Source organism: Klebsiella sp. BIGb0132, from assembly GCF_024810075.1.
Classification (GTDB): domain Bacteria; phylum Pseudomonadota; class Gammaproteobacteria; order Enterobacterales; family Enterobacteriaceae; genus Klebsiella; species Klebsiella terrigena.
Map to the genome: position 1 here is coordinate 115343 of NZ_JANUDW010000009.1, position 57671 is coordinate 173013.

At 59.8% G+C, this 57671-nt stretch carries 47 protein-coding genes (2 of these 47 running past the window's edge); 10 read left to right on the forward strand and 37 right to left on the reverse strand.

The genetic code is table 11. The features are described 5' to 3' along the window. Positions 1-1111 carry the 3' portion of an exodeoxyribonuclease VII large subunit gene (xseA, locus tag M2416_RS21565; protein ID WP_259226624.1) on the forward strand. Its footprint begins 260 nt before the window's first position, so only the last 1111 of its 1371 coding nucleotides appear in the window; its start codon lies off the left edge, out of view; the stop codon is at positions 1109-1111. On the opposite strand, the gene M2416_RS21570 is transcribed toward xseA, so the two are convergent. From M2416_RS21570 to M2416_RS21625, 12 genes are all read right to left on the reverse strand, one after another. Further along, positions 1112-1336 (reverse strand): zinc ribbon domain-containing protein, encoded by a 225-nt coding sequence (locus M2416_RS21570; RefSeq protein WP_259226625.1) that lies wholly within the window; start codon positions 1334-1336, stop codon positions 1112-1114. A gap of 49 nt (positions 1337-1385) precedes the next feature. Continuing rightward, entirely contained in the window at positions 1386-2477 is a 1092-nt protein-coding gene (locus tag M2416_RS21575; RefSeq protein WP_259226626.1) for a Gfo/Idh/MocA family oxidoreductase, read from the reverse strand. A gap of 133 nt (positions 2478-2610) precedes the next feature. Beyond that, positions 2611-4089 (reverse strand): ribosome biogenesis GTPase Der, encoded by a 1479-nt coding sequence (der, locus tag M2416_RS21580; protein ID WP_041146706.1) that lies wholly within the window; start codon positions 4087-4089, stop codon positions 2611-2613. Between the two features lie 114 nt (positions 4090-4203). Then, positions 4204-5382: an outer membrane protein assembly factor BamB gene (bamB, locus tag M2416_RS21585; protein ID WP_041146707.1), complete on the reverse strand. Its 1179-nt coding sequence runs from the start codon at positions 5380-5382 to the stop codon at positions 4204-4206. A gap of 10 nt (positions 5383-5392) precedes the next feature. Next, a complete protein-coding gene (locus M2416_RS21590) occupies positions 5393-6013 on the reverse strand; it encodes a YfgM family protein (RefSeq protein ID WP_076947809.1) in 621 nt (206 codons plus the stop codon). Positions 6014-6047: 34 nt separating this feature from the next. Next, positions 6048-7322 (reverse strand): histidine--tRNA ligase, encoded by a 1275-nt coding sequence (gene hisS, locus M2416_RS21595; RefSeq protein WP_041146709.1) that lies wholly within the window; start codon positions 7320-7322, stop codon positions 6048-6050. A gap of 91 nt (positions 7323-7413) precedes the next feature. After that, positions 7414-8535: a flavodoxin-dependent (E)-4-hydroxy-3-methylbut-2-enyl-diphosphate synthase gene (ispG, locus tag M2416_RS21600; protein ID WP_076947808.1), complete on the reverse strand. Its 1122-nt coding sequence runs from the start codon at positions 8533-8535 to the stop codon at positions 7414-7416. A 26-nt stretch (positions 8536-8561) separates the two neighbouring features. Continuing rightward, positions 8562-9539 carry a cytoskeleton protein RodZ gene (gene rodZ, locus M2416_RS21605; RefSeq protein ID WP_259226628.1) on the reverse strand — a complete coding sequence of 326 codons (978 nt, stop codon included), beginning with the start codon at positions 9537-9539 and terminating at the stop codon, positions 8562-8564. Positions 9540-9811: 272 nt separating this feature from the next. Beyond that, entirely contained in the window at positions 9812-10978 is a 1167-nt protein-coding gene (rlmN, locus tag M2416_RS21610; RefSeq protein ID WP_259226629.1) for a dual-specificity RNA methyltransferase RlmN, read from the reverse strand. A 291-nt stretch (positions 10979-11269) separates the two neighbouring features. Then, a complete protein-coding gene (gene ndk, locus M2416_RS21615; RefSeq protein WP_041146713.1) occupies positions 11270-11701 on the reverse strand; it encodes a nucleoside-diphosphate kinase in 432 nt (143 codons plus the stop codon). A 160-nt stretch (positions 11702-11861) separates the two neighbouring features. Further along, a complete protein-coding gene (pbpC, locus tag M2416_RS21620) occupies positions 11862-14186 on the reverse strand; it encodes a peptidoglycan glycosyltransferase PbpC (RefSeq protein ID WP_259226633.1) in 2325 nt (774 codons plus the stop codon). After that, entirely contained in the window at positions 14187-19136 is a 4950-nt protein-coding gene (locus M2416_RS21625; protein ID WP_259226635.1) for an alpha-2-macroglobulin family protein, read from the reverse strand. Positions 19137-19342: 206 nt separating this feature from the next. Between M2416_RS21625 and sseA the strand changes: the two genes are divergently transcribed. Continuing rightward, positions 19343-20188 (forward strand): 3-mercaptopyruvate sulfurtransferase, encoded by an 846-nt coding sequence (sseA, locus tag M2416_RS21630; protein WP_259226638.1) that lies wholly within the window; start codon positions 19343-19345, stop codon positions 20186-20188. Between the two features lie 30 nt (positions 20189-20218). On the opposite strand, the gene sseB is transcribed toward sseA, so the two are convergent. From sseB to trmJ, 11 genes are all read right to left on the reverse strand, one after another. After that, positions 20219-20995 carry an enhanced serine sensitivity protein SseB gene (sseB, locus tag M2416_RS21635; protein ID WP_134527282.1) on the reverse strand — a complete coding sequence of 259 codons (777 nt, stop codon included), beginning with the start codon at positions 20993-20995 and terminating at the stop codon, positions 20219-20221. A gap of 81 nt (positions 20996-21076) precedes the next feature. Continuing rightward, on the reverse strand, positions 21077-22363 hold the full coding sequence (gene pepB / locus M2416_RS21640; protein ID WP_259226642.1) for an aminopeptidase PepB: 1287 nt from the start codon (positions 22361-22363) through the stop codon (positions 21077-21079). A gap of 179 nt (positions 22364-22542) precedes the next feature. Further along, positions 22543-22743, reverse strand: a complete 201-nt coding sequence (iscX, locus tag M2416_RS21645) for a Fe-S cluster assembly protein IscX (RefSeq protein WP_041146721.1) — start codon at positions 22741-22743, stop codon at positions 22543-22545. A gap of 1 nt (position 22744) precedes the next feature. Further along, the gene (gene fdx, locus M2416_RS21650) at positions 22745-23080 is read right to left on the reverse strand and encodes an ISC system 2Fe-2S type ferredoxin (RefSeq protein WP_041146722.1); all 336 of its coding nucleotides are present in this window, start codon (positions 23078-23080) and stop codon (positions 22745-22747) included. 1 nt (position 23081) lies between these two features. After that, positions 23082-24932, reverse strand: coding sequence for a Fe-S protein assembly chaperone HscA (gene hscA / locus M2416_RS21655; RefSeq protein ID WP_115192118.1), 1851 nt, complete (start codon positions 24930-24932; stop codon positions 23082-23084). Between the two features lie 75 nt (positions 24933-25007). After that, positions 25008-25523 carry a co-chaperone HscB gene (gene hscB, locus M2416_RS21660; RefSeq protein WP_135184151.1) on the reverse strand — a complete coding sequence of 172 codons (516 nt, stop codon included), beginning with the start codon at positions 25521-25523 and terminating at the stop codon, positions 25008-25010. Between the two features lie 182 nt (positions 25524-25705). Then, positions 25706-26029, reverse strand: a complete 324-nt coding sequence (gene iscA / locus M2416_RS21665; protein ID WP_041146725.1) for an iron-sulfur cluster assembly protein IscA — start codon at positions 26027-26029, stop codon at positions 25706-25708. A 15-nt stretch (positions 26030-26044) separates the two neighbouring features. Beyond that, positions 26045-26431: a Fe-S cluster assembly scaffold IscU gene (gene iscU, locus M2416_RS21670; protein ID WP_004866383.1), complete on the reverse strand. Its 387-nt coding sequence runs from the start codon at positions 26429-26431 to the stop codon at positions 26045-26047. Between the two features lie 26 nt (positions 26432-26457). Continuing rightward, entirely contained in the window at positions 26458-27672 is a 1215-nt protein-coding gene (gene iscS, locus M2416_RS21675; protein WP_041146726.1) for a cysteine desulfurase, read from the reverse strand. 173 nt (positions 27673-27845) lie between these two features. Continuing rightward, positions 27846-28337, reverse strand: a complete 492-nt coding sequence (gene iscR / locus M2416_RS21680; RefSeq protein ID WP_041146727.1) for a Fe-S cluster assembly transcriptional regulator IscR — start codon at positions 28335-28337, stop codon at positions 27846-27848. 249 nt (positions 28338-28586) lie between these two features. After that, positions 28587-29327, reverse strand: coding sequence for a tRNA (cytosine(32)/uridine(32)-2'-O)-methyltransferase TrmJ (gene trmJ, locus M2416_RS21685; protein ID WP_076947800.1), 741 nt, complete (start codon positions 29325-29327; stop codon positions 28587-28589). 120 nt (positions 29328-29447) lie between these two features. Between trmJ and suhB the strand changes: the two genes are divergently transcribed. Beyond that, positions 29448-30251, forward strand: a complete 804-nt coding sequence (gene suhB, locus M2416_RS21690; protein ID WP_041146729.1) for an inositol-1-monophosphatase — start codon at positions 29448-29450, stop codon at positions 30249-30251. A gap of 43 nt (positions 30252-30294) precedes the next feature. Here the strand turns inward: suhB and M2416_RS21695 are convergent, their stop codons facing one another. After that, positions 30295-31275: a nickel/cobalt transporter gene (locus M2416_RS21695; RefSeq protein WP_259226656.1), complete on the reverse strand. Its 981-nt coding sequence runs from the start codon at positions 31273-31275 to the stop codon at positions 30295-30297. Beyond that, positions 31266-31904, reverse strand: coding sequence for a DUF1007 family protein (locus tag M2416_RS21700; protein WP_115192117.1), 639 nt, complete (start codon positions 31902-31904; stop codon positions 31266-31268). Before M2416_RS21700 ends, M2416_RS21695 begins: the two co-directional genes overlap by 10 nt. A gap of 124 nt (positions 31905-32028) precedes the next feature. On the opposite strand from M2416_RS21700, the gene csiE reads away from it, so the two are divergent. Continuing rightward, on the forward strand, positions 32029-33306 hold the full coding sequence (gene csiE / locus M2416_RS21705) for a stationary phase inducible protein CsiE (RefSeq protein ID WP_259226658.1): 1278 nt from the start codon (positions 32029-32031) through the stop codon (positions 33304-33306). On the opposite strand, the gene M2416_RS21710 is transcribed toward csiE, so the two are convergent. From M2416_RS21710 to M2416_RS21725, 4 genes are all read right to left on the reverse strand, one after another. Then, positions 33303-34436, reverse strand: coding sequence for a 3-phenylpropionate MFS transporter (locus tag M2416_RS21710; RefSeq protein WP_259226659.1), 1134 nt, complete (start codon positions 34434-34436; stop codon positions 33303-33305). The genes csiE and M2416_RS21710 overlap by 4 nt on opposite strands. 87 nt (positions 34437-34523) lie before the next feature. Next, positions 34524-35351 carry an aldose 1-epimerase gene (locus tag M2416_RS21715; protein WP_259226660.1) on the reverse strand — a complete coding sequence of 276 codons (828 nt, stop codon included), beginning with the start codon at positions 35349-35351 and terminating at the stop codon, positions 34524-34526. After that, positions 35351-36787: a sugar porter family MFS transporter gene (locus tag M2416_RS21720; RefSeq protein ID WP_141335129.1), complete on the reverse strand. Its 1437-nt coding sequence runs from the start codon at positions 36785-36787 to the stop codon at positions 35351-35353. Before M2416_RS21720 ends, M2416_RS21715 begins: the two co-directional genes overlap by 1 nt. 68 nt (positions 36788-36855) lie before the next feature. Beyond that, positions 36856-40131 carry a DUF5107 domain-containing protein gene (locus M2416_RS21725; protein WP_259226664.1) on the reverse strand — a complete coding sequence of 1092 codons (3276 nt, stop codon included), beginning with the start codon at positions 40129-40131 and terminating at the stop codon, positions 36856-36858. 113 nt (positions 40132-40244) lie between these two features. On the opposite strand from M2416_RS21725, the gene M2416_RS21730 reads away from it, so the two are divergent. After that, positions 40245-41438: an ROK family transcriptional regulator gene (locus M2416_RS21730; RefSeq protein ID WP_259226665.1), complete on the forward strand. Its 1194-nt coding sequence runs from the start codon at positions 40245-40247 to the stop codon at positions 41436-41438. Between the two features lie 32 nt (positions 41439-41470). Further along, positions 41471-41938 carry a DoxX family protein gene (locus M2416_RS21735; RefSeq protein ID WP_071844961.1) on the forward strand — a complete coding sequence of 156 codons (468 nt, stop codon included), beginning with the start codon at positions 41471-41473 and terminating at the stop codon, positions 41936-41938. A 66-nt stretch (positions 41939-42004) separates the two neighbouring features. On the opposite strand, the gene glyA is transcribed toward M2416_RS21735, so the two are convergent. Continuing rightward, positions 42005-43258: a serine hydroxymethyltransferase gene (gene glyA, locus M2416_RS21740; RefSeq protein WP_076947790.1), complete on the reverse strand. Its 1254-nt coding sequence runs from the start codon at positions 43256-43258 to the stop codon at positions 42005-42007. Between the two features lie 322 nt (positions 43259-43580). Between glyA and hmpA the strand changes: the two genes are divergently transcribed. Further along, positions 43581-44771: an NO-inducible flavohemoprotein gene (gene hmpA, locus M2416_RS21745; RefSeq protein ID WP_259226671.1), complete on the forward strand. Its 1191-nt coding sequence runs from the start codon at positions 43581-43583 to the stop codon at positions 44769-44771. A 37-nt stretch (positions 44772-44808) separates the two neighbouring features. On the opposite strand, the gene glnB is transcribed toward hmpA, so the two are convergent. From glnB to purL, 5 genes are all read right to left on the reverse strand, one after another. Then, positions 44809-45147 carry a nitrogen regulatory protein P-II gene (glnB, locus tag M2416_RS21750; protein ID WP_041146740.1) on the reverse strand — a complete coding sequence of 113 codons (339 nt, stop codon included), beginning with the start codon at positions 45145-45147 and terminating at the stop codon, positions 44809-44811. Between the two features lie 213 nt (positions 45148-45360). Next, positions 45361-46698 (reverse strand): two-component system response regulator GlrR, encoded by a 1338-nt coding sequence (gene glrR, locus M2416_RS21755; RefSeq protein WP_041146741.1) that lies wholly within the window; start codon positions 46696-46698, stop codon positions 45361-45363. Continuing rightward, positions 46685-47389, reverse strand: a complete 705-nt coding sequence (qseG, locus tag M2416_RS21760; protein ID WP_259226735.1) for a two-component system QseEF-associated lipoprotein QseG — start codon at positions 47387-47389, stop codon at positions 46685-46687. The genes glrR and qseG overlap by 14 nt, the downstream gene beginning before the upstream one ends. A 17-nt stretch (positions 47390-47406) precedes the next feature. Further along, the gene (locus tag M2416_RS21765) at positions 47407-48843 is read right to left on the reverse strand and encodes a sensor histidine kinase (protein ID WP_259226675.1); all 1437 of its coding nucleotides are present in this window, start codon (positions 48841-48843) and stop codon (positions 47407-47409) included. Between the two features lie 661 nt (positions 48844-49504). Next, the gene (gene purL / locus M2416_RS21770; RefSeq protein WP_076947784.1) at positions 49505-53392 is read right to left on the reverse strand and encodes a phosphoribosylformylglycinamidine synthase; all 3888 of its coding nucleotides are present in this window, start codon (positions 53390-53392) and stop codon (positions 49505-49507) included. Positions 53393-53566: 174 nt separating this feature from the next. Here purL and mltF point away from each other — a divergent pair, with 174 nt between their 5' ends. Next, a complete protein-coding gene (gene mltF, locus M2416_RS21775) occupies positions 53567-55183 on the forward strand; it encodes a membrane-bound lytic murein transglycosylase MltF (protein ID WP_259226678.1) in 1617 nt (538 codons plus the stop codon). On the opposite strand, the gene tadA is transcribed toward mltF, so the two are convergent. Further along, the gene (tadA, locus tag M2416_RS21780) at positions 55180-55686 is read right to left on the reverse strand and encodes a tRNA adenosine(34) deaminase TadA (protein WP_041146746.1); all 507 of its coding nucleotides are present in this window, start codon (positions 55684-55686) and stop codon (positions 55180-55182) included. The two genes, mltF and tadA, sit on opposite strands and share 4 nt — an antisense overlap. A gap of 60 nt (positions 55687-55746) precedes the next feature. Next, on the reverse strand, positions 55747-56370 hold the full coding sequence (gene yfhb, locus M2416_RS21785; RefSeq protein ID WP_175637000.1) for a phosphatidylglycerophosphatase C: 624 nt from the start codon (positions 56368-56370) through the stop codon (positions 55747-55749). Positions 56371-56590: 220 nt separating this feature from the next. Between yfhb and M2416_RS21790 the strand changes: the two genes are divergently transcribed. Both M2416_RS21790 and M2416_RS21795 read left to right on the forward strand, forming a co-directional pair. After that, positions 56591-57439 carry a MurR/RpiR family transcriptional regulator gene (locus tag M2416_RS21790; RefSeq protein WP_076947780.1) on the forward strand — a complete coding sequence of 283 codons (849 nt, stop codon included), beginning with the start codon at positions 56591-56593 and terminating at the stop codon, positions 57437-57439. Between the two features lie 56 nt (positions 57440-57495). Then, a protein-coding gene (locus tag M2416_RS21795) for a YfhL family 4Fe-4S dicluster ferredoxin (RefSeq protein ID WP_041146749.1) crosses the window boundary here: on the forward strand, positions 57496-57671 show its 5' portion. 85 nt of this gene lie beyond the right edge of the window; 176 of the gene's 261 nt are visible here — the first part of the coding sequence; the start codon lies at positions 57496-57498; the stop codon falls past the right edge of the window.

Sequence of the window (57671 nt, forward strand, 5' to 3'; positions counted from 1 at the left end):
GCTCTACGAGCCGCGCGGCGACTATCAGATCATCGTCGAAAGCATGCAGCCCGCAGGTGAAGGGCTGCTGCAGCAGAAGTACGAACAGCTGAAAGCGCAGCTGGCGGCAGAAGGTCTGTTCGACCAGCAGCACAAGCAGCCGCTCCCCTCCCCGGCCCACTGCGTGGGGGTGATTACCTCCAAAACCGGCGCCGCGCTGCACGATATTTTGCAGGTCCTCAAACGCCGCGATCCCTCTCTGCCGGTTATCGTTTATCCAACGACGGTGCAGGGTGACGACGCGCCGGGGCAGATCGTTCGCGCCATCGCGTTAGCCAACCAGCGCCGGGAGTGCGACGTGCTGATCGTCGGCCGCGGCGGCGGTTCGCTGGAAGATCTGTGGAGCTTTAACGATGAGCGGGTGGCGCGGGCAATTTTTGCCAGCCGCATTCCGGTTGTTAGCGCCGTCGGCCATGAAACCGACGTGACGATTGCCGATTTTGTCGCCGACCTGCGGGCGCCTACGCCCTCTGCGGCGGCCGAGATCGTCAGCCGTAACCAGCAGGAGCTGCTGCGCCAACTGCAGTCAGGGCAGCAGCGTCTGGAAATGGCGATGGACTACTTCCTCGCTAACCGCCATCGCCGGTTTACCCAGCTTTTCCACCGCCTGCAGCAGCAGCATCCGCAGCTGCGCCTGGTGCGTCAGCAGACGACGCTTGAGCGGCTGCGCCAGCGGATGCGTCTGGCGCTTGATACGCAGATGAAGCGCGCCGATCAGCGCCAGCAGCGCGCTCTTCAGCGCCTGAACGCCCACAATCCACAGCCGCGTATTCATCGCGGCCAGTCGCGTATCCAGCAGCTGGAATATCGTCTCGCAGAGAGCATCCGCGCGCGCCTGAGCGAACAGCGCGAGCGTTTCGGCAATACGGTAACCCATCTCGAAGCCGTCAGCCCGCTGGCGACCCTCGCCCGCGGCTATAGCGTCACCTCCGCCAGCGACGGCAGCGTCCTGAAGCAAACGAAGCAGGTGAAGGCGGGCGATCTGCTAACCACCCGCTTAAACGACGGCTGGGTTGAAAGCGAAGTGAAGGCGATCGCGCCGGTCAAAAAAGCCCGCGCGAAGAAGAAATAGCTACGCCTGGTCAGGCAGCGCGAACTCAACGCGCTTCTTCGAAATCAACCCGTGCCCGTGCTGGCAAAAATAATCGATCGCCCCGCAGGCTTTTAAGACCTCCAGCGGCCGGTGGCAATCGGGACAACGTGCTTCTACGGCAAAGTCTTGTTTACAGCGGCCGCAATGCGCGCGGCCACCCTGCAGCTCCAGCGGCGTGTGGCAAAGGGGGCAGGCAAGTTCCATGGTGATTCCTTACGCAGTTTTCGTCTGACCAGTTTACCACGACCGCCGTTCAATGCGGGCCGCGCAATTGCTGCTGAAGCTGCAGCAGCAGAGCCACCTCGTCGATGCGCCGCCGGGTCAGCCGCGCGACCTCATCGGGAGCGCGCACAAACAGGCTGTCCGCGCCGAGAATATGTTCCCCCAGGCAGTGCTCGTAGATCGCACCGGCCCGCCGCCAGCGCTGCACCTGTTCGCCGGCAACGAGCTCAACCACCTCGCTATTCTCACGGCGGTCAAGATTGATCGTCCGCCCGTCGCGCAGCGCTATCCGCATGCCCTTCTGCCCTCCCGCCGGACCGGCATACTTGTTGAGCCAGATATTGAGCGGGATCCCGCTCAGCTCTCCCTGCAGATGTGCCTCCCCTTCCGCGGTTTGCGTATCGCCGGGGGCAATCGCCCGACCCAGACGATCCTTCGCCTGCCGAACCCGAAGGTGGATTCGGTCGTCGCCGCCGCAGGAGCGGATCGTTTCCCGCAGCATCGCCAGCACGTGAGTGCCAATATCAAGGATCACTCCGTCGGGATGCCGCAGCCGGCGCGTATCCGGCCTGCCGGTAGCAAAATTCAGCGCCACCGGGTCGCCCCGCTCGTCAAACCCGCTGGGCTCCTGGAGAAAACCGTCAATACGCACAATATCCTGCGGCGAGGAGAGCAGCGGGCCACAGGCCTGTACGCCGTTCTCCGGCTGCCAGCGGGCATCGAGCTGGCCCAGCGCCAGCTTCAGCGCACCGTCGCGCGCCATCCAGTGGTCCAGCGCCAGCACCCGGCGGGCGTTTTCCGGTGCGCGCAGCAGCGCGCGTAGATGCGCAATTTGTGGCAGAGTCGCGACGATCGGCTTTTCCACCACGATTCGCGGGCAGGAGGAGGCGAGCGCCGCTTCCAGCACCGGAAGATGCTGCAACGACGCGGTGGTAATAAACAGGATGTCCAGCGGCTTTGCCAGCAGCGCGGCCAGCGAGCCGCAACGGCTGACGCCCTCCGGCATCCGCTGAGGATCGCTATCAAAACCCCAGCACGCCGCCAGCGGTATCGCCAGATTTTTCAGCGCCGGCAGCCAGGCCGTCTCCACCACCGCGCCCAGCCCAATAAATCCTGCCTGCATCGTTCCCCACTCCCGTTAGCACAAAATAATCCGCTGAAATAATACGGGAATTATGGCGGAACGCCGGGTAGATTGCGCGGCGGATGCTGCGCTCTGCGGCAATAAAAAAACCCGCCAGCGGCGGGTTTATCTCTTACTTTCCTTTCTTGATGTGCTTAATCAAGCGCTTACGCTTACGCATCTGGTTCGGCGTCAGGGTATTGCGTTTGTTGGCAAACGGGTTCTCGCCCTCTTTGAACTGGATACGGATCGGCGTACCCATAACTTCCAGCGATTTGCGGAAGTAGTTCATCAGATAGCGTTTGTAGGAGTCCGGCAGGTCTTTGACCTGGTTGCCGTGGATCACCACGATCGGCGGGTTGTAACCACCGGCGTGGGCATATTTCAGCTTCACGCGACGGCCGCGTACCAGCGGCGGCTGATGGTCTTCCGCAGCCATGGTCATAATGCGGGTCAGCATCGCCGTGCTCACGCGACGGGTGGCGCTGTCATAGGCTTCGCGTACCGATTCAAACAGGTTGCCAACGCCGCTGCCGTGCAGGGCAGAGATAAAGTGCACGCGGGCGAAATCGATAAAGCCCAGACGGAAGTCGAGGGTCTCTTTGACCTGCTCTCTGACTTCCTGGCTCAGGCCGTCCCACTTGTTGACGACGATCACCAGCGAGCGGCCGCTGTTGAGAATAAAGCCCAGCAGGGAGAGGTCCTGATCGGAAATACCTTCCCGCGCATCAATAACCAGCAGCACCACGTTGGCGTCTTCGATCGCCTGCAGCGTTTTGATAACCGAGAACTTTTCTACAACATCGGTAATTTTACCGCGCTTACGGACGCCCGCGGTATCGATCAGGACGTATTCGCGTTCATCGCGCTGCATCGGAATATAAATGCTGTCGCGGGTGGTGCCCGGCATGTCGTAGACCACGACGCGATCTTCACCGAGAATACGGTTAGTCAGCGTTGACTTACCGACGTTCGGACGACCAACGATGGCCAGCTTAATCGGCAGATCCTGCGGATTAAAGTCATCCTCCGGCTCTTCCGGCAATTCGCCGTTCTGCTCGGCTTCAAACTGCGCCCAGTAGGCAGCATCTTCGTCAACTTCTTCCGACGGGTCGATCTCTTCCGCCCACGGCAGCAGCACGTGCTCCAGCAGGCTGGTCACGCCGCGACCGTGCGAGGCGGCGATCGGGTGGATATCACCGAGGCCCAGCGTCCAGAAGTCAGCAATGGCCTGATCGGCATCGATGCCGTCGGTTTTGTTCGCCACCAGGAAGGTTGGCTTCTCACGAGAACGGAGGTGCTTGGCGATCGCCGTATCCGCAGGCATCAGGCCGGCGCGCGCATCAACCATAAACAGCACCACGTCAGCTTCTTCAATCGCCATCAGCGATTGTTCAGCCATGCGTGTTTCAACCCCATCTTCCGTGCCATCGATACCGCCGGTATCGATACAGATAAATTCACGTCCTTCTACTTCAGCACGACCGTACTTACGGTCACGAGTCAGCCCCGGAAAATCCGCGACCAGCGCATCACGAGTGCGAGTCAAGCGGTTGAAGAGCGTGGATTTTCCAACGTTAGGGCGCCCGACAAGCGCGACCACAGGTATCATGTTAAATGCCTCATACAAATTACTATGCAACGTCGTTTTTCACGACGCTTTTAAAAACAGGAAAACGGCCCCTGTATACCAGGGGCCGTTTCTCAATCCTGACTACCGCGCAACTTAACGCGTAATCGAGTACAGCGTACCGTCCGTTGCCTGGATGAGCAGGCGACCGTCAGCCACGATGGGGTCAGTACGGAAGCCGGAGCTGTCAACCTTCTGCTGAGCCACAAAGTGCCCATCTTCCGGGTTTACCCAGTGCATATAGCCTTCGCTATCGCCGACGACCAGATTACCATTATACAACACCGGAGCGGTCAGCAGACGATGCAGTAAATCGCTTTGCGTCCACAGCGTCACGCCGCCTTCGGTGGTCAATGCCAGCAGGCGATCGTTCTGATCGACCAGGTAGATACGGTTGCCGTCAACGATAAAGTCGTTCACCGAGCCCAGCTCGCGTTTCCACATGATCTGGCCGCTGCGCAGATCCAGCGCGGTCAGGTTGCCGTTGTAAGCGAGCGTATACACCACGCCGTTGACGATAACCGGAGTGGTATCAACGTCGTTCAGGCGATCGATTTCAGTCGGGCCAGTGGCCTGAGAGATGCGCTGCTGCCAGATGATCTGACCCTGCTGCATCAATACCGCGCTAACGCGACCGTTATCGCCGCCAACAATGGCCGCGCCATAGGCGGTCGCCGGTGCGGATTCACCGCGCAGAGAAAGCGCCGGCATATCCAGGTTGACGGTCCACTTCACCGCGCCGTCGGCTTCGTTCAGCGCCTGCAGCTGGCCGTTGCTGGTGTGAACCAGCACCATGCCGTCGCTGACGACCGGACGAGAAATCGCTTCACCGGCCACGCGGGTCTGCCATGCGACGGTACCATCGCTGGTATTCAGGGCAAACAGCTGCGCTTTTTCACTGCCGATATAGACGTGACCGCCGGAGACGGTGACGCCGCCGGAGAGCAGCGCCGGCGTGCGGGAGAACCAGCCGTCTTTCTCGGCCAGGTTCACCGACCACACCTCTTTCCCGTCGTCAGCGCCCAGCGCTTTAACGGTGCCTTTACGGTCGGCCGCGTAGACCACGCCGTCGGCAAAGGCCGGATGGAGGTTAGAGTAAAATTCGCCGATACCATCGCCAACTGAGGTGCTCCAGGACGTGGACGGCGTAAACTGATTTTCCACCGTCGGCAGTGGCGACATTTTCACCACATCTTCTTCGCTGTTAAACAACGAACAACCGCTTAATAAGGTAACGGAAAGCAGCCCTGGCAAAAGTAATTTACGCAATTGCATCGAGTCCCTCTCAGATGGACAAATTATTTATTTTCATACGCATCATTTCGCTGAGCGCCGGTGAAGCATCGCTTTTCACGCCCGCTTCCCACGCCGCGCGAGCGCCCTGCTTGTCGCCTTTATCCAGCAGAATCTCACCGCGAAGATCGGCAACAATCGCGGTCCAGCCTTCGCCTTTGATCCCCTCAAGGGTCTTCAGCGCCGCATCAGGATTTTTCAGCTGCAGCTGTACGCGAGCAAGACGCATGTTGATAACCGACTTCAGATTATCATCCGGGGCGGCGGCTAATCCCTGCTGGAGCTGCTTTTCAGCGCTCTGCAGATCGTTTTTCTCAACAAAGCGCTGCGCCAGCTCCAGGGAGGCAAACGCCCCGTAGGCGTTTTTGCTGTCAGCGGCGAACTTCTGCGCCGAATTCAGCGCTTCAGGCTTGTCCGATTTAAGCGCGGAAATGGCATTCTCATAGGCTAAAGAGGAGTCTCTGGCCGTATCCTGCTGATGAGAGCTCCAGTAGCGCCAGCCAACCAGCGCCCCAATCCCTAAAATCACCCCAACGGCCAGCGCTTTGCCATTTTCGGCAAAGAAACGCTTGAGCGCATCGACCTGATCGTTTTCGTTGTTATACGTTTCCACGCAGTCCTTCTCCTGACTAATGATTCCCGGGAGATTAACCCAGAAGTGTGCGCAAATGCGCGGCAACGCTATCCTGCGTTACGGTAGTTTGCTCACCTGAGCGTAAATCCTTCACTACCACGTTTCCGTCAGCAATTTCTGATTCACCCACCACCAGAGCAATGCGAGCGCCCCACTTATCAGCACGGCCGAACTGTTTCTTAAAGTTGCCGCCGCCGTGGTTGGTCATCAGCTTAACGCCGGGCAGCTCATCGCGAATCCGCTCAGCCAGACGCATCGCTGCGGATTGGGTATCGGTTCCGGAGGCTACCAGGTATATATCGACAACAGGATCGGCTTTAAATTCCGGATTAACGGCCTGGACCAGTAAAACAAGACGTTCTAGCCCCATCGCGAAGCCGACTCCCGGCGTTGCGCGCCCGCCCAGCTGCTCGACCAGACCGTCATAGCGGCCGCCTGCGCAGACGGTTCCCTGCGAGCCGAGGCTGGTGGTTACCCACTCAAACACGGTGCGGTTATAGTAATCGAGCCCGCGCACCAGGCGCTGGTTAACGGTATAGGCGATGCCCGCGTCGTCCAGCAGCGCGCACAGGCCGGCAAAGTGCTGTTTGGACTCTTCATCCAGGTAGTCGCCCAGCGCCGGCGCATCGTTCAGCAACGCCTGCACTTCCGGATTCTTCGAGTCCAGAACGCGCAGCGGGTTGGTGTACATGCGGCGTTTGCAGTCTTCGTCGAGCTTATCTTTAAACTGCTCAAGATAGGCAACCAGCGCATCGCGATAGCTGGCGCGCGCTTCCAGCGAACCGATGGAGTTCAGCTCCAGCGCGACGTGCTCAGAGATACCCAGCTCACGCCACCAGCGGGCGGTGAGCATAATCAGCTCGGCGTCGATGTCCGGTCCCTGCAGACCAAAGACTTCAACCCCCATCTGATGGAACTGGCGATAGCGGCCCTTCTGCGGACGCTCATGGCGGAACATCGGCCCGACGTACCACAGACGCTGTTCTTGATTGTACAGAAGACCATGCTCGATGCCGGCACGAACGCAGCCCGCAGTCCCTTCCGGACGCAGCGTCAGGCTATCGCCATTGCGGTCCTCAAAGGTGTACATCTCTTTTTCAACCACGTCGGTCACTTCGCCGATCGCGCGCTTGAATAACGGGGTCTGCTCTACAATCGGCAACCGAATTTCGCTGTAACCGTAGCTGCCGAGCACCTGTTTCAGTGAGCCTTCAATGCGCTGCCAGAGAGCGGTCTCGCCCGGCAGATAATCGTTCATGCCACGGATGGCTTGAATGTTCTTTGCCACGTTTATTCTCTTTATATATATACAAAAATGAACCCCGGCGCGTTGCGCCCGCGGGTCCAATCATACACGGGAAGTCTTACGCTGCCCCGGATTATTTCTCTTCAACCTGCTGGACGTCAATACGGCGCGCTTCATCAAGCATCGAGGCTTTCGCACGGATACGCGCTTCCAGCTGATCGATCATATCGTCGTTATCCAGCCGGTCTTTACGCACGCCGTCTTCGTACAGGCCGCTCTTTTTATTGCCGCCGGTGACGCCGAGCGTCGAAACCAGCGCTTCGCCTGGGCCATTCACCACGCAGCCGATGATCGAAATATCCATCGGGGTAATGATATCTTCCAGCCGCTGCTCCAGCGCGTTGACGGTGCCGATCACGTCAAACTCCTGACGCGAACAGGTCGGGCAGGCGATGAAGTTAATCCCGCGGGCGCGAATGCGCAGAGACTTCAGGATATCGAACCCAACCTTGATCTCTTCAAGCGGATCCGCCGCCAGCGAAACGCGCAGCGTGTCGCCGATCCCTTCGTTAAGCAGCAGGCCGAGGCCGATCGCCGATTTTACCGCGCCGCTACGGGCGCCGCCGGCTTCGGTGATCCCAAGATGCAGAGGCTGATCGATCTGCTTCGCCAGCAGGCGATAGGACTCCACCGCGAGGAACACATCCGACGCCTTTACGCTGACCTTGAACTGATCGAAGTTCAGACGATCGAGATGATCGACGTGGCGCATGGCTGATTCCAGCAGCGCCTGCGGCGTTGGCTCGCCGTACTTTTCCTGCAGATCTTTTTCCAGCGACCCGGCGTTAACGCCGATGCGGATAGGAATATTTTTATCACGGGCGCAGTCAACAACCATGCGAATGCGCTCTTCGTTGCCGATATTTCCCGGGTTGATACGCAGACAATCCACCCCGTACTCCGCCACTTTCAGGGCGATACGGTAGTCAAAGTGGATATCGGCGACCAGCGGTACGTTGACCTGCTGTTTGATGAGCCTGAACGCTTCCGCCGCATCCATCGTCGGTACGGAGACGCGGACGATATCCGCGCCAACGCGCTCAAGGGCTTTGATTTGATTTACGGTCGCGGCCACATCGGTGGTGCGCGTATTGGTCATCGACTGGACGGCAATGGGGGCACCATCGCCAATCGGCACATTCCCAACGTAAATTCGTTTCGATTTTCTACGTTGAATCGGAGCCTGGTTATGCATGAAAAATCTCCCGCGTTACCCGTCTGTTACTGCGCCGGTGAAGTTTCGGCATTAAGGGTCAGACGCGCAACCTGGTTAGTTCTGATAAAACGACTCAAATCGACTGGTTTACCCAGATACTGAATCTGTACCGCAGCCGGCGCACCGATTTTCAGCTTATAAGGTGCCTGGCCGCTTAAGTTCAGGTTACCGCCCTTACGTTGCAAACCGCTGAACAGCTTTTTACCGGTTGCATCGCTAACTTCCAGCCAGCAGTCGGCAGAGAAGTTCAGGACCAGATCCTGAGCCGCAGCGGCTGCGGTCACGTTCGCCTGATCGGTTGGCAGCGGAGAGGCCGGAACCGCAGCGCCAGCTGCGGTATCGACCTGCGCCTGAGACGGAGCAACGACGGCGTTATTATTCGCCGCGGTCGCCGCCGGCGCCGCCGGGGCAGGAGTCGGCGCGGCTGAGGTATCCACAGGCGCGCTGTTCGCTACGTCCGGCGCCGTGTTATCGGCACCGTTATCTAAGGGAATGCTCTGGCTGCCGCTGTCGCCCGCATTCAGCTCGGCGGTTGACTGGTCGGCCATCGTGGTAATCTCTTCCTGCTGCGCCTTATGGTCTTGCCACCACCAGGCGCCGCTCAGGCCAATCACCACAAACAGCACCAGCCAGGTGAAGCTCATCAGCCAGCCGTCGCGCTTTTTACGGCGTTTGCCCAGAGAGAAGCTCTGCATCGGCGCAACTTTCGCCGCGCGAATAGGCGCCTGTTTTGCCATCATCGGCAGCAGCTCTTCTTCCGGAATACGCACCAGACGCGCATAGGAGCGGATGTAGCCGCGCAGGAAGGTTGAAGCGAGGTCGGCTGGCGCCTTGTCGTCTTCGATATCACGAACCGTGGAAACCTTCAGGCATAAGCGCTCAGCCACCGCTTGCTGGCTGAGTCCGAGTTGTTCGCGGGCGTTGCGCAGACGCGTGCCCGTAGTATTTGCTTCTTGATGATCTTGAGTGGCTTCAGTATTCATTCGACAACTACTGGTACGTGAAATTTAAAGTTCAGCGCCGGTAAACCCCGCGCCGCGAAACATCTGCAAAGCGTCAAACAAACAGTATAAGTCCGTATGGCGAACTATCACAGATACTTATCAATATTGAATGCTAAGCGGTTGTTGTGCCGCTACATACTGCCTCAAAGTCGACAAAAACGCACCGTAATTATTGGCCGAATCAGCCTGGTTCGCCTGCCGGGGAAACATAATTGTGCAGCGCGCGTGAAATATTGCGCGCTGCGCATTTGTCAGATCGCTTTCACGTCAATCGTTTCGCCCTGCATACACTTGCGCAGCGTACGTTTGGTACGGTCGATAACATCACCGGCAAGCTGTCCGCAGGCGGCGTCGATATCGTCACCGCGCGTTTTACGCACGATGGTCGTGAAGCCATAATCCATCAGCACCTTGGAGAAACGGTCGATGCGGCTGTTGGAGCTGCGGCCATACGGCGCGCCCGGGAACGGGTTCCATGGGATCAGGTTGATCTTGCACGGCGTATCCTTCAGCAGCTCTGCCAGCTCGTGCGCATGCTCGGTACCGTCGTTGACGTGATCGAGCATCACGTATTCGATGGTCACCCGGCCCTGGTTGGCGTTGGACTTGGAAATATAGCCGCGCACCGAGTTCAGGAAAGTCTCGATGTTGTACTTTTTGTTGATCGGCACGATCTCATCGCGAATCGTATCGTTCGGCGCATGGAGAGAGATGGCCAGCGCGACGTCTATCATATCGCCGAGCTTATCCAGCGCCGGGACCACGCCGGAAGTGGAGAGCGTCACGCGACGCTTGGAGAGACCAAAACCAAAGTCGTCGAGCATGATTTCCATCGCCGGCACGACGTTGGTCAGGTTCAGCAGCGGCTCGCCCATCCCCATCATCACCACGTTGGTGATCGGACGCTGGCCGGTAATTTTTGCCGCACCGACGATTTTCGCCGCGCGCCAAACCTGGCCGATAATTTCAGAGACCCGCAGGTTGCGGTTAAAGCCCTGCTGCGCCGTTGAACAGAATTTACACTCTAACGCACAGCCAACCTGAGACGAAACGCACAGAGTCGCGCGATCCTCTTCCGGGATATAGACCGTTTCAACGCGCTGATCGCCGACGGCAATCGCCCATTTGATGGTGCCATCGCTGGAGCGCTGCTCCTCGACCACTTCCGGCGCGCGGATTTCCGCGACTTCCTTCAGCTTATTGCGCAGGACCTTGTTGATATCGGTCATATCATCAAAGTCATCGCTGCAGTAGTGATACATCCATTTCATCACCTGATCGGCGCGGAAGGGCTTCTCGCCCATGTTTTTGAAAAACTCGCGCAGCTGCTGACGATTCAGATCCAGCAGGTTAATTTTGGCATCTTTGTTCGGCACCGTCAGAGCGGCGTTATCAGGCGTGACAATATGTTCAGACATAATCTATTCCGGCCTCGTTGTTACACGTTATGGCCCCTGGTGGGTTGAAAAAAAGAAGCGCCCCAGTGAACGAGTGCTCGTCCAGGGGCGCTGCATTGTACAAAGTCTGGTGTATCAATACCACGTTTGCACGCGGCAATGATGAAAAAATCTGTTGCTGCGTACTCAATCCTCTATGGCTTTTCGAGTGTCGCAAGGCGGCAAGCAAGTAAATCCCCGGGAGCATAGATAGCTATGTGACCGGGGTGACGTGCGCAGCCAACGCCGCGACGGTCGAAAAGACGACGAGGATTAGCGGGTGCGCGGGCAAACCTCGCCTTCGGCGAAGAAGAACGCGATTTCGCGGGCAGCAGATTCAACGGAGTCGGAACCGTGGGTGCCGTTCTCGGTGAAGCTGTCAGCGTAGTCTGCACGCAGGGTGCCGGCCAGCGCGTTGTCCGGGTTAGTTGCGCCCAGCAGGTCACGGTGACGCTGCACGGCATTTTCGCTTTCCAGAACGGAGACCACGATCGGGCCGGAAGTCATGAACTCAACCAGACCGTCAAAGAACGGGCGACCTTCGTGCTCAGCGTAGAAACCGCGAGCCTGCTCAACGGTCAGGTGCAGCATTTTGGTGCCAACGATTTTGAACCCTGCAGCTTCGAAGCGAGAAAAGATGCCGCCAATAACGTTTTTTGCCACCGCGTTTGGTTTAATGATGGAAAAAGTACGTTCAATAGCCATGATTACCTCTAATAAAATTTTATGTTGTTGGGCATACGATCGTATGGCCTGGCGCGCATTATAATGAGCAACTCAGGCGCTGCCTATGGATGAAGGTAACATTTTGTTAAAATAAGACGAGCTTTAGCAACACAAAAAGCAGGGCCTTGCCGCCCCGACTTTATTGCAGAGTGAAATTCGCCGCCGCAACCTGCCCCGCCTCATCCATCACCACCAGTTGATAACTATCCAGCCGCTCCAGGGTCAGGCTCGCGCCGGCCCCCGCCGCCTCCAGCGGTTCGCCGTTGAGAAACCACCAGCGTCGCCCTTCGCCGCCGGTGGTCTGCAGCGGCACCACCACCCGCGCCGCGCCGGGTAAACGTTTAATGACCGCGCCATCGCGGATGCCGGAAAGCACCAGCGGCGCGGCATCGGCGGACTGCGGCGGCGGGCACTGTGCCGATGCCGGGCCGAGCCTCGCCCGACGGCGTTCGTTTGCCGGCAGCCATGGCTCCAGCGGCAGCGGCCAGACGTCGACGTTTTTCTCCATCGCGCCCGGACAATCGGCCGCCACCCGCAGCCCTTGCTTATCTACCCATACCGGGAAACGGATACCGCGCACGCCGTCCTGACCCGGCAACAGCAGCGTTGGCGGCTGGCTATCGTCGAGCAGCCAGGTGGCCAGCCGACGGCGGCAGTTGGCGTCTCCCGCCGGCAGGCTCTGCCCGCCGGGCCAGCAGATGGTCGCCGCCCTCACCGACGGCGGGCGCGGATCGGCGGGCAGCCCGTCGCGGCCGGTCGTCGGCCGCGCCAGCAGCATATTATTGACCTGATTGAGCAGCGGTACCGCGCTGGCGAAGCCAAACTGCCCGACCACCGGCGTACCGTCAGGCCGCCCGGTCCAGATCCCGATAAGATAGCGGGCGTTAACGCCAATCGCCCAGGCGTCGCGATAGCCGTAGCTGGTGCCGGTTTTCCACGCCAGCGGCACCACCTGAACCAGCGAGTCGTCGGGCACCGGCTGGGATTCACCGGCCAGAATTCGCCGCACTATCCACGCCGCCCCCGGCGACAGCAGCGGCCGCTCCACCAGCGGGGCTTCCGGCGTCATCCGCAGCCGCCCCGCCCTGCCGTGACGGGCAAACGCGCTATACGCCGCCACGATATCCGCCAGCCGGGCGCCGGCGCCGCCCAGGATCAGCGACAGATTGGGCTCGGCGCCCGCCGGCAGCATCAGCGGCAGGCCGGCGTTGCGCAGCGTGGCGGCAAACCGTTTTGGCCCGTAGGCTTCCAGCACCTGCACGGCCGGCAGGTTCAGAGAGCGCACCAGCGCGTCGCTGGTGCTGACCGGGCCGTGAAAGCCGCTGTCGAAGTTACCGGGCCGGTAATCGCTAAACCGTCGCGGGACGTCCTGCAGTAAAGAGGCCGGATGGATCAGCCCCTCGTCCAGCGCCATGCCGTAGACAAACGGCTTCAGTACGGAGCCCGGAGAGCGGATCGCCGATACCATATCGATGTGCCCGAAACGGCTGTCGTCGCTAATATCCGCCGAGCCGACCCAGCCCCGCACGCGCATATCGGTATGATCGACGACGACGATCGCCAGCGAGCTGCGCGGCGGCAGGCGTGATTTCCAGTTGAGGGCTAAATCCTCCAGCTGGCGCTGCAGCCCGGCATCGAGGGTCGTCACCACCTTGTCTTCGCGGCTGCTGGCCAGCATCCGCCGGGAAAACAGCGGCGCCAGCTGCGGCATCTGGCGGGGGAACAGCCATACCGGCTCTTCCGTCGCCTCGCGCACCGTCTTCTCCGACCACACGCCCTGGGTTTGCATGCGCGCGAGCACCTTATCGCGCGCCGCCTGGGCCCGCTGCGGCCAGCGGTCAGGACGCAGGCGGCTCGGCGCCTGCGGCAGCACCGCCAGCAGGGCCGCTTCGCCGTAGCTGAGCCGGGCCGGCGGTTTCCCGAGGTAAGCCCAGCTGGCGGCGCCGATCCCCTGCAGCGTGCCGCCGAACGGGGCGCGGTTGAGGTACAGAGTCAGGATCTCGCTTTTCGACAGATGCCACTCCAGCTGCAGCGCGCGCCACAGCTGGCGCAGCTTGCCGCCGAAGGTTCGGGGATGAGGGTCGAGCAGCCGCGCAACCTGCATGGTCAGCGTGCTGCCGCCTGAGATGACGCGCCCGGAGGTGAGGTCCTGCCAGGCCGCGCGGGCAATGGCCAGCGGATTTACGCCGGGGTGATCCCAGAACCAGCGGTCTTCATACTGGATCAGGGCCTGAAGATAGCGCGGCGACACGTCATCGAGGGTCACCGGATAGCGCCAGACGCCCTGCTTATCGGCAAAGCGCCACAGCGGCGTACCGTCCTGCGCCACCACCACCCGGGCCGGAGCCACCTCGTGCAGCGGCAGGGGCCACAGGCGATCCGCCGCCAGCAGCGCCAGCCACAGCAGAAAGGGCGTCGCCGCCAGCCATCGCCAGCGGCGCCTTATCTTCACCAACCGCCGCATTTACGGAGTAACGTTCAGCGGGCCGCTGGCCGTGCCGGTTGCCCGCCACTGCGGAACGTACATCGATTCCACCTGCGGCTGCGGCACCTGATAGGTGCCTGGCGTTACCGCCCGCGCCAGGTAGACCAGCGTCACCGGCTGCCCTTCGTTTACCGCTACCGCAGCAACAAAGCGATCGTCGCGGAATTCGATATGCTGAATATCCGCCTGCTGCATCTGATTGAGCAGGTTCTGCACCGCCTCACCGTTCTCCTGCAGGCTGGCGCTGCTGTTTGCCAGGTTCTGGTTTTCCAGCTCAAGTCCTGCCGGCAGCAGATCGACGACCAGCGCATCCGGCACGTTGCGCGTAGCGGTAATTTCCAGCTTCACCAGCACCAGCTCGCCGCTGCGCAGCGAGGTCAGCGATTTTTGCTGGCCGCGGGTGTCGAAGACGTGCCGTTCAATACCCAGCACGTTGCCCGCAGGCTGCGGGGCGCTAAGCGGATAGCCGCTGCTGTCAAGACGCAGCCAGAGCGGCTGACTGCCGGTATTGCTGACCTGCAGCGCCGCCAGCTGGTCGCCGGTCAGGTTACGGGTCTGCGCTTTATCCGCCGCCAGCGGCTGCGCCTGCAGCGAGGTTTGCGCCTGCCAGCTGCCGGGAAGATCCTGCAGCGTGCGGCCGGCAAGGAACAGGGCGTTGGTCTCCTGAGTAGAGAGCCAGCGCTGGCCGTAGGCCTCGTCAGCCAGGCTGCTCAGCAGTGCGTTTTGCGCCTCCGGCAGCAGCTTATTCTCCTCCAGCAGGGCCAGCTTCAGGGCATCATCGCGCAGCGCGCTGCCGTAATCCCCCAGCCAGCGATCCCGGTCCTGACGCGGCGTGGTCATCGCCAGCTTCAGCGCCTGCTCGCCGCGCGGCGCGTCGCCCATCGCCTTCAGCGCAATGCCAAGCTGCAGCAGCGGCAGGCCGGAACGCGCCTGCTCGTGGCGGGTCCAGATTTCACGCAGCGCGCCAAGCGGCGCCTTTTGCTGACGAGCCAGCACCAGAGCGGCGTAGGCCTGGGCGGCAAAGCGGCTGGCCGGCGCGTCGTCGCTGTAGCGAACGGTCATCAGCCCCGGCTCCTGCAGATAGCGCAGCAGGCGCTGGTTGCCGTTATTGATGGCGTTGGTCGGCACGCTGTAGCCCTGCTCGCCCGCCCGCACCAGGAAGTCCATGGCGTAGGCGGTGAGCCAGTACTCCTCCGGGCCGTTTTTATCCCATAGCGCAAAGCCGCCGTCGTCGCGCTGCATTTGCAGCAGGCGCGCGATGCCGATATCCACCGCCGCGCGGCGTTTTTCATCGCTGTCGCCGGTAATGCCCAGCGTTTTTAGCTGCGCCGCGCTGGTGTAGAGCGACGGGAACAGTCCGCTGGCGGTCTGCTCCAGGCAGCCGTAAGGATAGGCCTTCAGGTCGCGAATATAGCGCGCCAGATTGAGCGGCGGCTTGCCGCTGAACACCAGCTGCCCCTGCAGGGTCGCCGGCGAGAAGCCGAGGGTTTGCTCCGGCGGCACCTGCCAGCTTTCGCCAGGCTGCAGCACCGCGCCAGCGTTAACCGTCCGCGCCGGGAAGGCCGGACGGACGCCAATTTTCCACTGCTTTTGCATCGGGGCGAAGGTCTCACCCGGCAGATTCAGGCCACTGATGGTCGCACTGAGCTGACCGTCGCCAAACCCCTCTTTGGCGCTCACCGGCACAAACAGGGTGCGACGTGCGCCCGGCGCCAGCTGAACCGGCGGGATTTCCGGCTGCGCAAGCTGCAACAGACCGCCGGCGCTCAGCGCGACGTTCAGGGTTTGCGGCCTGTCGGTCAGGTTGCTGAGATCCAGCGCCAGGCGCGTGGTATCGCCGCTGGCGAGGAAGCGCGGCATATTCAGCTCGGCAATCACCGGCGCGGCGACCACCACTTTGTCTTCACTGCTGCCAAAATCATCGGCGGTCCACGCCTGGGCCATCACCCGCAGCTCGCCGTTAAAATCACCGATCGGCAGCGTCACGGTGCCTTCGCCCTTGTCATCGAGCGTCACCGGCTGGGCCTGTTGGGCAATAATCGTCACGTGGTTAACCGGCGGCTTACCGCCGCGCTTGAGCTCGTCGCCGTCGCCGCCGAAGCGCAGGCTCGCCAGTCGTCCCTGCCCCTCAATGACCTGGCCGTAGATATCGTAAATATCCGCCCCGTAGCGCTTCTGGCCAAAAAAGGCGTTCCACGGATCCGGCGTCGCGTAGTCGGTAATGTTCAGCACGCCGCTATCCACCGCCGAGAGCAGGACATTCACCTGCTTCGGCGTCTCGCCCTCTTTGACGCTGGCTTTCACTTTGACCGTCAGCGGCCGGTTGGGACGCATTTTTTCCGGCGCATCCAGCGCCAGGGTCAGGCGGCGGCTTTCATCACCGAGCGGCAGATGCAGCAGCCCCACCGCCCGTTTCGGCGTCGCGGAGCGCGATTTGTCGCCGGGGCGGATCACCAGCGTGCTGAGATAGAGGTCGTGGCGGTTCCAGGCTTTATCGACCGGGATGGAGAGATCCATTCCCGCCGCCGGAACGTCAATTTCCTGCCACCACAGCGGGCCTTCGCTGGACTCGACCATCGCATAGCCTTTGCCTGCCGCCGGCGCGGCGATATGCAGCTTAATGGTGTCGCCGGGTTTGTAGGCCGGTTTATCCAGCTTCATGGTGACCCGGTCCGGACGCGCGGCTCCCGCACCGTCGCTGTTATCCTGCCAGCTGTATCCGGCCCAGAAGCGCACGCTGCTGACCGCCCCATCCGGATCCTTCACCTCCAGCCGGTAGGAGCCCCACTCCACCGGGAAGCTGACCTTCGCCGTTTGCCCGGCCTGCAGATCCAGCGACTCTTCGCCCTCCTGCAGATCTTTCTGATCGAACTGCGACTGCCAGCCTTCGCTATCCGACCAGTTCCAGTAGTAGTCGCGGCGTTCGCGAATGAGGCGCACCTGCAGTCCGGAGACCGCTTTTTTGTCTCCGGCCGCGTCGGCGTAAACAATCTCAAATCCGGCGTTGCTGTTTTCATCCACCACCGGCTGCTTCACCGTGCTGTCGGTGCGGTAGTCGTACACGTCCTTCAGGGCGAATTCAGGACGGATGCCCGGCAGCGCCTCGGCAGGCCAGATGGCCTGCTGCACGGTGCGGGTCACCGGACGACCGCCGGACTCCAGCAGGCTGGCCTGTAAAATCACCTGCAGCGGCGAATGGCTATCCTGCCACTGGCTGGCAGTCGTCACTTCCCCGTGGCCTTTTTCGTCCAGCGTCATCTGGACTTCATCGAGGCTGCGGGAGAGGTTTTCTTCAGCAATATCGCCAAACTGGAAGCCCGGCAGCGCGGCAACCGCATCGCGCAGCGGGCGCAGGAACAGTTTCCCCTGCAGCTGATTGCCGCTGGCAGGCGCGCCGTATAGATAGGCCCCGGCGACGGCAAAGGTCACGTCGGCGTTCGGCGCCACGGCGCCCTTTTGCCCGCTCAGGTTCAGCGCCATACGCTCGGGCATAAAGTCTTCGACGTGGAAGTCCCACTCGCGCGGCTGATTGTCGCCGGTGCTGGCGCGGATATGCCACATGCCGGTCGGCGCACCGGCGTCGAGCGGCCAGGTAAACTGATACAGGCCGTTCACCGGCTGGCTCATCCGGGAGCTAATCACCTGGCCGTCCGGCTGAACCACCTCGAGCTTCACCGGCTGCTCGGCCAGCGGCCTGCCGTCGCCATCGCGCAGCAGCGCGTTGAGGATCACCGTCTCCCCAGGGCGATAGAGATCCCGAGGGCCAAACATAAAGAACTGCTTGCTGAAGCCGGGGGCTCCGGCAATGGCGAATTCCGCCAGATCCAGCGCGGGCAGCTTAAGATCCAGCAGGGTGGTTTGCCCCTCTTTGCGTGCCAGCAGCAGCGCGGCCTCTTTATCGGTTTGCAGCGTCACGTGGCCCTGGCCGTCGCTTTTGGCCTGCGCCAGCGTCTGCCCTTTGGCGTTGAGCAGCTGAACCTCGATATCGGACTGCGCGGCGCCGTTCTCGAGACTTTGGGTGAAGACATCCAGCCGGTTGTGGTAGCGATGCGCCGAGACGCCGATATCGCTGAGGGTAAACAGCGTCGCGGCGTTGCTGTAGCTATAGTGGCCCGCCTGATTCATCACCGCCACGTAGACGCCCGGCTGCTGCAGCGGTTTGATATCCGCCAGCGGCAGCAGCAGCTTTTCCCGCGTATTGCGCGCCGGGTTGAGGTCAAAACGCCCGCTGTAGACCAGGTCGGCCATTTTCAGCAGCTCGTCGGACTCCCAGTTGTTTAGCGAATTTCGGTACTCCCACTGGCTGACGAAGGCGGACAGCGATTCGGGCTTGATGCGAAAGAAGTTCACGTCGACGTTGTCAACGTTCAGGGCCATCACCGGCAGCCCGGCCACGACCTTGCCCGGCAGCAGCGAGCCCCGGCTGGCAAAGCCGATGCTGGGGGCGACGTCGCGGGTGGCGATGGTTTTTTCAAAAGAGGTGCCGAAGGTCGCGGTATTCAGCGCGGTGAGCGTAGGGTCAACGGAGACAATCAGGTCGCGTTTCGGCTCAAGATGGCGCAGGCGCAGCTCTTTCAGGTTCGGCGCCAGCTCCCAGGCGCCGTCAACCTTACCGCTTTTTTTATCGACGAGGTGCACGCTGCGGGAGAAATCCTGATCCGGCTGCAGCGGAATGGAGAAGGTCAGGACCAGCGTCGCCGCCCCGTCCAGCTGGACCTCCGAGGCGTCGAGCAGCGTCAGCGCCTTGCCTTTGCTTTTCTCCGCCAGCTTAGCGAGCTGGGCGCCGTCCGGTTTCGCCGCGTTCGGCTTATCCGCGGAAGAGGCGGCGGCTGGCCCGGCGGTCTGAGTTTTGCCGCTGTCGTCGCAGCCGGCAAGCGAAAGTGCGGTAAGCAGCGCCAGCGACAGCGTCGCTAAACGAAATGGTTTCATCCTTTAACCCCTCGGCCCAACGGCCTGATGCAGACAGTAAACGCATTATTATGCGCTAAGGGCGGAAAAACGCCCAGCCGCCATAATAGAATCAGACTAGCGATTTTTTACCGCGCCTGTCGGCGTCGCAACTCCGGCGGACATAACTTGTCAGCCCGCGGGAAAACGTCGACAATTCATTGATGGATAATAAAACGGAGGCCTCCATGTCCACCTCTTTTTTTGTCGCCGCCGACTGGCTGGCAGAGCATATAGACGACCCTGAAATTCAGATTATCGATGCCCGAATGGCGCCGCCCGGCCAGGAAGATCGCGATTTGCACGCCGAATATCGCGCGGGCCATATTCCCAACGCCGTATTTTTCGATATTGAAGCCCTATCCGATCGCACCAGCCCGCTGCCGCATATGATGCCGCGGGCGGAAGCCTTCGCCGTGGCGATGCGCGAGCTGGGCGTCAGCAGCGATAAACATCTGGTGGTTTACGATGAGGGCAACCTCTTCTCGGCGCCGCGCGCCTGGTGGATGCTGCGGACCTTCGGGGTTGAAAACGTCTCTATTCTCGCCGGCGGGCTGGCCGGCTGGCGGCGCGATGAGCTGCCGCTGGAGCAGGACGAGCCGCAGCTGCCGGAGGGCGAATTCGACGGCCGCTTCGATCCGCTGGTGGTTAAGCGGCTGACCGACGTGCTGCTGGTGAGCCATGAAGGATCGGCCCAGATCGTCGACGCGCGTCCGGCCGGGCGCTTTAACGGTCTCGTCGATGAGCCGCGTCCTGGCCTGCGCCGGGGGCATATTCCCGGGGCGCTGAACGTTCCGTGGACCGAGCTGGTGATTAACGGCGAGCTGAAAACTATCGACGAGCTGAACGATATTTTCCTGCGCCAGGGCGTAGACTTCGAGCGGCCGATTATCGCCAGCTGCGGATCCGGCGTCACGGCGGCGGTGGTGGTGCTGGCGCTGACAACGCTGGGCGTTAACGGCGTCAGCCTGTACGACGGTTCGTGGAGCGAATGGGGCGCCCGCGCCGATTTGCCGATAGAGCCAGCGCACTAAAACAGCGGCGGGGTTAGCGCCCCGCCGTCATCAGATAATGCGGTTTTGCTTGAAATCGCGCAGGAAGCTGCCCCAGCGCTTTTCATAGAATGGCGTGATATGGGCAATCATAAAGTGGCTGATGCCCTTCTCCCCTTCGACCACCTGGCAAATATCGATCGGCTCATCGCCGGGCTGGGTGTCGGTTGCCACGCTGCCGGTCGCCTGGATTATCTCTTCGATATCCCCCTCGGCCTCAATGCCGATCAGCAGGTTCGCCGGCGCGTCCGCGCTATCTTTGATCGAGCACAGAAACGCCCGCTTCACGGTTTTCAGGGATTTAAATAGCGTGGTCAGCGAATCCACCATCTGCGCCGGCGGCTCGGCCACCTCAGAGAGCAGCAGCAACTCCCCGCCTTCCAGCACGGTTTGCGTGCTCAGCGGACCGCCCTCTTCACCCAGCAGATGCTTGATTTCGTTCGGCGTGAACTCTTTTCCGGCCGGCAGTTTGGCGTTGAGGAACAGCGTCTCGCCCAGGGTCATCGCCATCAGCGTACGCGCCGGCATCGCGACAAAAGACTGCTCGTCTTCGACCGCCTGCTGCAGGGCCTCCAGCGAGGTAAAAAAGGGAATGACCGAGGCGCCATCGTCTTTTTCCCAGTGCTGCAGGTCGACGGCACTCTCTTCCACAACCTGTTCACCTTCCGCCGCCGCGCCGGGCACCCAGACGGTGGACTCCAGCAGCGTACGGAAAAAAGCCGGGCGATGGCCGGGCTCAATCGCCGCCTTTTCCAGCAGCGTTTCTAATTCATTTTTAGTTTCGGACATGGCTCTCACAACATCAGAATCAGCAATCCCCGGCCGCGGGCCGGGGTGAGACAATTCGGGGCGCCAGCGCCCCGCCATTTTTTACTCTGCGGTTAACAGATTGGCAATCGTGCGTACGCCGAGCCCCGTCGCGCCGGCCGCCCACTGCTCAACGGCGGATTTACGGTAGGTTGCGGAGCAGTCGATATGCAGCCAGCCCTGATGATAGTTCTCAACGAAATGAGACAGGAATCCTGCCGCCGTGCTCGCGCCCGCCGGATAGGCGGCGCTGCCGGTGTTGTTCAGCTCGGCAAAGTTCGACGGCAGCTGGCCGCGGTGGAATTCCGCCAGCGGCAGGCGCCAGAAGGCTTCGTTTTCCGCCTGCGCGCTCGCCAGCAGGCGAGACGCCAGCGCGTCGTCGAAGCTGAACAGCGCGTGGTAGTCGTTGCCCAGGGCGGTTTTCGCCGCGCCGGTCAGCGTCGCCGCGTCGATAATCAGCTCCGGCTTCTGCGCAGAGGCATCGATCAGGCCATCCGCCAGCACCAGACGGCCTTCGGCGTCGGTGTTCATAATTTCTACGGTTTTACCGTTACGGTAGCGAATGATATCCCCCAGCTTGAAGGCGTTGCCGCTAATCAGGTTGTCGGCGCAGCACAGATAGAGCTTCACGCGCTTATTCAGGCCGCGGGTAATCGCAAACGCCAGCGCGCCGGTCACCGTGGCCGCGCCGCCCATGTCGGACTTCATCGAATCCATAAACGCGCTCTGCTTGATGCTGTAGCCGCCGGAATCGAAGGTGATGCCTTTCCCCACCAGGCAGGCGTAAACCGGCGCGTCTTTATCGCCGGTTGGGTTGTAGTCCAGCGCCAGCAGAACCGGCGGGCGCTCGGAACCGCGTCCGACGGTGTGCAGGCCAAGATAGTTCTGCTCGCGCAGGTCTTCGCCTTTGGTGATGCGGTAGGTCACGTTGTCGCAGCCAACGCCGCACAGCAGGTCGACCGCGCGCTGGGCCAGCTGCTCCGGGCCGAGCTCTTCCGCCGGGGCGTTAATGGTGTCACGCACCCAGTCAATAATGGCCAGGCGGCTATCCAGCTCGCGCTTTTGCGCTTCCTCCAGCGCCGGCCACTCAACCTGGCGGCTGCCTTTCGGCCCTTTATAACCCGCCCAGAACGCCCACGCGCGCTCGGTATTCCAACCTTCGCCGTCGAGCGCAACGTGCCTGATACCCATGCCGTCAACTTTACGCGCCGCGCGCTGAATCAGGCCCAGGTCGTCTTTACCGTTGAGATGCAGGGTGATGCCGTCGTTGTTAATGCTGTAAGCCGCTTTTTCTCCCCAGCGCGCGTCGGCGGGTTGGGTCGTCAGCGTAATCTTCATGGCTTCGGTCATTTTATTCATCCTTATTAGCAAACGGGCCACCCTATGGCAGCCCGTTAAAATTTTTCCGCTAAATGATTCGCGTTGCAGGAAGGCGGCAAGTAAGCAAATCCCCTGGAGCATAGATAACTATGCGACTGGAGTGAGCCAACGCGGCCAACGCATCTGCAACGCGGAGCATGACGCGAAAATTATTCTGCTTCGTCTAACCAGACTAGCAGAATTGCCTCCAGAATTTTTTCATTGGATGCGTTTGGATCGTCATTAAACTCTTCCAGCTCGCAAATCCACTGATGCAAATCGGTGAAGCGAACGGTTTTCGGGTCGAGATCCGGGAAGGCGTCATACAGCGCTTCGCCAATTTCACGACTGTCGGTCCATTTCAGTGCCATATTAATGCTCGCGTGCGTGGTTGATGGTGTAGCGCGGAATTTCGACGACCAGATCGTCGGCGGTCACGCGCGCCTGGCAGCTCAGGCGGCTGTCGGGTTCCAGCCCCCAGGCCTTATCCAGCATATCGTCTTCATCTTCGGTACTTTCGGCCAGCGAGTCAAAACCTTCACGCACGATGCAGTGGCAGGTGGTGCAGGCACAGGATTTTTCACAGGCGTGTTCAATCTCAATACCGCTACGCAGCGCGGCATCAAGAATGGTCTCACCGATCTCAGCTTCCACAACTACGCCATCCGGGCACAGGTCCTGGTGGGGTAGAAAAACGATCTTTGGCATATTAAACCTCGTCCACGGATTGGCCTTTCAGCGCGGTACGGACCGACTGGTCCATGCGGCGTGCGGCAAATTCCTGGGTTTGTGTGTCTGTATTTTTAATGGCTTCTTTAATTGCATCGGCGTCATCGCCTGTCGCTACCGCGCGCAGCTGCGCCGTTGCGTCATCGATAGCCTGACGTTCTGCGGCGCTTAGCAGCGCGGCATCGGTGGCCAGCGCGCTTTCCAGGCTTTCCAGAACGCGTGCGGCTTCGACTTTTTGTTCGGCCAGCATTCGCGCCTTAACGTCCTGTTCGGCGTGGCTCATCGAATCTTTAATCATGGTGGCGATTTCGCTGTCGCTCAGGCCGTAGGAGGGTTTCACCTGAATGGAGGCTTCGACCGCGGTCGATTTTTCCATAGCGGTGACGCTCAGCAGCCCGTCGGCATCGACCTGGAAGGTGACGCGAATATGCGCCCCGCCCGCCGGCATTGCCGGGATACCGCGCAGCGCAAAGCGCGCCAGCGAACGGCAGTCCTGCACCAGCTCGCGTTCGCCCTGCATGACGTGGATGGACATCGCCGTCTGACCGTCTTTAAAGGTGGTGAACTCCTGGGCGCGGGCCACCGGGATGGTGGTATTGCGCGGGATCACTTTCTCCACCAGGCCGCCCATCGTTTCCAGCCCCAGAGAGAGCGGGATAACGTCGAGCAGCAGCAGCTCGCTGTCCGGCTTGTTGCCGACCAGAATATCGGCCTGAATGGCGGCGCCGATGGCGACAACTTTATCCGGGTCGATGGTGGTCAGCGGAGTACGGCCAAAAAACTCGCCGACGCGCTCGCGCACCAGCGGCACGCGGGTTGAACCGCCCACCATCACCACTTCCAGCACCTCTTCCGCGCTCACGCCGGCGTCCTTCAACGCGCGACGACAGGCCAGCAGAGTGCGCTTAACCAGCGGAGCAATCAGCTCATTAAAGTGGCTACGGGTAATTTCACCCTGCCAGCCGCCAACGTCAACGCGGGCGGTTTCCGCCGCGCTGAGGGCAATTTTGGCCGCAATAGCCGCGTCCAGCAGCTCGCGCTGCAGGCGGTTATCGCTGCGATCGCTGAGGCCCGCCTGCTCGCGCAGATAGTCCGCCAGCAGATGGTCAAAATCATCGCCGCCGAGCGCCGAATCGCCGCCGGTGGCCAGGACTTCGAAGACGCCGCGGCTGAGGCGCAGTACGGAAATATCAAAGGTGCCGCCGCCGAGATCGTAGACCGCGATAACCCCTTCCTGACCGGAGTCGAGGCCGTAGGCAATCGCCGCCGCCGTCGGTTCGTTCAGCAGACGCAGCACGTGCAGGCCGGCCAGACGCGCGGCGTCTTTAGTGCCCTGGCGCTGCGCATCGTCGAAGTAGGCCGGGACGGTGATCACCACGCCGTCGAGGTCGCCGGCAAGGGCTTCCGTGGCACGGGCGGCCAGCGCCTTGAGGATATCGGCAGAAACGCGGACCGGATTAAGCAGGCCGCCGGCGGTTTGAATCATCGGCAGGCCGTTTTCGCTGGCCTGCAGCTGGTAAGGCAGATGCGGGTAGCGGGTCTGAATATCGACCAGCGAGCGCCCCATCATGCGCTTCACCGAGCTGATGGTGTTAACCGGATCCAGCGCCGCATTCTGTCGGGCATCATAGCCGACGCTGAGGCCGGACGATTGGTAGTTCACCACCGAAGGCAGCAGGTAGCGTCCCTGGCGATCGGGCAGAGTTTCGGCCTGGCCGCTACGCACGGTGGCGACCAGTGAATTGGTGGTACCCAGGTCAATACCCGCCGCCAGACGACGCTGGTGCGGCGCGGCACTCAGGCCAGGCTCACTAATTTGTAATAAGGCCATAATTGCTTCCGAATATTAATTTACTCGTCATAATCTGTGTTGCAGCTACGTTGGCTGCATGGCGACCCGAACAGGTTAGAGTGAAAAAAACTTTTCTTCGAGCTGTTCTGCAACATTCTGAAGCTTATCGAGAAAACGCAGCTTACGCACGGTATCCGCCGCTGTCTCCCACGCTTCGCTGTCTAACTGCTCAACGACCTGCCGCTGACGAACGTCGTACATCCCCTTCACGCGCTGAATAAACGCGGCCAAACGCGCTTCATCCTGCGATTTTTCGATCTCATCCAGCTCTTCGCGCAGCTCCAGCTGCTCCATCAGGAACGCGGTGTCGCGCACGGTGTGCTGTTCGCTGGCTAAATCGAAGCCGTGAAGCGAAAGGATATATTCGGCGCGGGTCAGCGGATGACGCAGCGTTTGCCAGGCCTGATTAATCGTCGCGGAGTGCTGCACGGAGGCGAGCTGTTCGGCGGCGCTGGCGCTGGCGAACCGGTCGGGGTGATACTGGCGCTGTAAATCCTGGTACCGGACAGCCAGCTGTTCTTGCGAAAGGGTATAACTGACCGGTAACCCGAAGAGGGCAAAATAGTCCATAGTAACCTCAGGGTTAACGAGATAAAGCAAACCCCACGCACGGTACTCCGCAGTGGGGTTATATATCCGCGCCTCTCAGGTCGCATCTTAACCGGCGGCGTTCGCCTACTGTCGTAAGCGTATCGGGAAACGCCCGCCTGCCGCCGCGATGCTGCGCCGAAATTCAGCGGATATAGTGCAGATTACACGTTGAAGCTTTCGCCGCAGCCGCACTCATCTTTGATGTTCGGGTTGGTAAACTTAAACCCTTCATTCAGGCCTTCTTTAACAAAGTCCAGCTGAGTGCCGTCGAGGAACTGCAGGCTTTTGCCGTCGATCACTACCTTGACGCCTTTATCTTCAAACACGGTGTCTTCTGCCGCCGGCTCGTCAACAAATTCCAGCACGTAGGCCATACCTGAACATCCGGAGGTGCGAACACCTAAGCGCAGGCCAAAGCCTTTGCCGCGGTTGGCCAGGAAGGTATTCACTCGCGACGCTGCGCTGTCGCTAAGAGTAATCGACATACAATAACCTCTTAATTATTTCGCTTCACGTTTGCTTTTGTAATCCGCAATCGCGGCTTTAATCGCGTCTTCCGCCAGGATAGAGCAGTGGATTTTTACCGGCGGCAGCTCGAGTTCATCGGCGATATCGGTGTTCTTGATAGCCTGAGCTTCGTCCAGAGACTTGCCCTTCACCCACTCGGTAACGAGGGAGCTGGAGGCGATAGCGGAACCGCAGCCGTAAGTCTTGAAACGCGCGTCTTCAATGATACCTTCATTGTTGACTTTGATCTGCAGCTTCATAACGTCGCCGCACGCCGGCGCGCCGACCATGCCGCTACCGACGGAATCGTCGCTGTTGTCAAAAGAGCCGACGTTGCGCGGATTCTCGTAATGATCGATAACTTTTTCGCTGTATGCCATGATTAATTCTCCTTAATGCCTACCGATTAATGATGTGACCATTCAATGCTGTTCAGATCCACGCCCTGCTTGAACATTTCCCACAGCGGAGAAAGATCGCGCAGACGACCAATGGAGTTGCGAACCAGGTTGATGGTGTAGTCAATCTCTTCTTCGGTAGTAAAACGACCTAAAGAGAAACGGATAGAACTGTGTGCCAGTTCATCAGTCATGCCCAGCGCGCGAAGCACGTAGGATGGCTCGAGGCTCGCTGAGGTACAAGCGGAACCGGAGGAAACGGCCAGGTCTTTCAGTGCCATAATCAGCGATTCGCCTTCAACATAGTTGAAGCTGACGTTGAGAATGTTCGGCGCGCCCTGCGCGAGGTCACCGTTGAGGTAAACCTCTTCCATATCTTTTACGCCTTCCCACAGACGGTTACGCAGACCGCGCAGGCGCGCCATCTCGGTTTCCATCTCTTCTTTCGCGATACGGTAAGCTTCACCCATACCGACGATCTGGTGGACAGGCAGAGTGCCTGAACGCATGCCGCGCTCGTGACCGCCGCCGTGCATCTGCGCTTCAATACGAATACGCGGTTTGCGACGGACGTACAGCGCGCCAATGCCTTTCGGGCCATAAATTTTGTGACCGGAGAAGGACATCAGGTCAACTTTCAGCTGGCTCAGGTCGATAGGCAGTTTGCCCACGCTCTGGGTGGCGTCAACGTGATAAATGATACCGCGTGCGCGGCACATTTCGCCGATGGTAGCGATATCCTGCACCACGCCGATTTCGTTGTTCACGTGCATGATGGAAACCACGATGGTGTCATCACGCATGGCCGCTTCCAGCTCTTTCAGATCGATAATACCGTTGCGCTGAGGCGCAAGGTAGGTTATCTCGAAGCCTTCACGCTCCAGCTGACGACAGGTGTCCAGCACGGCTTTGTGCTCGGTTTTGCTGGTGATAATGTGCTTGCCTTTTTTCTGATAAAAGTTGGCTGCACCTTTGATCGCCAGGTTGTCGGATTCCGTTGCGCCTGAGGTAAAGACGATTTCGCGCGGGTCAGCACCGACCAGCTCGGCAATCTGATTACGGGCGATATCTACCGCCTCTTCAGCCTGCCAGCCAAAACGGTGTGAACGAGAGGCCGGGTTACCAAAGGTCCCGTCCAGGGTCAGAAACTGCATCATTTTCTCGGCAACACGCGGGTCCACCGGCGTTGTTGCGGAGTAATCGAGATAAATCGGTAATTTCATTGCTCTTTAACTCCGTACATCACTCAATGCAAGGAACCAGGCGACCGGCTTGATGTACGACCGGGTATACGGGATGTCGCAACATCCCGGCCTGATTCGAAAATCTTTTATAATTTTTACCCTGAACGTTTCACCCTGCGGCGAACGGGCCGCAAGCTGAAACAGAACGAGTACTACGCACGCAGTTTGACGTCGATAGCGTCCTGAGTGCGGGTGTTACGCTGGGATTCATGGCTGTGCTGACGGCCTGAAACATCGAGGATTTCCTGGTTGTTCACCAGTTCGCCCAGCGTGATGTTGTTCAGGAAGCTGGTCAGGCGCTCGCTCAGGTCGCGCCACAGCGCGTGGGTCAGGCATTTATCGCCGCCCTGGCAGCCGCCTTTACCCTGACAACGGGTGGCGTCAACGGACTCATCAACCGCGCTGATAACTTCGCCAACGGCGATGCTACCGGCTTCTTTACCTAATAAATAACCGCCGCCTGGACCGCGAACGCTCGATACCAGACCATTTTTACGCAGGCGGGAAAACAGCTGTTCCAGATAGGAAAGCGAAATCCCCTGACGCTCAGAAATATCAGCTAACGGAACCGGGCCCGATTCAGAGTTGAGCGCGACGTCCAGCATCGCGGTCACAGCATAACGCCCTTTAGATGTCAGTCTCATGTCTTACTTAACCTCAAACTCGCCCCTGCCCGGGCTTTTTATTAATATGGGTATTGCATAGCAGGGCCAAGTCTGACATTCCCGAGTAATTTGGTCAACTATTTACTTGACTGTTTTAGTCAGGTATTTGGCTATCTGTGCCCTTACGTCCTGAAGCCCATATTCCCGGCCGTACTGCGGCTCTCAGGGCGGCCGGACATCGACACGGCGCGCCCGTCTGCGGCCTTGATGCGCCGCAAAGAGGCCGATTTACTCTTTGTTCTTGTGCTGCTGCTCAATCGACGCCAGCATTCCGCGCAGGATATTCAGCTCCTGGCTTTCCGGGCGCGCGCGGGTAAACAGACGACGCAGTTTGTTCATCACCTGTCCCGGATGGCTGGCGCGAATAAAGCCGGTCGCCAGCAGCGTCTGCTCAAGATGGCCGTAAAAGCGCTCTAAATCATCCACCAGCGGATACGGCGTCTCTTCCTGCTGTTCGACCTGCGGCTGCTCCTGCTCCTGAGTCGCCAGCCACGCCATCCGCACCTCATAAGCGATGACCTGCACCGCCATCGCCAGGTTCAGCGAGCTATACTCCGGGTTGGCGGCAATCGCGACGTGGTAATGGCATTTCTGCAGCTCGTCGTTGGTCAAACCGACGCGCTCGCGGCCAAAGACCAGCGCCACCGGGGCGTGCTGGCCTTCTGCAACGCTCTTCAGGCCGCACTCGCGCGGGTCGAGCATCGGCCACGGCAAAGTACGCGAACGGGCGCTGGTACCGACCACAAGGCTGCATCCGGCCAGGGCTTCATCCAGCGTATCGACGATATGCGCATTGCCGATAACGTCGCTGGCGCCAGCCGCCAGGGCGATAGCCTGAGAGTCAGGCTTAACCAGCGGATTGACCAGCCACAGGTTTGTCAGGCCCATGGTTTTCATTGCCCGGGCCACGGAGCCCATATTGCCAGTGTGTGATGTTTCTACCAGTACGATTCGAATATTTTGCAGCATTAGAGTTCTTCGGCTAAAGATTATTCACGCATGCTATCATAAAACGAAGACATAGGCAGATTTCACTGTTACTATGTGCGCCGTTTTTTCCCGTTCTTTAACATCCAGTGAGAGAGACCGATGCATCCGATGCTGAATATCGCCGTGCGCGCAGCGCGCAAGGCGGGTAATTTAATTGCCAAGCACTACGAAACCCCAGACTCCGTAGAAACCAGCCAGAAAGGCAGCAATGATTTTGTGACTAACGTCGATAAGGCAGCCGAAGCGCTGATTATTGAAACGATTCGCAAATCTTACCCGCAGCACACTATTATCACCGAAGAAAGCGGTGAGCACGTAGGTGAAGATCAGGATGTTCAATGGGTTATCGATCCACTGGATGGCACCACCAACTTCGTAAAACGTCTGCCGCACTTCTCCGTATCCATCGCCGTACGCATTAAAGGCCGTACCGAAGTCGCCGTGGTTTACGATCCAATGCGCAACGAACTCTTCACCGCAACCCGCGGCCAGGGCGCTCAGCTGAACGGCTATCGTCTGCGCGGCAGCACCGCTCGCGATCTGGATGGCACGATTATCGCTACCGGTTTCCCGTTCAAAGCGAAACAGCACGCCACCACTTACATGAATATTCTGGGCAAAATGTTTACCGAATGCGCTGACTTCCGCCGCACCGGTTCTGCTGCTCTGGATCTGGCCTACGTTGCCGCCGGCCGCGTTGATGGCTACTTCGAGATCGCGTTGAAGCCGTGGGATTTCGCTGCTGGCGAGCTGATCGCTCGTGAAGCGGGCGCTATCGTTTGCGACTTCACCGGTGGCCATAACCACCTGTACAGCGGCAACATCGTTGCCGGCAACCCGCGCGTCGTTAAAGCCATGCTGGCCAACATGCGTGAAGAGCTGAGCGAAGCGCTGAAGCGTTAATCTCTCTCACCTCACCCCGGCCCGCCCGGGGTGAGAGTATCACTCAAAACGGCCGCAGTCCGCCGCCGCCCGGCACCGCACTGCTCCACATCACCACCGCCGCCGCCACTAAAACGACGCCGCCGGACAGCGCCAAAGTCGACCAGCCAATCTGCTGCCAAAGAGGCGGCGTTTTATTCGCGCTAAGCCTAACGGCCAGCTGACGAAAGCCGTGCACCAGCAGCGCCAGCCCGCTAATGGTCAGCGAGGTTCCCGCCGCCATTGCCAGCGCCGCCGCCATTCCCCAGCCAAAGACGCCAATTACCTTACTAAACAGCAGGACCATGATCGCCCCAGAACAGGGACGCATGCCCATCGACAGAACGATGGCCAGCCGCGCGCGCCAGTCGTCGCCGCTTTGCAGCTGTTCCGGCGCCGGCATATGCTGATGCCCGCAGCCGCAGTGCGCATGATGAACGTGATGGGGCGTAAAGGCGCGAAACGTTGGCCGACGCAGCTGCCCGCGCAGCTTTTTCAGCGCCCGCCAGCATAGCAGCAGGCCCAGCGCGCCGACCAGCAGATAGCTCCCCTTCTCCAGCCAGAAGCTGCTGAGATGAAGCTGCCTTGCGGGCAGCTGCAGCAGGGTTAGCACCACCACCACCAGCACAATCGCCACCGCGCCCTGCAGGAGCGAGGCGGCCAGCGTCAGCGCAATACTCGAGCGTAGCTTCGCGGGATGCGTCGCCAGCCAGGTGGTAATCACAATCTTGCCGTGCCCCGGCCCCAGGGCGTGCAGGACGCCGTAGATAAAGCTAAACGCCAGCAGCGAAAGTCCCGCCGCGCGCGGATTTTCGGCCACCGCTTTCAGCAGGCCGCTGAGCTCAAAATTGAGCGCCCGCTGCCAGATAGCGCTTTGCAGCATCACCTCCGGCCAGGCCTGCCAGAGCCAGACGCCGGCGCCCGCTGCCAGCGCTAAAAACAGCGCCAGCGGCCACAGCTGGCGCAGGCGGGAAGCCCGGGAAGGGGTTGAGAATACTACTGACATGTCAGCGTCACCTTCTGAGCAAAATAGGTTCCGAGCGCCATATCTTCCGGCGGCGCGTCGGCTTTATCGAGCGACTGCGCAAAAGCCGTCATTTTATCATTCGGCTTTGGCGTCACCACCGTCACCTTGCATCCCGCGCGCAGCGCCGCAGGCAGGGTGACGTCGCCCGGCTTGTCATAGAACATATCGACGTAATAGGTCGGGTCGAAGGTCGAAAGCGTCAGGGTTTGTCCTGCGAGGGGCAGCGGTTTAGCCAGCGGCAGAGTAAAGGTCAGCACCGCCTGGTGTCCGTCGCGCTCCAGACCGTAGCCGTCGGGGCGATTATCAAACTTCACGTGCTGGCCGTTATGCCAAAGCTCGCTGAAGTAGTGCTGCCCAAGGACGTTCGCCATCACCTCCGCCGCCAGCTTTTTCCACACTTCATCTCCCGGCTTCGCGCTGCCGGCATCGTAAAGCAGGTCTGAGGAGGTAATCTCATCCATCGTCCAGCGCATTTTGAAACCGGTGAGCTGTCCGTTATCGGCGACCACCTCCGTTCGCAGGCTGATAAAGCTATGCGGATGCGCTAGCACGCTAAATGATAAAACCATGAAAAATGCCGCACAGGTGCATTGTTTCACTCTCTTCATCCGTTCCTCACGTGAAAAATTCTGTGAACTTCTCCAGCAATCCTGACGTAAAGACGCCAGCCTGCCCTGCTCTCTGTTCATCCATTGGCTATTCTTAGCGAAAACCCTAACTGGAACTTATCAGATGATGACCGTGATTGAACCACCATCTGCGCTTTCCAGTCCACAGCGCCGTAACCAGGTCCTGCTGATGTTTTATCTGCCCGGGCAGCCGGTCACCCCCGAGCGGCTTAGCGCAATCAACCTTGTTGATGAGGCGACGGCCCGGCAGGATATCGCGGAGACGGGACGTGACATTCAGCGTTACCACCGGCTGACCCTCGCGTCGCAGGTGGACGGCAGCTATCGGATTGAAGGCGCCGCAATCGATCAACGCCTGTGCCTGCTGCACGGCTTACGCCGGGCCCTGCGCCTGTGTCCGCATTTTATCAGCCACCATTTTACCCCGGCATTAAAAACGCAGCTTAAACTGCAGGGCGTTGCGCGCACCTTATATGACGACACCAATCTGCAGGCGCTGGTCAACCGCTGCGCCCGGACGCTTAACCGCCAGTTTGACTGTCGGGATATTCACTTCCTGCGCCTCTATCTGCAGTACTGCCTGCTTGAGCATCATCTCGGGCAGACGCCGACCTTTACCGAAGATCAGCAGCGCTGGACCCAGGAGGCGGCGGAGTCAATACTTGCCGCTGAGATTATCCGCCACTGGCAGCGTCGGGTCGCCACCGCGCCGCACGCGGGCGAGCAGCTGTTTCTGACCCTGCTGTTCATGCTGCTCAAAACGCCCGATCCTATCCGCGATGGCCACCAGCAGGACCGCCGCCTGCACCTGGCTATCTCCGGCCTGATTCACCGTTTCCAGGATTTATCCGGCCGGCCGTTTAGCGACGATCAAGGGCTAAGCGACCAGCTCTATATTCATCTCTCCCAGGCGCTGAACCGCAGCGTGTTCGCGATCGGTATCGATAATGCGCTGCCGGAGGAGATGAGCCGCCTCTATCCGCGCCTGATGCGCACCACCAAAACGGCGCTGGAGGAGTTTGAGAGCGCCTACAGGGTTCGCTTTAATCAGGAGGAAGTGGGGCTGATTGCGGTAATTTTTGGCGCATGGCTGATGCAGAAAAGCGAGCTGCACGAGAAGCAGGTGGTGCTGCTGACCCACGACAATCCCGAGCTTGAGCAGGCTCTTGAGCTGCAGCTGCGCGAGCTGACCCTGCTGCCGCTCAATATCAAATATCAGAACGTTCACGCCTTTCAAAAGGAAGGCGCGCCGAAGGGCGTGGCGCTGGTGGTGACCCCTTATGCTACGGCGCTGCCGCTGTTTTCACCGCCGCTGTTTCACGCTGAGGAGATGTTCAGCGATCACCAGCGGCAGCATATTTGTCAAATGCTCGAGGACTAGGATACCGCCTTCGGCCTCAGCACCAGCGCCGGCAGGACAACCAGCGCCATCACCCAGAACACGCCCTGGTGCAGGTGCTGGTAGAGGAAGTCGGCAAATACCGTCATTACCGCAATGCTGCCCCCCATCGCCACCGCGGAGTAGACCGCCTGCAGACGAATCACCTCCCCGCCCTGACGCGCCGAAATATAGCGCATCGCCGCAAGGTGACATACCGTAAAGGTGCCGCAGTGCAGGATCTGCGCGACAATGAGCCACGGCAGCTCGGTGGTCCAGCCCATCAGCGTCCAGCGAACCAGCCCGCAAACGGCGGAGAGCAGCAGCAGATCCCGCGCGCTGAAGCGGCTAAAGGCTTTTTTGCTCAGCGCAAAGATAACCACCTCCGCGACCACCCCCAGCGACCACAGATAGCCGATCGCCGAAGCGGAATAGCCCGCCTCCTGCCAGTAAATCGCGCTGAAGCCATAGTAGGCGGCATGGGCGCCCTGCAGCAGGCAGACGCAGGCGAGAAAGCGCCAGCTTTGGCGCACCAGCTTCAGCCATGCCGGGAGCCCGGCCGCCTGCTGGTGGCGAACTTCCCCCTGCGGCATCACCGAGGGTTTAAGCAGCATCCCCAGCAGCATGGAAGCGATGCCGAGGCTTAGCAGCACCAGGATCGCCCGATAATCAAACAGGCTGACCAGCTTGCCGGTCAGCGCGGAGCCGATCACAAACGCCACCGATCCCCACAGGCGCACGCGCCCGTAGTCCATGGTTATCTGCTTTTGCCAGGTATTCGCCAGCGCATCGGTCAGCGGTACCAGCGGAGAGAAGAACAGATTGAAGCCGACCATCACCGCCATCAGCCAGGCGACGCGGCTATCGGCCCAAAAGCCAAGGACAAACAGCAGGGCCAGCAGCGCCAGCACCCGCAGGGCGGAAATAAGCCAGGAGGGATCGCTCACCCGGGGCGCAATCAGCAGGCTGCCGAGAAAACGCGCCACCAGCCCGGCGCCGAGCAGCATACCGATCGTTTCCGGCGTCAGCCCCGCGCCTGCCAGCCAGACGCTCCAGAACGGCAGAAAGATGCCGTAGCTAAAGAAGTAGGTAAAGTAACTAAGCGCCAGCCAGCGCGTGGAGTGCAAGACCATGATTTCCTCCCGAATGGAGGCGACAGTCTGGCGACAAACCCCGGCGGGCGCAAGCCGGGGATTTAGGTATAACCCGCTGAATCTGGCCTATTTAACCGCGATTTTCAGCGACCATGAAACCCTATCCCCCGGGCCTAATACCACCAGACCAGGCTGCCCGTCCACGTTGTGCGCGTTTACAGGATGACTTTGCGGCTCAAGGCAGACAAACGGTTCACCCGACATACGGAACAGCATAAGCCACGGTGTTTGCGATGAAATTGTGACAGACATCACTTCTCGCTGAATGACGGCCGTGCCGTTCCAGCCGGAATAGCAGACGTTCAGCCAGCGATCCTCTCCACAGGCAGGCTGCGTGAAATCGCCGCCCTCCGGCAGCTCACCGCGCCAGCTAAGCGGCAAGTGCAACTCGCCCTCTGGCCAGTGGCCGCTCGCTAAAAACTGCATCCGGCTTAGCCTGTCGAAGGCAAAAAAGGGGTGAAAGCCGCCGCCGTAAAGCATCGGCTCGTCGCCGCAGTGGGTAACGGTCAGGGAGGCGAGAAGTTCCCCCTGCCGCAGCTCGTAGCGGATCTGCGCGCAATAGTCGAATCCGCAGGCGTGGCGGCTATGCAGCTGCAGTACGCAGCGTTCTGCGCTGCATTCGATGACCTCCCACGCGCTGAGCCAACCGTCGCCGTGGAGAAAAAAACGCGCGTCCGCCTGATGATTCGGCAGGATGATTTCGCGCCCCCGAAAGGAGAAGCGGTTGCCGGCCACCCGGTTTGCCAGCGGCACCATCGGAAACAGGCCGCCGGCAGGATTTTCATGCAACACCGGGGTTTGATGCCGGCGGGAGAACAGGCTTTGCACCTTACCGCCCTGCGGATCGACGCGCATCCGTAGATGCGCGTTTTCCAGAATAAAGCTGTCCACCATTAGCGCGTCTGCTCCTGTTTCAGCGCCTGCCTGCCGGCATGACGCTGCGCCAGCTGCTCTTCCAGCGCCTCCAGCGTAACGCCTTTGGTTTCCGGAACGTTGCGCAGAATGTACAGATACCCCGCCGCGCATATCACCCCATACAGCAGGAAGCTGCCCGACGCGCCCAACCCGGCATTCAGCAGCGGGAAGGTATAGGTTAACAGGAAGCAGGCCACCCACAGCGCCAGCGTACCCAGCGACATCGCCAGCCCGCGCACGCGGTTAGGGAAAATTTCCGATAACAGTACCCAGGTCACCGGCGCCAGCGTCAGCGCGTAAATAGCGATCGCCGCCAGCACCAGAATCAGCACCGGTAATCCCAGGATCCCCAGACCATAGGCCGCAGCAATCAGCGCATAGATGATGGTCAGCCCGGCGGCGCCGAGCAGCATCAGCCTGCGGCGACCAATCCTGTCGACCAGCGGAAGCGCGGCGATAGTAAAGATCAGGTTGATAAGCCCGGTCGCCACGATCGACTTCAGCGTGCTGTTAATGTCAAATCCGGCGGAGGCGAAAATCTCCTGCGCGTAGTTGAAAATAACGTTAATACCGCACCACTGCTGGAACATTGCCAGCACCATACCCATCACAATGATCGGGCGAACTTTGGGCTGCCACAGCGCGGACCAGGAGACTTTTTGCGTGTCTTTGCTGAGGGTTTGCTCGATATCCCTGATGGTTTCATCGGCGTAGCGCTGATTGCCGATGCGCATCAGCATCTGGTGCGCCCGCTGGCTTTTCCCCACGCGAACCAGCCAGCGCGGCGACTCGGGAACGAAAAACATCAGGATCAGGAACGCCAGCGCGGGCACGACGCCGGAACCAAACATCCAGCGCCAGCCTACCTGCCCGTTCCAGCTGGCGCTGATCTCTGCCAGCGTAGCGCTAGTGGCCACCGGCTTTGCGATCGCCAGGTTAACCAGCTGCGCCGCCAGAACGCCAATAACAATCGTCAGCTGATTCACCGCCACAAAGCGTCCGCGCTGCGCGGCGGGACTTATCTCGGCGATATACATCGGGCTTAGCGCAGAAGCCAGCCCGATACCCAGTCCACCAACGATACGCCACGCCACGAACAGATCGAAGCTGCCGGCGAGCGCCGTGCCCCAGGCCGAGAGCGTAAACAGCGCCGCGGCGATGATGAGCGGAATTTTGCGGCCAAACTTATCCGCGCACCATCCGGAAGCCAGCGCCCCGAAAACGCAGCCAACCAGCGCTGAACTCATCGCCCAGCCGGACTGCGCCGGGTCGGTAATGGAAAAATAGGCTTCATAAAACGGCTTCGCGCCGCCGATCACCACCCAGTCATAGCCAAACAGTAAACCACCGCAGGCGGCAACCAGACAGATCGTCCAGACGTAGCCCATTTTCAGATGTGTCTGCGCGTTATTCATAAGGATTCCTCTTTCAGGGAAACGCAGGGAACAGTAGGGTTGGCGGGCGCGAGCCCGCCGGTTGAGGTTCAGGAAAAAATGCCGCTTTGCAGGGCATGGTCGATCAGATGCGCCTTATCGTGGGCGGGGTTGATGACCAGCAGCTGCTGAATCGCTTGCCGGTAGTCAGCCATATTCCCCAGCCCGAGGTATCCCAGCGCCTCAATAAACAGGCAGTGCTGCCGGTGCTGCTGCGCCGCCGGGACGTCGAGCACCACCAGGTCAGGCAGCGAGACGGCGAAGAAATCGGCATCCGGGACGTCGTCACGATGGCGTCGGGCCCAGTCGATGAAATTGTGGAAATGGCGGTCCGCCTGCTGCACGTCGCCGCTCTTGCGCAGCGCCATTCCCTGCCAGAAGAGATAATCGGCGGGCTGATCGTTGTAGTAGCGACCGGCATCCAGCGACGCACCTCCCAGGCTCGCGCGTTGGTAACAGGCTGCGGCGCGCTGGGTCTCTCCCGCCTGCGCGGCGCTGTGGGCCAGCAAATACCAGATATCGTTATCCGTCTGCCCCGGAAGCCTCCCCTCTCCGAGGTTTAGGGGATAGCGCAGCGCCTCCTCCAGCCGCTGCGTCGCCGCAGAGTACGCCCGGCCCTCAATCGCCTGTAAGGCAACGTGCAGTTGGTTAAGCAGATATTGCCCCGTCACCTTGCCCTCCCCGCCCTCCCAGGGATGGAATTTTCGCGTACGGAGAATATCTGCGGCCTCGGCATAGCGCCCGCTGCTGTTCCACAGGCTGAGCAACTCGGCGGTGAGATCGTCCCGCTTCAGCACCACGGCGCGATGCGCCTGCAGGTCGCGTAATCGATCGCCAACCGGCGCGCCGGTCAGCTTGTTGAGATAGTCGAGCTCGAAGCGAAAGCGCGCATTCTGCGGTTCAATGTCCACCGCTCGCTGCAGGCTGGCCAGCGCCTGGGGAAGATCCTGCCGCTTATTCCACGCATAGACGCCAAGCAGGCGATGGGCCGGCGCGTAGTCAGGGTCTTTTGCCAGCACGTCACGCCAGCAGATTACGGCATCCTCGTAGCGGCGCTTGCTATACCAGAAGCAGCCCAGCAGATAGCGGGCAAACGCGCTCTCTTCCAGCCGCTGCAGCATCCAGACTTCATCCAGCGTGTTGGGGAAGCGGACCCGCAGGGCGTGACAGTGCTGCGCCGAGGCGATGAACTGCTGGCGCTCGTCGGCGTCGTCACTTAGCGCGGCGCGCCACAGCATCGGCAGCGCCTCCTGAGAATCCAGTAGCGCCAGCAGCGCCTGTGCAGACGACGGCTGTCCGATAGAGAGCAGCCATCCCGCCAGCAGGCTGGCGTTGGCGCCTCTGCGGCCGGTGACGCGCAGCAGGTTTTCCCGGGATTCATGATCCTGGCTAATCATCCAGCGCACGCAGTGCAGCGGATAGCTCAGCGGATACCGCCCGAGGCAGCGGGCGATATAATCCTGCGCCTCATCGCCGCGCCCTAATTTCGCCAGCGCCAGCGCCTTCAGGCCCATCGCGAGGTGGTTGGTGGCATTAAATTGCAGGCTGATGTCGACTTTTTCCAGCGCATCGGCAACCTCGCCGCGCTTCATCGCCAGCCGGGCCAGCGACCAGTAGGCCGCATCGCGGCAGCTGCCGCTCCATGAGGCTTTGTAATAGCTATCCCAGGCGCTGGCTTCATCCCCCTGCCTTTCCAGAGCGCTGGCGAGCAGCATACTGGCCTCGCCGTCGCGCGGATTTTTATTCAGCCTATGGGCGCGCCGCAGCGCGGCGCGGGCGCACTGCTCCGCCACCGGCCAGTCGGCGCCGTTGAGCGCCAGGGTGCCAAGGGCGACGTTATTTCGGTAATCCTCGGGATCAATCGCAATAGCCCGACGGTAGTAGTCTCCGGCGTAGCGGCTGGCGTGGTTATACTGCTCAAGATGCTGGCCAATGAAATAGAGTTCATCGCCGTTGTCGATGTCGTCCGGCAGCGCCGGCGCGGTTGCCGGCTCCGGTAACGGGGTCTGCTGGGCGAGATGTTCCTGATAATGCAGCAGCGGCTCGCCCTCGGCGCTTTTCGCCCGCAGGGTCAAGCGCGAAGCGCCGTTTTCCGGTAGCGCGTGCTGCCAGCTTTCCCCCGGCTGCAGGGTTAGCTGGGTTTCATAGAGCGGCTGATTATCCGCGCTCAGCTCCAGCACGATATTTTCCAGCGGCGCAATCGCATAGACTCCCAGCCGCTGCCTTTCATCTTCACGAACCAGCTTTAGCGCCAGGCGGGTGTTCGCATTTTGCACCATTCCCAGCTCGCTATACGGAAGGAAATTTTGGACAAAAATTTTCTCTTCATAGGGCGCAAGCCAGGTGAAATCCGGCTGGTTATCGGTAAAGACGCCGGTCATCAGCTCGATATAGGGGCCATTCGCGTCGGTCAGATTGCGATCCCAGGCCTGGCCGAAATCGCCATAACCCCAGCTCCACTGCTTTTTACCCGGCGAGATATGGTGATCGGCGACGTGCAGCAGTCCGCCTCGTTCATCGTGATGGTAGGCACCGACAAAATCATATGCTGATTTCTCTGCCATATAGGAGGTCGGCACCGGGACATTCTTATAGCGGGAGATATCCACGCCCGCGCTGTAGTCCACTTTATAGTAGGTGCCGGTGGCGATGGGGAAGGCAGAAACGTCGCGCTTGCCGTGATCGAACACGGCGGTAACGTCAGGTGGGAACACGCTCTGGTGGGCATCTCCGCCCTTCACCGCCGGGTTGGCCCACCATAAGAAGTGGCGCGGCGTGGCGTTGCCGTTAAAGACCTTGCCGGTAATTTCAATCAGCGCCCGGTCGGGGTAAAGGGTAAAACCGGCCATGACCTGCAGCCCGCGCATGGGCTCGGCTTCGCCCATCCATACGGTTTGCACGCCGCCCTCCCCCTGCTGGATGGTAAAATCGACGGGCATAAAGGTTGTCGGACGATGGTGCTGTGGCCAGTTAAACTCGATCCCGCCGGATATCCACGGCCCGAGCAGGCCGACCAGCGCCGGTTTCACCACTTCGTTGTAGTAGACGAAATCACGCTGCTTAACTTTATCGTAGGCGCGATGGATGCGGCCGCCGAGCTCCGGCAGCAGCATGACGCGAATGAAATCATTCTCCATCCACACCGCCCGATAGTCGCGCATCTCCCGCTCGCCGGTTAAGGTATCAACCACCCCATAGGGGTACACGCTGCCGGAGGAACCCTGATAGACCCGCTTTTCGAGGAACATCGGGTTAGGATCCTCCGCTCCCGTCGTCCACGTCGGGAGTGTAATCGTTTCCTGCCAGACCTTAACCGAACCGTGCATAGCGCTCTCCACTAAAAGTAATTAAGTAAAAACCTGATGAAGGCGAGTTTATAATCTTGAATAGCGGTTAAAATGCGCAATGCTCACGCAATATAGTTAAGGGAGTTAAGTGTATGCAGCTAACCGGGTTCAACAACGTTCGGGTCAGGCAGGCCAACAAATCAATCTTTCTGGCCTGTTTGTGGCGGGAAAAGCAGCTCAGCAAATCGCAGCTCGCTCAGCTCAGCGGGCTTTCCATTCCAGCGGTGAGCAACATACTCGACGAGCTGCTCAGCGAAGGCCTCATCAGCCACTCCGCGGAAAAAATGAGCAATCGGGGCGTCAATAGCGGTAGCTTTCAGATCCCGCTGCACGGCGCCTGGACGCTGTGTATGAACATCACCCCCACCAGCATTGAGTACCAGCTCGCCGACGCTCGCCTGCTGGCCGTCGACGCGCACCAGCATATTCGTATCGATGCGCCGACGCCTCAGGCTTTGCTGGCGGCGATTATCGACTGCTGGCGCCGCGTCCACCGCCGCTATCCGCAGCATAAAATCAACGTCGCGCTGGGTGTTCACGGGCAGGTAGATCCGGTAACCGGCGTTTCGCAAACCATGCCGCAGGCGCGCTGGAAAACGCCTGTCGAACTCAAATACTTACTTGAGGAGGAGCTCGGCGTTCAGGTCAGGGTCGATAATGACTGCGCCATGCTGGCGCTGGCCGAAAAATGGCAGAACAGCGCAGCGCCGCAGGATTTTTGCGTGATCAACGTAGATTACGGTATTGGTTCATCGTTTGTTATTAACGATCAGATCTACCGCGGAAGCCTCTACGGCAGCGGCCAGATTGGCCATACGATCGTCAATCCTGATGGCTCAGCCTGCGACTGCGGGCGCTATGGCTGTCTGGAAACCATCGCCTCGCTCAGCGCGTTGAAAAAGCAGGCTCGGGTATGGCTAAAAACCCAGCCGGAGGCGCAGCCCTCCCCCGAAAAACTCACCACCGAGTCGCTTATTGCGGCCTGGGAACGGGGCGACGTGCATATCCGCGCCTGGGTTGAACGCTCCGCCAACGCCATTGGCCTGAGCCTGTATAACTTCCTCAATCTGCTCAATATTAATCAGATATGGCTCTATGGCCGCAGCTGCGCTTTTGGCGAGCAGTGGCTAAACACCATTGTTAAACAAACCAGTTTTAACCCCTTTGACCACGGCGACGCTCCGCGCGCGCACGCTACCCAAATTAGCTTCGGTCGGCTCACCCGCCCGCAGCAGCTGCTGGGCATTGGCTATCTGTACGTGGAGGAAGCGCTGGAGAAAATTTAGGCACCGGCCTCAATTCGTGGCGGGGAGCAAAATTGTGTATTACGTTTAAAGAACACGTCTTTCATAAGGTGCTGGTTATGAACGCATTACGCTATTTTGATTTTGGTTCCTCGCGCCACGTACTGCTGCTGATTGCACGAATTGCCGTCGTGCTGCTGTTTATCATCTTTGGCTACCCCAAGCTGATGGGCTTTAGCGGCACAGTGCAGTATATGGCGTCATCCGGCGCGCCGCTGCCGACGCTGGCGGCCATTATCGCTATCGTGATGGAGGTTCCGGCGGCGATCCTGATTATTCTCGGCTTCTTCACGCGTCCGCTGGCGGTCATTTTTATTTTTTATACGCTGGGCACGGCGGTTATTGGCCACCACTACTGGGATATGTCCGGCGATGCGGTGCTGCCGAATATGATTAACTTCTATAAAAACGTCAGCATTGCCGGCGCCTTCCTGCTGCTGGCGATAGTCGGCCCGGGCGCCATCTCCCTCGACCGCCGTTAGTCATCGGGCAACGGACGTAAAAAAGGCCGCATTCGCGGCCTTTTATTCGCTTTCAACAGCTAAGCGTTATGCGTAAACCGGGAAGCGGGCGCAGATATCCAGAACTTTACCTTTAACGCGCTCGGTTACCGCTTCGTCATTGATATTGTCCAGAATGTCACACATCCAGCCGGCCAGATCTTTCACTTCAGCTTCTTTGAAGCCGCGGCGAGTCACCGCCGGAGAACCGATACGGATACCGGAAGTTACAAACGGGCTCTTCGGATCGTTCGGCACGCTGTTTTTATTCACGGTGATGTTGGCGCGGCCCAGGGCGGCGTCAGCTTCTTTACCGGTCAGGTTCTTATCAACCAGATCCAGCAGGAACAGGTGGTTTTCAGTACCGCCGGAGACCACTTTGTAGCCGCGGTTCAGGAACACTTCCACCATCGCTTTGGCATTCTTAGCGACCTGCTGCTGGTAGACCTTGAATTCAGGCTCCATCGCTTCTTTCAGCGCCACGGCTTTCGCAGCGATAACGTGCATCAGCGGGCCGCCCTGGGCGCTTGGGAATACGGCAGAGTTCAGCTTTTTGTACAGCTCTTCGCTACCGCCTTTCGCCAGGATCAGGCCACCGCGCGGACCCGCCAGGGTTTTATGGGTGGTGGTGGTCACAACGTGAGCGTGCGGAACCGGGTTCGGATAGACGTCAGCGGCGATCAGGCCGGCCACGTGGGCCATATCAACGAACAGGTAAGCGCCGATGCTGTCGGCGATTTCACGCATTTTTGCCCAGTCAACGACGCCGGAATAGGCAGAGAAGCCGCCGATGATCATCTTCGGCTTGTGGGTCTGCGCCTGCTTCGCCATGTCTTCGTAGTCAATTTTACCGGACTCATCAATGCCGTAAGGGATGATGTTGTACAGCTTGCCGGAGAAGTTAACCGGGGAGCCGTGAGTCAGGTGGCCGCCCTGCGCGAGGTTCATACCGAGAACGGTATCGCCCGGCTGCAGCAGAGCGGTGTAAACCGCGAAGTTAGCCTGAGAACCGGAGTGCGGCTGCACGTTGGCGTAGTCGGCGCCAAACAGCTCTTTTGCGCGGTCGATAGCCAGCTGCTCGACGATATCAACGTATTCGCAGCCGCCGTAGTAGCGCTTGCCCGGGTAGCCTTCGGCATATTTGTTGGTCAGCTGAGAACCCTGAGCCTGCATCACGCGCGGGCTGGTGTAGTTCTCGGAGGCGATCAGTTCGATGTGCTCTTCCTGACGTACTTTTTCCTGCTCCATAGCCTGCCACAGTTCGGCATCATAATCGGCAATGTTCATTTCACGCTTTAACATCCGCATCTCCTGCTCAGCTAACAATAAATTACAGCTCTAAATGGGGGCCTTTTTGGGCGACGGCCCACAGTATAACTGAATCGTTCGGTGATAACAGGTCTTGACAAACGATTTTACGCAAACGATTGGCTGCGCATGACACAAGGCTTTGAGCAATAACGCCTCTCCGATTATCAACGGATTTCTTTTCAGGTTTGTGATGTAAATTCTTCACGTTGTAACTGTTTTAATGCAGAGTGTTAAAGAACCATTTACATTGCAGGGTTATTTATATAAGATGCATTTAAAATGCATCATTAAGATAATACTAAAGGAAGCTGCTATGCTCGACGCTCAAACCATCGCTACGGTCAAAGCCACCATTCCCCTGCTGGTCGAAACGGGTCCTAAGCTGACCGCCCACTTCTACGATCGCATGTTTGCTCATAATCCCGAACTCAAAGAAATCTTCAATATGAGCAACCAGCGCAACGGCGATCAGCGTGAAGCGCTGTTTAACGCTATTGCTGCCTACGCGAGCAATATCGATAACCTGGCGGCCCTGCTGCCGGCGGTAGAGAAAATCGCGCAGAAGCACACCAGCTTCCAGATCCGTCCGGAGCAGTACAATATCGTCGGCGGCCACCTGCTGGCGACGCTGGATGAAATGTTCAGCCCGGGCCAGGAAGTCCTTGATGCGTGGGGCAAAGCCTACGGCGTGCTGGCTAACGTCTTTATCAATCGCGAAGCCGAAATCTATCAGGATAGCGCCAGCAAGACCGGCGGCTGGGAAGGCACCCGCGCGTTCCGCATTGTGAAGAAAACCCCGCGCAGCGCGCTGATCACCAGCTTCGAGATGGAGCCGGTGGACGGCCAGCCGGTTGCCGACTATCAGCCGGGCCAGTATCTGGCCGTCTGGCTGAAGCCAGAAGGGTTTGAATATCAGGAGATTCGCCAGTACTCCCTGACGCGTAAGGCGGATGGTAAAGGCTATCGCATTGCCGTGAAGCGCGAGAGCGGCGGCCAGGTTTCGAACTGGCTGCACAATGCGTCAAGCGAAGGGGACGTTGTCCACCTCGCGGCGCCGGCGGGCGACTTCTTCCTGAACGTTGACGCCGAAACCCCGGTAACGCTGCTCTCCGGCGGCGTCGGCCAGACGCCAATGCTGGCAATGCTGGATTCGCTGGCAAAATCGCGGCATCCGGCGCAGGTAAACTGGTTCCACGCGGCGGAAAACGGCGAGGTTCACGCCTTTGCCGATGAGGTCAGCGCGCTGGGCGCGGCCCTGCCTAAGTTTGCGTCTCACGTCTGGTATCGCAGCCCAGGCGAAGAGGACCGTCAGGCGGCGCGTTTTAATAGCGAAGGTTTGATGGATTTGACCGCTCAGGCAGAGAGCCTGCGCGACCCGCAGATACAGTTCTATCTCTGCGGCCCGGTGGCCTTTATGCAGCATGCGGCAAAGCAGCTGGTGGCGCTTGGGGTCAATAGCGAGCGCATTCATTACGAATGCTTCGGCCCGCACAAAGTACTGTAACTGATGCCCCTCTCCCCGCCGGGGAGAGGGTTAAAACTTAAATCGCTTCGTCGTCTTCTTCGCCGGTACGGATACGGATCACGCGCGCCACGTCAAAGACAAAGATTTTACCATCGCCGATTTTACCGGTCTGCGCCGTGCGGATAATGGTATCGACGCAGGTATCGACGATATCATCCGTGACCACGATTTCGATTTTCACTTTTGGCAGAAAATCCACCATGTACTCCGCACCGCGGTACAGCTCGGTATGGCCCTTCTGACGGCCAAAGCCCTTCACTTCCGTTACCGTCATCCCGGTGATGCCGACTTCCGCCAGCGCTTCACGCACGTCATCGAGCTTGAAAGGTTTAATAATCGCATCAATCTTTTTCATGATTTTCCTGTCTTAGAGTCTATCCCACTAAGGCTATTTTACTTGCCATTTTGAACCTGGGCAGTGCTCAAAATCCTCACGTACTACGTGTACGCTCCGGTTTTTCCGCGCTGTCCGTGTTCAAACTGCGTGCGACAATAACGCCTACTGGGATAGGCTCTTAGTCGCGTAACCGGTTGCTTACCGTATCATAACTTGCGCTATGGCGCGGAGCTACTCTTTAAAGTCGTTGGCGTCGAGCTCGTGGCGCGACAGCAGTTTGTAAAATTCGGTGCGGTTGCGCCCGGCCATTCTGGCCGCGTGCGTCACGTTACCTTTGGTAATTTGCAGCAGCTTGCGCAGGTAGTTCAGCTCAAACTGATTACGCGCCTCAACGAAGGTCGGCAGCGCGGTATTTTCGCCTTCCAGCGCCTGCTCCACCAGCGCATCGCTGATCACCGGCGAGGAGGTCAGCGCCACGCACTGCTCAATCACGTTCACCAGCTGGCGCACGTTGCCCGGCCATTTGGCGGCCATCAGCCGCTTCATCGCGTCGGTCGAGAAGGCGCGAACAAACGGCTTATGCCGGTCGGCCGACTGGCGCAGCAGATGGTTGGCAAGAAGCGGAATATCCTCGGTGCGATCGGCGAGAGGCGGGATCTTGAGGTTCACCACGTTCAGGCGATAAAACAGATCTTCGCGGAACTCGCCGCGCGCCATCGCCTTGGGCAGGTCGCGGTGGGTGGCGGAGACGATGCGCACGTCGATGTCGATGTCGCGGTTGCTGCCCAGCGGGCGAACCTTGCGCTCCTGCAGAACGCGCAGCAGTTTGACCTGCAGAGCCACCGGCATATCGCCGATCTCATCAAGAAACAGCGTGCCCCCTTCGGCGGCCTGAAACAGCCCTTCCCGATTGCTGACCGCGCCGGTAAAGGCGCCGCGGGCGTGGCCAAACAGCTCCGACTCCAGCAGCTGCTCCGGCAGGGCGCCGCAGTTAATGGCGACAAAGGGCTTGGCGTGGCGCGGGCTGGCGTTATGGATCGCCTGGGCGACGATCTCTTTGCCGGTGCCGCTCTGGCCGTTAATCAGCACGCTGACGTCCGACTGCGCCACCATGCCCGCCTGCTCCAGCAGGCGCTGCATCAGCGGGCTACGGGTCACAATCGCCTGACGCCAGCGCTCATCCGTCGTCGGCGCGCTGTGCTCCAGCGCGTCATCAATGGCTTTGTACAGCGCGTCCTTGTCTACCGGCTTGGTCAGGAAGCTGAACACGCCCTGCTGGGTCGCCGCCACCGCATCAGGAATCGAGCCGTGGGCGGTGAGAATGATCACCGGCATTCCCGGCTGCACCTTCTGGATTTCGGCAAACAGCTGCAGGCCGTCCATTTCATCCATGCGCAAATCGCTGACCACCAGGTCGACCTTATCGCGCCCCAGCACGCGCAGCGCTTCGGGCCCGCTTTCGGCAGTGGTCACGCTGTAGCCTTCGCTGACAAGACGCATCCCCAGCAGCTTCAGCAGCCCTGGGTCATCGTCCACCAGCAGCAGGCGCGCGGGTTTACGGCTCGTCATGCGTGGCCTCCGGGATTTTATCGCCGCCGTGCCCGACGTCAGAATTAAAATTTCCGCCCGGCTTGCGGGTGGAGAGCTGACGTTCGATATCGGTAAGATTTTCCAGCTTACGCGTGGTGAGCTCCAGCTCGCCGCGCAGCTGCTGCTCCTGCTGGCGCAGCGCGTCGAGCTCGGCATCGCTGGTCTGCTGTAGCTTCGCGTAGCGGGAGCGTTCGTCTACCAGCTGCAGCTGTCGGCTCTGGCCGTCGCGCCAGAGCTGGTAAAGCGGGCGCACCTGCACGGCGATTTGCGAGCTGAAGGTGTCCAGGCGAGAAACCAGCTCGCGCCGCTCGTCGGGGGTAATTTTGGCGTCCGCCAGCAAAATGCCGCGCTTAAACGCATCCTGCCAGCGGTCGTCATCGTGCAGCCGAGCTTCCGCCCGCGCCTGCGCCGGAGAAAGGCGATCGGCGCAGTCAATTCCGCGCAGCCAGTAGAGCGGATTTTTGTCGCTGATATCCCCGTTCAGGGACCAGATATCCGCGCACTCAACCGAAAGGAAATCCGCCACCTGATGCTGCGGCAGCTCGGGCTGCGCTTTGTCGCCTGCCGTGTGCGGTGATAAAGCCGTGGAACATCCGGCCAGCGCCAGGCAGGAAATGCCGGTCAGCAGCCAGACCCTGACGGGACGAACCCATGCGAAAAAGTGGGACATAGTCACCCATTGTTGATTCATGTGTTGATTTTTCCCGGCTCGGCGGCGGGTAGCGTGATGCGAAAACAGATAAGCCCGGGTAGATCGTCGACCAGGCTTAGCTCGCCCTGCATTTGTCGAACGCAGTCCCGCGCAATGCTTAGCCCGAGGCCGCTGCCTTTTACCGCCCCTTTACGCTGGTGACTTCCCTGATAAAAGGGCTCAAATATCATTTTTCTTTCCACTGGCGGTATCGGCTCGCCGCTGTTGCTTACGTCGATGCGCACCTGCTCGCCGTGCCGGTAGCTATGAATGTGAATGTTACCGGATTCAGCACCATAGTGCACCGCATTGGAGTAGAGATTATCCAGCACGCTCGCCAGCAAAGCCGGCTCCGCCTGGCAGAACCGGGCCTCCAGGCAGAGTTCCGTGCGCATCAGTTTAGCTCTTGCCGGCAGGCTGTGGGCAGAGACCACGCTTTCGACCAGCTCTGCGAGGTTAACCGTTTCGCGCGCCACCGGGCCATCGGCCTGTTTACGGTTGTAATCAAGCAGCTGTTCAATCAGCTTTTGCAGGTTGCGGCTGCTGGCGTCGAGGATCTCGACAATCTCCTGCTGCTCGGCGGTCAAAGGCCCGGCAACGCGGTCGGCAAGCAGCTCCGTACCTTCGCGCATGCTGGCTAAGGGCGTTTTCAGCTCATGGGAGAGATGGCGCAAAAACTGATGCCGCTGCGACTCCAGCCAGGCCAGGCGCTCGCTCAGCCAGATAATGCGTTCGCCGACCGAGCGCAGCTCGCGCGGCCCGGTGAACAGCGCCGCGTTATCCAGCGACTTCCCTTCTCCCAGCCGGTTAATCATCTTCTCAATCCCCTTTACCGGGCCGATGATCATCCGGGTAAACAGCAGCACCAGCGCCAGGCTCAGCAGGAACAGCACCAGCGCCTGCCAGCCGAAGAACTGCCCGCGTTCGGCGATCTCCTGCTGCAGCTGCTGCCCGCGCGAATAGACGACCGTTCGGGTGGCCTGCACCATGACGCTGTTGGCCGTGGCGAAGGCTTCCAGGCTCTCGGCCGACTTCGCGTCGGGGCTGCTGTTTTTGCACCTCAGCTGCGCCAGGTCGCTCAAATCCTGGCTCAGGGCCTGCCAAATTTTCTCATCCGGCAGCACGCCGGCGTGGGCGTCCAGCATTTCGCTGTAGCGCTGGCGCTGATTTTGATAAACCTTCGCCAGCGTCGGATCGTCCAGCACGCAGTACTGGCGGTAGCTGCGCTCCATTTCCAGCGAAGCGTTAACCATCGCCTCGCTGCGCCGGGCGTCAACCAGGGTGGTGCGGTTGATGTGCGCGGCCTGGGCGCTGAGAGCGTTCAGGCTCTGCCACGCCTGCCAGGCCAGAACCAGCAGCGGTAGCAGGATCAGCACAAAGGAGAGCGTCACCAGCTGGCGCAACGATCGGGGGAAAAGGGAGAGTCGCTTCAAGTATATAGCCTCAAACATTCGCTTAAGACGATGCTAACCGAGGACGCCGCAGAGTAACAGGCGCAATCCGCAGTTCTGTCGCAGGAAGGGGACGGGCCGGGGCATTTCCCGTCAACGGCGCGGGTCAACATCCCCGCGCGCCGACGGCTTGCCATACGGCGGACATAATAAAGCCAGGCATTTGCCTGGCTTTATTAAGAAATAAGGCGGTGCCTAACTCGACGTTTCGCCCGATGGCTGATAAAGCAGAGCTATTATCAGGAGTTGGACGGCAGGCACCTTGTTGTGCGTCATTCGAAGTTTATGTAGCGCGTCCCGAAGGGGCTGACATAAGAAGGTGAATGAGCCACTGCTTATTATTATGCACGTTCTATGCCACATTACAAAACATTTTATTAACACAATGAAATATAAATGGTTTTCTATATTTTACACCCCTGACGGCGATGTCTGTTTTTTAGCCATGCTGTCGCCATTTAGCGACACTTAAACCCTGACTTAGCAACCCTGTTTAAAATCAAAAGGTTAAATGTCTCCTTTTAGAGACACCTCTCCCCGGCGTTTGTCGGTAAATCCCGACACCCTGCAGCGATAGCCATCACAAACAAAAAGGCCCCCCGCTTTCGCGGGAGGCCTTTTAGAGCATCAGCCAGGGTTCGGTTTAGCCCAGCTGCTTACGCGCGTTGCGGAAAATACGCATCCACGGGCTGTCTTCGCCCCAGTTTTCCGGGTGCCAGGAGTTGGCCACGCTGCGGAAGACGCGCTCAGGGTGCGGCATCATAATGGTGGCGCGACCGCTTTCGCTGGTAACGGCGGTAATCCCGTTCGGCGAGCCGTTCGGGTTCGCCGGGTAGCTTTCGGTCACTTTACCGAAGTTATCGACGAAACGCAGCGCGACCAGGCCTTTGCTCTCAAGCTGCGCCAGATGTGCGCCGTCGCGAACCTCCACCTGCCCTTCACCGTGAGACACGGCGATAGGCATCATTGAGCCGACCATCCCCTGCAGCAGCAGAGACGGGCTTTGCGTCACTTCAACCAGGCTGAAGCGCGCCTCAAAGCGGTCAGAGTAGTTACGTACGAAGCGCGGCCACAGGTCGCTTCCCGGGATCAGCTCCCGCAGGTTGGACATCATCTGACAGCCGTTACACACGCCCAGCGCCAGGGTCTGCGGACGATGGAAGAAGGTCGCAAACTCATCGCGCACGCGGTCGTTGAACAGAATCGATTTCGCCCAGCCTTCGCCCGCGCCCAGCACGTCGCCGTAAGAGAAGCCGCCGCAGGCCACCAGCGCCTGGAAGTCGGCAAGGCCGGTACGGCCCGCAAGCAGGTCGCTCATGTGCACGTCAACGGCATCAAAGCCCGCGCGATGGAAGGCCGCGGCCATCTCAACGTGCGAGTTAACGCCCTGCTCGCGCAATACCGCCACCTTCGGACGCGCGCCGGTCGCAATGTACGGCGCGGCAATATCTTCGTTGATATCGAAAGAGAGCTTAACGTTGAGGCCAGGATCGCTATCGTTGCTTTTCGCGGCGTGCTCGCTATCGGCACACTCGGGGTTATCGCGCAGACGCTGCATCTGCCAGGTGGTTTCTGCCCACCACATACGCAGCGTAGAGCGGCTTTCGCTGAATACCGGGCTACCGTTGGCGGTGATGACGAAGCGATCGCTCGCCGTTGCCTGACCCAGGTAGTGGGTGCACTCCGCCAGACCGTGGGAGGCCAGCAGCGCTTCAACCGCCTCGCGATCCGCGGCGCGAACCTGAATAACCGCCCCGAGCTCTTCGTTGAACAGCGCCGCCAGGCTATCGTCACCCAGGGCAGCGATATCCACATCCACGCCGCAGTGGCCGGTGAAGGCCATTTCGGCCAGCGTCACCAGCAGGCCGCCGTCGGAACGGTCGTGGTATGCCAGCAGCTTGCGTTCAGCTACCAGCGCCTGCATTGCGTCCCAGAAGCCTTTCAGCTGCGCGACGTCGCGAACGTCCGCCGGGGTATCGCCCAGCTGGCGATAAACCTGCGCCAGCGCGGTCGCGCCCAGCGCGTTGTGGCCGTTGCCTAAATCAATCAGCAGCAGGGCGTTGTCTTCGGTCAAGAGCTGCGGCGTCACGGTGCGACGCACGTCTTCCACGCGGGCAAAGGCGGTGATCACCAGCGACAGCGGAGAGGTCATCTCGCGCTGCTCGCTGCCTTCCTGCCAGCGGGTTTTCATCGACATAGAATCTTTGCCGACCGGGATAGTCAGGCCCAGAGCCGGACACAGCTCTTCGCCAACCGCTTTCACCGCTTCGTACAGACCGGCATCTTCGCCCGGGTGTCCGGCCGCTGCCATCCAGTTTGCCGAAAGTTTCACGCGATTCAGCGCACCAATTTGCGTTGCCGCCACGTTGGTCAGCGCTTCCCCGACCGCCAGGCGGGCGGAGGCGGCGAAATCGAGTAATGCCACCGGCGAACGTTCGCCAAGGGCCATCGCTTCGCCGTAGTAGCTATCGAGGCTGGCGGTGGTAACCGCGCAGTTCGCCACCGGGATCTGCCACGGGCCAACCATCTGATCGCGCGCCACCATGCCGGTAACGGTGCGGTCGCCGATGGTGACGAGGAAGGTTTTCTCCGCCACCGCCGGCAGGTGCAGAACGCGATTTACCGCGTCGGCAACGGTCATTCCCTGGCGATTCAGCGCTTCGCCTTTGGCCTTCAGGGTCTGCACGTCTCGGGTCATTTTCGGCGTTTTGCCCAACAGCACGTCCAGCGGCAGATCGATCGGCTGGTCGTTGAAATGGCTGTCGCTCATATTCAGATGCAGCTCTTCGGTAGCGTCGCCAATCACGGCGTAAGGCGCGCGCTCGCGGCGGCACAGCTCGTCAAACAGCGGCAGCTGGTCCGGCGCCACTGCTAATACGTAGCGCTCCTGGGATTCGTTACACCAGATTTCCAGCGGGCTCATGCCCGGCTCGTCGCTGAGGATATCGCGCAGCTGGAATTTACCGCCGCGGCCGCCGTCGCTCACCAGCTCCGGCATGGCGTTCGAAAGGCCGCCCGCGCCGACGTCGTGGATAAACAGAATCGGGTTGGCGTCGCCCAGCTGCCAGCAGCGGTCAATGACCTCCTGGCAGCGACGTTCCATTTCCGGGTTGTCGCGCTGGACGGAGGCGAAATCGAGGTCCGCATCAGACTGACCGGATGCCATAGACGAGGCCGCACCGCCGCCGAGGCCAATGTTCATCGCCGGGCCGCCGAGCACGATAAGCTTCGCCCCAACGATAATTTCGCCTTTCTGGACATGATCGGCGCGGATGTTGCCGATGCCGCCAGCCAGCATGATCGGCTTGTGGTAGCCGCGCAGCTCTTCACCGTTGTGGCTGGTCACCTTTTCTTCATAGGTGCGGAAGTAGCCGTTCAGCGCCGGACGACCAAATTCGTTGTTAAACGCCGCGCCGCCCAGCGGACCGTCGGTCATGATATCCAGCGCGGTCACGATGCGGTCCGGTTTGCCAAAGTCTTCTTCCCACGGCTGTTCAAAGCCCGGGATGCGCAGGTTAGAGACCGAGAACCCGACCAGGCCCGCTTTGGGTTTCGCACCGCGTCCGGTCGCGCCTTCATCGCGGATTTCACCGCCGGAACCGGTCGCTGCGCCCGGCCACGGAGAAATCGCCGTCGGGTGATTGTGCGTTTCTACCTTCATCAGGATATGCGCCGCTTCCTGATGGTAGTCATAAATCCCGTCCTGATGGCTGGCGAAGAAGCGCCCGACCTCAGAACCTTCCATGACCGCGGCGTTGTCTTTGTAAGCCGACAGAACGTAGTCCGGGGTCTTCTCAAAGGTATTTTTGATCATCTTAAACAGCGACTTCGGCTGCTGTTCGCCGTCGATGACCCAATCGGCGTTAAAAATCTTGTGGCGGCAGTGCTCGGAGTTGGCCTGCGCGAACATATACAGTTCGATATCGTTCGGGTTACGACCCAGCGTTTTGAAAGCATCCTGCAGGTAGTCGATTTCATCGTCCGCCAGCGCTAACCCCAGACGGAGGTTAGCGTCAATTAGCGCCTGACGGCCCTGGCCCAGCAGATCGACGCTGGTGACCGGCTTAGGCTGATGCTGAGCGAACAGCTTCGCGCCCTCTTCCAGCGCGTCGAATACGCTTTCCATCATTCGGTCGTGCAGCTCATCTGCAACAACGGCCCACTGCTCTGCGCTCAGCGTGCCGGCTTCAACGTAGTACGCTACGCCGCGCTCAAGGCGCACAACCTGTGCCAGGCCGCAGTTATGGGCGATATCGGTAGCTTTAGAAGACCAGGGGGAGATGGTGCCAGGGCGGGGGGTGACGAGCAGTAATTTACCGGTTGGGGTATGGCTACTTAAGCTTGGGCCATACTTGAGCAGTCGTGCCAGCCTCTCGCGATCCTCTCCGCCGAGCGGGGCGTTCAGGTCGGCAAAATGAACATACTCTGCATATATTGTGCTTACCGGGATGTTGGCCGCCTGGAAACGTGCCAGCAGTTTATTGATACGAAATGCCGACAGTGCAGGTGAACCACGCAAAATTTCCATCATAAGTCTCTCGTCTTCGAAGCTTTCAATATGAGCCAGGGGGGAAACGGGCGCTATTATAGTGAATCCTGCGCCCTGACGAAACCGTTTGCGTGGAAATAAAATCATTCGTCGCGTTTATCATTAAATGTGACCTCTATCGCGAATAAGTTGCCAACTGGCGCATTCTTAAGCAAAATGCCGCTCATTCAACGACAACCTTTTACTTTTTCCGGTCATAGTCTGCTGAGGAACATAGAGCTGCAGAAGATTAACTATCTGAAAAAACTAAAGATTAATTATCTGCTCATCGGCATTGTTACCTTATTGCTGGCGGCTGCCCTGTGGCCGTCGATCCCGTGGTCGGGCAAACCAGAGAACCGCGTGGCGGGAATTATGTCGCGCGGGGAGCTGCGCATCAGCACCATCAATTCGCCGATGACCTTTGCGACCATCAATGACAAAACCTACGGTCTTGATTACGAGCTGGCGCAGCAGTTCGCCGACTACCTCGGCGTAAAGCTGAAGATCACCGTTCGGCAGAATATCAGCCAGCTGTTTGACGATCTGGATAACGGGAAGGCCGACATGCTCGGCGCCGGGCTGGTCTATAACTCCGAGCGGGTGAAGAACTATCAGCCGGGACCGAGCTACTACTCCGTATCGCAGCAGCTGGTCTACCGGGTCGGCAGCCCCCGCCCGCGCACCCTTGCTGGCCTCAATGCCGACCAGCTGGCTATCGCGCCGGGCCACGTCGCCATTAACGACCTGCAGAGCCTGAAGGAGAGCAAATACCCCGATCTCAGCTGGCGCGTCGATGAAAAGCGCGGCACCACGGCGCTAATGCAGGCGGTGATCGATGGCGATCTGAGCTACACCATCGCCGATTCCGTGGCGGTCAGCCTGTTTCAGCGCGTTCATCCTGAGCTGGCGGTCGCGCTGGATATCAGCGATGAGCAGCCGGTGACCTGGTTTAGCGTCAAGGGCGAAGACAACTCGCTCTCGGCGGCGATGCTCGATTTCTTCAACAACATTAATGAAGACGGCACCCTGGCGCGGCTGGAAGAGAAGTATCTCGGGCACGGCAACGATTTCGATTATGTCGATACGCGCACCTTCCTGCGGGCGGTAGAGAATATCCTGCCGGACCTGCAGCCGATGTTTGAAAAGTACGCCCGCCAGATCGACTGGCGCCTGCTGGCGGCGATTGCCTGGCAGGAGTCGCACTGGGATCCGCAAGCCACCTCACCGACCGGGGTGCGCGGGATGATGATGCTCACCAGAAACACCGCTCAGAGCCTGGGATTAACCGACCGCACCGATGCCGAGCAGAGCGTCAACGGCGGCATGCGCTATCTGCAGGATATGATGAACAAGGTTCCGGATTCGGTTCCCAAAGATGAGCGGATCTGGTTTGCGCTGGCGGCGTACAATATGGGCTACGCGCATATTCTCGACGCCATCGCCCTGACGAAAAAACAGCAAGGGAATCCCAACAGCTGGGCGGACGTGAAGCAGCGCCTGCCGCTTCTCAGCCAAAAATCCTACTACAGCAGGCTGAAATACGGCTACGCGCGGGGCCATGAAGCCTACGCTTACGTCGAGAACATTCGCAAATACCACATTAGCCTGGTCGGCTATCTGTCCGAGAAGGAGAGGAAGGACCAGCAGGCGCTGGCGATGGCCGGTGACTATCCGGCGGTTTTGCCGGATGAGGTAGATAGAAAGGAAGAGCAGGCGCTACCGTTTTTCAAATTCCGCACCGAAGCGCTGGTCGATAACGCCAGGTTCAAAATCCCCGGGCTGAACCACTAGCTCTCGTCCGCCTGGCGCGCCTTTTTCAGCGCCTTTTTCTCTTCCCGCCGCCAGCGGAAAAAATCGCTCAGCATGGCCGAACACGACTCGGCGAGAACGCCTTCAGCGATCTCAACCCGATGGTTCATCCCCGGATGGTGCAGCACGTCGATAAGCGATCCGGCGGCGCCGGTTTTCGCATCCCGGGCGCCAAATACCAGCCGCGAGATGCGGCTATGCACCATCGCCCCGGCGCACATCACGCACGGCTCGAGGGTCACGTACAGCGTGGCGTCAATCAGGCGGTAGTTTTGCAGCACCAGCCCGCCCTGGCGTATGGCCATGATCTCGGCGTGCGCGGTCGGATCGTGACGGCCGATCGGCCGATTCCAGCCCTCGCCGATGACCTGGTTATTGTGTACCAGCACGGCACCCACCGGCACCTCGCCCTCTTCCCAGGCGCGTTTAGCCAGCGTCAAAGCGTGACGCATCCAGTATTCATCATTGCGTTCATGGTCAGACAAAGCGGGACTCCTGTGCAAAAGCGGGGCGCATTATACATGCCGGCCGCGCATTAGACACTATCACTCTAGCTGATGCAGATCGCCCTGCGGCGTCACCCGCCAGCGATGCTGGCAAAAGCAGAGCAGCGGATTATCCTGCTCGCTGTCGCTATAGCCGCTATACAGCCGCAGCGGCGCGCCAATTTTTTGCTCCAGCTGCGCCACTTTTTCATGCCCCAGGCAGCGCAGAGTCAGGACCCAGCCGCCGTAGCGGCGCGCCATTCTGCTGGCGATGAGGTTCACTCTCGGTAGCCAGGGCGTATCAAAATAGACCTGCTCCACCAGCGACTGCGGCGAACCGGTGATCAGCCAGACGTCGGCATCGGTGCTGGTCAAATATCCCGTTAGCCGGGCATGCACCACCGGGAATGCCGTCACGTGCTGGCGAAACCAGCGGACAAAGTTCGCCTCAAGACGCTTGAGCTTCGCCTCGCTGCGCCCGCAGGTGGAGGCCCACAGCAGCAGGCTCATCGGCCAGCGCGCCGCCCTGCCGTTGACCAGCAGCCCGCCGAGGATAACCGGCAGCAAAAGCGCTACCGGCAGCAGATTCAGGGGCTGATGACGCAGGACGTAGCGTATGAAGCTGCCAAACATATCCTGCTGGTGCAGGGTTCCATCAAGATCAAAAAAGACCACCCGACGCATAGCGCTATTCAAACTCAACCTCTTCTTTTCGTCATTCCGGCTGCCCGTTAGCTTACCAGCCTTGCACCCTTAATATTAAAAACATCTGCGAGCGTTGAATTTAGGTTAAGGTCGTTGGTTAATAAATCTCAGCGCCAGAATTTTTAATTCGCCATAATCCTCTTATAATCGAATACAAAATTCTTTCACCAGAGGGTGAAGGCTGTCCTCAGGAAAACCTATGAACTGTTTAATCCGCATTCGCCAGCGCTACCCGTCGCTGGCGGCAAGCGATAAAAAGCTGGCTGATTTTATCCTCGCCCAGCCGGACCAGACCCGACACCTCAGCTCGCAGCAGCTGGCGGGTGAAGCGGGCGTCAGCCAGTCGAGCGTGGTGAAATTCGCCCAGAAGATGGGCTTCAAAGGTTTCCCGGCCCTGAAGCTGGCGCTGAGCGAAGCGCTGGCCAGCGCGCCCGACCCGCAGTCGGTCCCGGTGCATAACCAGATCCTCGGCGACGATCCGCTGCGTCTGGTGGGCGAAAAGCTGATTAAGGATAACGTGGCGGCGATGCACGCCTCGCTGGACGTTAACAGCGAAGAGAAGCTGCTGGAGGCCGTTGCGCTGCTGCGCACCGCTCGCCGGGTCATTATTACCGGCATCGGCGCCTCGGGCCTGGTGGCGCGCAACTTCAGCTGGAAGCTGATGAAGATTGGCGTCAACGCCGTCGCCGAGCAGGATATGCACGCCCTGCTGGCCACCGTCCAGGCGATGTCGCCAGACGATCTGCTGTTCGCCATCTCCTACTCCGGCGAGCGGCGGGAAATCAACATGGCGGCGGCGGAAGCCCTGCGCGTTGGCTGCCGGATCCTCGCGATCACCGGCTTCAGCCCCAACGCGCTGCAGCAGCAGGCCTCCCAGTGCCTGTACACCATTGCCGAAGAGCAGGCGACGCGCAGCGCGGCAATCTCCTCAACCAGCGCGCAGATGATGCTGACGGATCTGCTGTTTATGGCGCTGGTACAGCAGGATCTTGAGCATGCGCCGGAGCGTATTCGCCACAGCGAGGCGCTGGTGAAAAAGCTGGTGTGAGCAGAAAATGGGCGTATAATGCCCGCCCTGTTTGTGTTGTTTCTGAGAATTACCTGATGGCGCTGTTAATTACCAAAAAATGCATCAACTGCGATATGTGCGAACCGGAATGTCCGAACGAGGCCATTTCGATGGGTGATAGCATTTATGAAATTAACAGCGATCGCTGCACGGAATGCGTGGGTCATTACGAAACGCCCACCTGTCAAAAAGTGTGCCCAATCCCCAATAC

What these genes read in the sequence shown, in the direction of transcription:
- M2416_RS21570 (WP_259226625.1), bottom strand. Translation starts at nt 1,336, where the DNA reads ATGGAACTTGCCTGCCCCCTTTGCCACACGCCGCTGGAGCTGCAGGGT.
- M2416_RS21575 (WP_259226626.1), bottom strand. Translation starts at nt 2,477, where the DNA reads ATGCAGGCAGGATTTATTGGGCTGGGCGCGGTGGTGGAGACGGCCTGG.
- der (WP_041146706.1), bottom strand. Translation starts at nt 4,089, where the DNA reads ATGATACCTGTGGTCGCGCTTGTCGGGCGCCCTAACGTTGGAAAATCC.
- bamB (WP_041146707.1), bottom strand. Translation starts at nt 5,382, where the DNA reads ATGCAATTGCGTAAATTACTTTTGCCAGGGCTGCTTTCCGTTACCTTA.
- ispG (WP_076947808.1), bottom strand. Translation starts at nt 8,535, where the DNA reads ATGCATAACCAGGCTCCGATTCAACGTAGAAAATCGAAACGAATTTAC.
- rodZ (WP_259226628.1), bottom strand. Translation starts at nt 9,539, where the DNA reads ATGAATACTGAAGCCACTCAAGATCATCAAGAAGCAAATACTACGGGC.
- rlmN (WP_259226629.1), bottom strand. Translation starts at nt 10,978, where the DNA reads ATGTCTGAACATATTGTCACGCCTGATAACGCCGCTCTGACGGTGCCG.
- ndk (WP_041146713.1), bottom strand. Translation starts at nt 11,701, where the DNA reads ATGGCTATTGAACGTACTTTTTCCATCATTAAACCAAACGCGGTGGCA.
- pbpC (WP_259226633.1), bottom strand. Translation starts at nt 14,186, where the DNA reads ATGCGGCGGTTGGTGAAGATAAGGCGCCGCTGGCGATGGCTGGCGGCG.
- M2416_RS21625 (WP_259226635.1), bottom strand. Translation starts at nt 19,136, where the DNA reads ATGAAACCATTTCGTTTAGCGACGCTGTCGCTGGCGCTGCTTACCGCA.
- sseA (WP_259226638.1), top strand. Translation starts at nt 19,343, where the DNA reads ATGTCCACCTCTTTTTTTGTCGCCGCCGACTGGCTGGCAGAGCATATA.
- sseB (WP_134527282.1), bottom strand. Translation starts at nt 20,995, where the DNA reads ATGTCCGAAACTAAAAATGAATTAGAAACGCTGCTGGAAAAGGCGGCG.
- pepB (WP_259226642.1), bottom strand. Translation starts at nt 22,363, where the DNA reads ATGACCGAAGCCATGAAGATTACGCTGACGACCCAACCCGCCGACGCG.
- iscX (WP_041146721.1), bottom strand. Translation starts at nt 22,743, where the DNA reads ATGGCACTGAAATGGACCGACAGTCGTGAAATTGGCGAAGCGCTGTAT.
- fdx (WP_041146722.1), bottom strand. Translation starts at nt 23,080, where the DNA reads ATGCCAAAGATCGTTTTTCTACCCCACCAGGACCTGTGCCCGGATGGC.
- hscA (WP_115192118.1), bottom strand. Translation starts at nt 24,932, where the DNA reads ATGGCCTTATTACAAATTAGTGAGCCTGGCCTGAGTGCCGCGCCGCAC.
- hscB (WP_135184151.1), bottom strand. Translation starts at nt 25,523, where the DNA reads ATGGACTATTTTGCCCTCTTCGGGTTACCGGTCAGTTATACCCTTTCG.
- iscA (WP_041146725.1), bottom strand. Translation starts at nt 26,029, where the DNA reads ATGTCGATTACTCTTAGCGACAGCGCAGCGTCGCGAGTGAATACCTTC.
- iscU (WP_004866383.1), bottom strand. Translation starts at nt 26,431, where the DNA reads ATGGCATACAGCGAAAAAGTTATCGATCATTACGAGAATCCGCGCAAC.
- iscS (WP_041146726.1), bottom strand. Translation starts at nt 27,672, where the DNA reads ATGAAATTACCGATTTATCTCGATTACTCCGCAACAACGCCGGTGGAC.
- iscR (WP_041146727.1), bottom strand. Translation starts at nt 28,337, where the DNA reads ATGAGACTGACATCTAAAGGGCGTTATGCTGTGACCGCGATGCTGGAC.
- trmJ (WP_076947800.1), bottom strand. Translation starts at nt 29,327, where the DNA reads ATGCTGCAAAATATTCGAATCGTACTGGTAGAAACATCACACACTGGC.
- suhB (WP_041146729.1), top strand. Translation starts at nt 29,448, where the DNA reads ATGCATCCGATGCTGAATATCGCCGTGCGCGCAGCGCGCAAGGCGGGT.
- M2416_RS21695 (WP_259226656.1), bottom strand. Translation starts at nt 31,275, where the DNA reads ATGTCAGTAGTATTCTCAACCCCTTCCCGGGCTTCCCGCCTGCGCCAG.
- M2416_RS21700 (WP_115192117.1), bottom strand. Translation starts at nt 31,904, where the DNA reads ATGAAGAGAGTGAAACAATGCACCTGTGCGGCATTTTTCATGGTTTTA.
- csiE (WP_259226658.1), top strand. Translation starts at nt 32,029, where the DNA reads ATGATGACCGTGATTGAACCACCATCTGCGCTTTCCAGTCCACAGCGC.
- M2416_RS21710 (WP_259226659.1), bottom strand. Translation starts at nt 34,436, where the DNA reads ATGGTCTTGCACTCCACGCGCTGGCTGGCGCTTAGTTACTTTACCTAC.
- M2416_RS21715 (WP_259226660.1), bottom strand. Translation starts at nt 35,351, where the DNA reads ATGGTGGACAGCTTTATTCTGGAAAACGCGCATCTACGGATGCGCGTC.
- M2416_RS21720 (WP_141335129.1), bottom strand. Translation starts at nt 36,787, where the DNA reads ATGAATAACGCGCAGACACATCTGAAAATGGGCTACGTCTGGACGATC.
- M2416_RS21725 (WP_259226664.1), bottom strand. Translation starts at nt 40,131, where the DNA reads ATGCACGGTTCGGTTAAGGTCTGGCAGGAAACGATTACACTCCCGACG.
- M2416_RS21730 (WP_259226665.1), top strand. Translation starts at nt 40,245, where the DNA reads ATGCAGCTAACCGGGTTCAACAACGTTCGGGTCAGGCAGGCCAACAAA.
- glyA (WP_076947790.1), bottom strand. Translation starts at nt 43,258, where the DNA reads ATGTTAAAGCGTGAAATGAACATTGCCGATTATGATGCCGAACTGTGG.
- hmpA (WP_259226671.1), top strand. Translation starts at nt 43,581, where the DNA reads ATGCTCGACGCTCAAACCATCGCTACGGTCAAAGCCACCATTCCCCTG.
- glnB (WP_041146740.1), bottom strand. Translation starts at nt 45,147, where the DNA reads ATGAAAAAGATTGATGCGATTATTAAACCTTTCAAGCTCGATGACGTG.
- glrR (WP_041146741.1), bottom strand. Translation starts at nt 46,698, where the DNA reads ATGACGAGCCGTAAACCCGCGCGCCTGCTGCTGGTGGACGATGACCCA.
- qseG (WP_259226735.1), bottom strand. Translation starts at nt 47,389, where the DNA reads ATGTCCCACTTTTTCGCATGGGTTCGTCCCGTCAGGGTCTGGCTGCTG.
- purL (WP_076947784.1), bottom strand. Translation starts at nt 53,392, where the DNA reads ATGATGGAAATTTTGCGTGGTTCACCTGCACTGTCGGCATTTCGTATC.
- mltF (WP_259226678.1), top strand. Translation starts at nt 53,567, where the DNA reads ATGCCGCTCATTCAACGACAACCTTTTACTTTTTCCGGTCATAGTCTG.
- yfhb (WP_175637000.1), bottom strand. Translation starts at nt 56,370, where the DNA reads ATGCGTCGGGTGGTCTTTTTTGATCTTGATGGAACCCTGCACCAGCAG.
- M2416_RS21790 (WP_076947780.1), top strand. Translation starts at nt 56,591, where the DNA reads ATGAACTGTTTAATCCGCATTCGCCAGCGCTACCCGTCGCTGGCGGCA.